A 51,803-nucleotide genomic window follows, 5' to 3' on the forward strand; every position below is an offset into this window, starting at 1 on the left:
AGAAACGCTACAGGTTGTAGAACGAATTTTCACATTGGAGTCCTCCATGACTTTAAGAAACAAGTCAATAATTATCATTGTTACCATCTCTCTCCTAATTATCAGCTTGGTAAAAGCATCAGCCCGCTTCATTTTATTAAAGAGCTTCTCCAATCTTGAAGAAGAGTATTGTATTAAAAATGTACAACGCGCATTCAATGCAGTCACCACTGAAAAAAACAATTTATTATCTCATGCAAGTGACTATGCCACCTGGGATGATACTTACGCCTTTACAGAGAATTTAAATCCAGCCTTTATTGCTTCGAATATAACCCTGATACCTTTATCAATCTAAACATAAATTTTTTATAATCATGGATAAATCCGGTCAAGTGATCACATCCCATGGATACGACTTAATTAAAATGAAACTTTGGCCATTTCTGCGAATCTTCTTGACCAGATCATCAATCTTCCCAATTCACAAAACTCCAATCTAAAATCTGGGTCTGCTGGATTTGTATTAATAAACGACCAACCAACCTTATGGCATATCATCCAATATTGACCAGTAGATCTGAGGACCGCAGCACGGCATATTGGTGATCGGACGATCCCTGGGGGACAGTTTCGCTGCTCAATTATCTAATACCACTCAATTATCCATTCAAATCGAATCTTATATAAATTCAGCATTACGTCTTGAATTTGAAGGAGCCAAGCAGGTGACTGACAGCGGGCCTGCGATATCCATCAACCCACTCAACTCTAAAAATATTGCTGGTTACATGATGGTTGAGGATGTGTTTAATAATCCAGTCATGATCTTAAAGGCTGCAATGGACAGGGATATCTATAATCATGGGTATGATACGATCCTATTTTTTATTTACATTGTATTCTTTGGCAGCCTTTTCTTTATTCTTACAGCCCTTTACTTACTAGACAGTCAAGTCACTTCGTATTGTCGTTGCACAGGTCAGTCATCGGGGGTGCGTTTAAGCGGTGACTTGGCCGATCGTGTACCTGTCAGGGGTAAAGATGAAATATCATTCCTTTGCAATGCGATTCATGAAATGCTGCAATCTTTGGAAGCTGCCGATTACAGGCTCCGGCACTCACGAGACGAACTGGAAAAGCTTATTGAAGATCGTACTGCAGAACTCGTCCAGGTCAACCTGGACCTAAAACATGAAATCACTGAACACGAGCTAGGGCGGAAAGCACTTTCTGAAGCATACAATGAAATTCACCTGATCATTAGTTCGATCTCCTCTATTATGATCGGAGTAGACAATAATGGAATGGTGACTCTATGGAATGATGTAGCCAGCAAACTATTATCGTTGTCTTCAGATGATGTTGTCGGTTTGGATTTTTTTGACCTGCCGATTAATTGGACACCCCTGTTTTAAAAGATAAGGAACATCCCGGTTTTCTATTGATTGGATCCGATATTACGGAACGGCGATTACTGGAAGATCAAGTGGGGCGGTCTAATAAACTGGAAGCCATTGGCCAATTAGCTGCTGGGGTAGCCCATGAAATAAACACACCTACCCAATTGGTAGGCAGCAATTTGCGTTTTTGGGCCAACAACTGGATACTATTCTTGGATGGCTCGATAAGTTAGATCAGCAAAAGACGCGGTCAAAACTGGAATCAAAATTCCTTTATTAGCGATTGATTCAGAGAAAGATGTCACCTTTGCACAATTGGAATACTTCAAGCAAGAAGCACCTAAAGCGATAGAACAATCGCTCGAAGGCATCGACCGTATTTCCCACATTGTAACTGCCATGCGTTTTTTCACACACCCTGGAAGTGAGAACAAGGAGATCGCCGACCTGAATCAAATCATTCAGAATGCCATTTCCCTTTCCCGCAACGAATGGAAAATTATAGCGGAAATCAAAACCGACCTCGACCCAAATCTTCCTGGTGTGGAGTGTCTACCCATCGAGTTGAGTCAGGTCGTTTAATATAATAATTAACGCCATCCACGCCATTCAAGACTCTGGCGAAGAGAAAGGTCAGATTGTTATTGCCAGCCGTCAAGCGGGAGAATTAATCGAAATGAGTATCACTGACAACGGAACAGGTATCCCAAAAGAAATCCAAAGCAAGATTTTTGATCCTTTTTTTACAACCAAGGATATAGGCCGTGGAACAGGCCAGGGGCTGGCGATTGCATATACTGTGATCGTTAAAAAACATGGCGGCACATTAGAATTCGAGAGCGAGACCGGCAAGGGGACAACGTTTACCATTCGTTTACCTAGAAGAGCAAATTATGACTGATAAAATTCTTCTTGTTGACGATGAAATTCTCCTGCTCAATTCACTCCAGCGCGAGTTGAGTACGCAATACAATATTGATGTCGCTGAAAGTGGCTTTGAAGGATTGGAAAAGATTTCCAGCAGCGGTCCTTATGCCGTGATTGTATCGGATTTCCGCATGCCAAAAATGGATGGAATTAAATTTCTAACTCAGGCAATGGACTTAGCTCCTAACACCGTTCGCATGATCCTGACTGGCAATGCTGACCTGCCAACAGCCATGGATGCCATTAATAAGGGTCAAATATTTCGCTTCCTCTCCAAGCCCTGTTCAGGCAAATTACTCACCCAATCATTAAACGCCGGCTTAAGACAGTACCAATTGATCATGTCTGAAAAAGAGCTTCTTGAAAACACACTAAAAGAATCCATTAGTATGCTTACAGAAGTACTGGCAATCGTCAATCCCAAAGCGTATGGGCGCTCATTACGCACCCAACAACTTGTCGCTCATATTGTTAAAGAGCTAAAAATTAACAACGGTTGGCAATATGAGATGGCAGCCGCTCTTTCGCAATTAGGCTGGATCACTTTTTCACAACAGATGCTGGATAAAATTGAAGATAACCAGATGTTCAATGCGCCAGAGGCTGTGATATTTTCAAACCACCCCTTTGCAGCCAGTAAACTATTGAAAACATACCCCGCCTTGAGCTGGTTACGAAAGTGATCATCGGTCAAGATCGTTCGATTGATGATCTGTGCCTTGATCCATCTTTCCCGGAAATCTATATGGTTGATCTGGGATCGCATATTCTCAATATCTGTATAGACTATGATCAACTTCTGTTAAAGGGTTTAATGCATGACGAGATCCTTGCCAAGTTAAAAGCCACTCAAAATCGTTATATGCCGGAAGTCATTCAAGCGCTTACCACCCTGCACAGCTTTCAGCCCATTCCGGAAGAAAACCGAGTCAGGGAGATTACGCTTAAGGAGCTTGAGGTTGGTATGCTTGCAGTCAAACCGATTAAAGATATTAATGGAAGGGTCTTAATTGAAGGAAACGCGTATATTACTCGTTCAAATATAATCAAACTTCTCGGCCTGTCTGCTGAAGCAAACATAATAGTAGAGCCTATCAAAATCGCGCGAAAGGATAATTACGGATAACCAAAGCGTGCGATTTACTCGAGTCTTACACCTACATTATTCCTGACAAGGGATAATTACACCAGGAATTTTTATCAGTTTTGTAAGGATATAGTATTTTCTTCGGAAAGTGATATGATGTAACTATAAAAGAAACGAAAAGGCAAAATCGGTGAAAACCGACGACGCAAAGCCACGGGTCTAAAACCGAGAAATCGGTCACGATCGCCAGGCCGCCGAAGTTGAGACAATTGTTACCTGTCTTGCAGGCCTGGCAAAAATAGCCAGGCCTGTTTGTTTTTGAGAGATTTTTTGGAGGCAGCCATGAAAAAACAAAGATTTACTTACATACTAAAGACAATGATGGCGTTAGCTATTCTGGGAGTGCTGGTCAGCCTCATTGGCGAAACACCCGTCTCGGCAACCCAAAAACAGCAGTCATACATCATTCAGGCGACCACCACTGACACAGCTGCCCAATTGGTCGAAAAACACGGCGGTACGATCACCTCACGTTTGGATATTATTCGCTCCGTTGGCGCACTGCTTACCGATCAGGCCGCTGCCCGATTACGCCTGGAAAAAGAAATCGTCGCAGTCGTGCCTAATGGAACTATTCAATCCAGCGATGATGATAAACCTGGCGAGGATGACAAGGAAAAGAAGAAAGATAGTAAAGATAGTAATGTTGAAGAAAAGAATAAGGAAAAGGCGTTACCACCACCGACTATCCGAACGTGATCGGTGCTGATATCGTTTGGGGAGAGGGAGTGATCGGCTCTGGCGTGACCGTGGCAGTACTCGATACAGGTATATTCGGCGAATTGCCGATGTTAGCAAAAGGCGCGAACAATAAATCCAATCGTATTGTTGCATGGAAGGATTTTATTTCCTCAAGCCGCAAACCCATTGATCCCAACGGCCACGGGTCCCACGTCGCCGGTATCATTGCCAACAGCCAGAAGGGCGCAGATGGCGACTGGAATGGAGTAGCTCCAGATGTCAAACTTGCTGGTGTGCGCGTTCTGGATGAAACCGGATACGGCACCTACGAAACAGTGATCATGGGGCTTCAGTGGGTTCTCGAAAATCAAGCACGCTATAATATCCGGATCGTCAATCTCTCCCTAGTCGCTCCGGTTCAATCTCCATATTGGGCTGATCCTCTTAATCAAGCAGTAACCCAGGTTTGGGCAAATGGTTTGACCGTGATTGTTGCCGCGGGCAATAACGGACCAGATCCTATGACCGTCACGGTTCCGGGGAATAACCCATACGTTATCACAGTAGGTGCATTCACTGACAATTTCACCCCCGCAGACTGGAACGACGACTATATTACTCCGTTTTCTGGTACAGGACCTACCCTGGATGGTTTTGTAAAACCCGATCTAATCGCTCCAGGTGGACACATCACCTCAGTGGTACCGGCAAAATCAGTGCTTGTCAAACAATATCCGGATAATTGGATTAAGAAATCCTATTTCAATCTGGCAGGAACCTCGCAAGCAACAGCGGTCGTCTCAGGTGTCGCGGCACTTGTTATTTCAAACAACCCTTCCCTTACTCCTAACGAAGTCAAAATGCGGTTAACAGGCACTGCCCTCCCATGGGTGGATGCGAACACCACAGACGCCTTATACAGCATGTGGCAGCAAGGCGCGGGCATGGTAAATGCTCCTGACGCAGTCTTCGCTGAAGTCAGCGGAACCGCCAATGACGGGATGGATATCCAAGCCGACCTGGCTGGAACGATCCATTACGAAGGCTACTCATACTACGACGAAGCTACCGCTACCTTCCGCTTATATGATCCATACGCAGACTGGGCTGGCGGTTACGGAGTATGGGATGGAGCTCGAGGAACGTGGGCCGGAGCTCGCGGAACTTGGGCGGGTGAATATGGCGCTTGGGCTGGAGCTCGCGGAACTTGGGCCGGTGCACGTGGAACGTGGGCTGGAGCTCGCGGAACTTGGGCCGGTGCACGTGGAACGTGGGCTGGGGCTCGCGGTACATGGGCCGGCGGTTACAGCACGTGGGCTGGCGCACGTGGAACGTGGGCTGGGGCTCGCGGTACATGGGCCGGTACTATTTCAGATCCCACATTCATGGATGGCTTTGCAGCCGGGGAAAGTCCGGATGCTGAAAATTCCAACACAGCTACATCGTTCTTCCTGCTCGACCAATAATACAATAGACATAAAGAACATAAAAGCCCCCGACCCAAAAGTCGGGGCTTTTTAAATTAAGCAAAAATTTAGAAAAAAACGAGCAATAAAATTATGAATTGTGAGGAAAACGCAACTCCCGTTCCAGGGTGTCCAGTTTTTGGATATCCAAACGAGCGCCTAATTGATTGAAAGTTCTTTCTGCATTCTTAAGATAGGATTTGGAGAGTTCGCGGTCAGATTTAAGCGCAGCAAGACGTGCCCGCCGCATTAGTAAACGTCCGTGCTCCAAGTGATTGTCAGTCGCTTCAAAGATCTGCTCCGCCTGACGATATTGTCTTTCGGCTTCATCCGCATTATTCACGGCCAAAGCAACATCGCCCAGCAATCTCAAGGCGGTCCCTTTGACTTCTGTGTCAGTATCGGCGGTAAATTCAGCCAGCAAGGAAACAGCGGATTCTCCACACTGGGCAGCCTTTATAAGGTCATTCATTCCAAGGTAAATACTACCCTTATTCACGAACACATCCACCAAGGTAGCTTTTTCTCCAAGACTCTTGAGCAATGCTTCACTTCGCAAGCTGTGTTCAAGAGCAAGTGACCATTCTCCAAGAGCATTGAAAAGTACGCTCAGATTATGATTAGACAATGCAATATGAAAATTATGACCGATTTGCTCAGCTTGATTCAACGCTTCTTCCAAGTATTGCCGAGCTTCATCTGTATTACCACGGTCAATCTGCAGCAGCCCCAGATTACCATTGAGCATAATAATCCCCTCCATATCGCCCAGCCTAGTCTGTAATTCTGCGCTACGCTTAAAATTATCCAAAGCCTCATCCCAGTCACCCAGTTTCCAGCCAAGATTGCCAAGATTATTATATGAACGCGCAACACCCAAAATATCGCCGATCTCTTCACGAATGGAGATGCTCTTAGCAACGAAAATACGAGCCTGTTTTAACTGATCCTTTTGATAATGCACCCCACCAAGGCGGTTGTAAACCGATGAAACAACATCCAAGCGGGCGGCTTTTTCAGCCAGGGTCTGTGCTTGCATCAGGTAATTCTCGGCCTCGTCCAAATTGCTGCGGCGAAAGTAAATCCAACCAGTATCATTCAGGATTTGAGAGAGTTCAGCAGGTGAATCCAACCCATTTTCCAAAAGTATCTTGCGTGCAATCCCAAGGCAGACCAATGCTTGATCATAATCACCCTGACCTTCATGGGTCATTCCGATCTTTCTTTGTATACTACAGGCAATTTCAGGACTGACATTCTTATCCTCGGCAATCAATCGGGCGGCGCGCCCATAAGCCGCCCGTGTATTCGGATAGTCGCCAGCCAATGACAGAGCATCTCCCAACCCGATATGAATCTGAATAGCCTGTTGGGGCAAGTGTTCGACTTTGGGTAATAACGACAACGCATCTTCAAAATATTTTTGCGCCTGTGCCGTATTGTAGTTGCGCGCAGACTTCTGTCCGGCCAAAATCAAGTAATAAAGGGCACGCTCTTCGTGGTCACTCCAAAAATAATGGCGGGCAAGAACATCAATCTGGTTTTCGAGATTATCCGCAAACAGCTTTTCAATGGTCTCAGCCACCCGGCCATGCAATTCCTTCTGCTCGCGCTTAAGTAAAGTACTATAAATCGTATCTGCAACCAGAACGTGCTTATACATATACTCGCCGCCAGGCGACAGGTCGGGGAGAATAAACTCACGTTCGAGCAAGACGCGCATGGATTGATTAACTTCCTCTACGGTGAGGGTTGGCAGACATTCAATAATGATGGCGCGTGTAAATGAGCGGCCAATCACACTTGCCACTTTCAAAATATGGCGCTGAATCAATTCAAGATGATCAAAACGCGTCAGGATCAATCCTTCGATGGTATCGGGAACACCCAATAGGATATGGTCGACCTTATCTGCAAGCCGCCAATGCCCATCGACCCGAATCAGCAGGTTTCGATCCATCAACATGCGCAGAATTTCCTCCAGATACAAGGGAATACCGGAGGCCAGTTGAACAATATGAGCACGCATCGCCTCCGGCATGTTCTGGATCGCCAATAGTTGCGAGAAAAGCCGGTCACTTTGATCTGGAGACAGGCTCTTCAGCGATAAATCTGTGAACCGCAACCGGAGAAGTTCGCTGGCCCTTTTTGTAATATCAGCGAGTTTCCCATCCCCAAAAGAACGGGATACAGCCACGATCACGACTGGATTTTTAACCAGACTATCCATTAGAAACTCGAGCAATTCCAAAGAACCCGAATCTGCCCAATGCAAATCCTCGAGGATCAACACAACCGGCTTCTGGCTTGTTTCTGCGAGGATTAAATCTCGAACAGCCAGAAATATTTGCTGACGAAGCTGTTCAGCCGCCAAATAGTTGATCCGTTTTGCCGTCTCAGGATTTGAGAGCGGCAGAGAGAGCATCTGCTCGAGATAGGGCAAAACATCATCGACCCGGTTGGGCAATACACGGATAACACGCTCACGTAATCTAGCCTGGCATTCGCTTCTCGGAGTTTCAGCATCCACATCCAGCAAGCGCAGGAGCATATCCTGGAATATCCAATAGGAGATACCCTTTCGATAGATCAGACTGTAGCCTTCCAGGACCTGCACCGGTAGTTGTGATAGGAAGAATTTAAATTCTGAAATCAATCGGCTCTTCCCAATACCCGCCTCTCCGCTGACCGCAGAGAAACGCCCCAATTTTTCACTATTCATGGCGTTAACAGTCTGGTTCAGACGTGCAAGTTCGCCGTCACGACCAACCATCGGAGCGTATAAACCTTCGATCCCACGCACCGAACCCGGCTTGGTTTTCGTCCCAAGTACACGATGAGTAACGACCGGCTGTCCGACACCTTTCAAGTGCAAGGGCGGAACCGCCTCAAAATCAAATAAGGTACGTACCTGTTTATATACAACATCGCTGACAAGAATTGTGCCGGAATCAGCCGCAGTTTCAATGCGGCTGGCCATGTTGACCACATCGCCAATGGCAGTGTAATTCATCATCATGTTCGAGCCAATCCCTCCGACCACGACACTGCCCGAATGCAGGCCAATGTGCGCCTTGATTTCCGAACCGAGGCGGTCTTTAAGTTCCGCGCTCAATTTTTCCAGATCAGATTGCATGTCGAGCGCAGCGCGGATGGCAAGTTCGGCACTATTCTCATGCGCAATAGGCGCGCCAAATAGAGCCATCAATCCATCCCCGGTGAATTTATCCACCATCCCATCATACTTATATACATCATTCGCGAACATTTTAGTACAGCGCTGCACCAATTCGTATACCTGTTCACTATCATTAAGCTGCTCGGAAAGATGGGTATATCCTGATAAATCTACAAACAGCACTGTTACCTTGCGATGCTGACCAGTGGCTTCAAGACCTGCCTGTCTGAATCTATCCAACAAATCTGCCCCGACTAATTCGCCCAGCTGGTTGGCACCTACGTGATCGGGAATAGGTTCAATAACAGGCAGAACGCCCGTCGCCAATAGACGCAGACCGCAATTCCCACAAAAACGCATGTTTGGAGGATTAACAAAACCACAGTTTCTACATTGAATGGATGACATTAACAGGTTTAATATTGGATATGTGACAAAGGTTATAAAAATTTGAAAGGAAATCTGGCTGACACAACCGTTTTATTTGACACCAACAAGGAGTGTATTCTCGATCGAAATTTCTCAGTGGATAAAATTATTATACTATTCCTTTTTCCCTAGAACCTGCCAAAATGCACACAGTTTAAGTGAACATAAAACAATAATTCTCGTCAAGATAATTGGTAAGTAAATTTCCAGCGTTATTATCCCGCCTATTATTTGTCAAACCCAAGGCTTAAAATAAAATCAGGAAAGACACGCAGTCTTTCCTGATTTTATTTTAGATACAAGCCAGGATATTATGGGTTGCCGATCAAGGCAAAGACACCGATATTGCTTGTTGGACCCACAGCGCTTGAAACGCAGAGGGTGCCATCCGCGACAACTGCGCCGGGAACTTCAATCCAAACAAACGGGGTTGCTTCCTCGTTCAGTTTGTAAATTTTAGCTTCTTTGGAAGCAAGTTCGGTCGGGTAGGCGTAACAAACCTGGACAATGGTATCCGTGGAAGGGGCCGTGACTTTGAATACATCGCCGACAAAGGTTTTCCCTTCCGGAGCTGCGACATAAGCAGTAACAGGGTCTGCCACATTCAAAACGCTGATACAAACAGTCTCATTTGGTGTGAATATCGCGGTCCGCATATCTACCGGCCCGCCGACACAAGCCGGGGCGCCGACAGCAGGAACAGGTACACTTGTGTCCACCTCTGATCCACCAGTCTCAGGAACAGGCGGGACAGTCCCTGCTAATTTGGGTGCAGCCCATGTACCGGCTGCAATTAAAACAAGCACCATAGCCAGAGCTACCGCGATCACAAAACGATTTTTTATATTCATTTTTATTCTCCTTTAATAAATTTATTAATCTAGAGGGTTGATATCCAATTAATCAATGGGCTACATTATAATGAATTGGTGCAGTAAAATCGTTACGGATTTTTTACGGATTTGAAATCCTTCTCAATAGACAATCTGACCCCCAAAATACTCCTATTATATAGATGAAAAAAACAAACACATTACATATTGAGTTGTTGAAAGAAATCCTTTCAAACCTACGCGCCCCGGATATGCTGAATGATCATCCCTGGAAAGCTCCAGGAACAAGCAAATCCTCCGGCGAACAGCTTGTACAAATGGTAACGGACGTTTTTCGAAAGATGATGCCACCCAACCCGCCGCGCAAGGGAAAAAGACTCGATACACGCTGGGGGGTGTTTGGAATCCTGGCGGCGCAGTATTTCGCTCCATTTTTACGCGGGGAGTCTTTTCCGTCCAGTCTGCGAGATGCGTGGGAAAGCCTTGATAATTCCATTTTATTCTTTGTATATGGCCGCATAGATGGACTCACTGATCTTGAGCGGGCAACATATCGCTTTACAGGCAATGAATCCCAGCCATCCGCAAACAGCACGCTCAGCGACTGGCAGCGCAAAGGGATTGAACAACTGGCCGAGATGGTGAATATGGAACAAAAACGCCTGAACACCGATCACGTGCCGCCCCCCGTCAAGTCGAGTATCGTTAAGCAGGCAGTCATAGCATTCTCTCTTCTAGCGCTGTTTGCCATAACTTTTCTCAGCTGGAAGGCTTGGAATATTTATCAACACGTACTGGCGATTGAAACAAAAGCAAACGCATTGGAAACCTACCTTATCCCGACGCCCGATCTCGAGAAGCTACCGGAAATGGCCAGTAAAGTACATGAGCTGCGAGTTAACCTGGATACGCTTGAGACTGAAGTACGGCCCTATCTATGGACGGCACCATACCTGGCTTGGATCCCTAAATACGGCGGAACGGTGAGTCAGGCGGAACCGGTTCTTGCCCTGGCGCAAAACCTTGCAAGCGCAGCAGACGAGGGATTAAGCGCAATTACACCTGCAATTGAAACCGCATTGTTAAACGACCAGCCATTGGAGGTAATGGATCTGCTCTTGAAATTACAATCTGCAAGCCCACAGTTGTTGAATGCGCAGATCTCGCTGGCACAGGCGCAGGAGGCGCGAAAAAAGATCGAAGCGGGGATGTTGATCCCAAGGATTAAAAATATTGTGGAAGGCAAGATCGATCCGCTTTTCAACTCGCTCTCAGGCGCGTTTCCCATGGAAGATGCCTTGAGCATGGTGCGCATCGCTCCACAATTACTGGGAGGCGGCGAAGCTGGTCCCCAAACCTATTTAATTCTCATGCAAAATGAAGATGAACTGCGTCCAACCGGCGGGTACCTAACAGCGGCAGGCTCAGCAGTAGTGATGGATGGGAAGTTGATCAGTATCAATATTGAATCTTCAGAATTAGTGGATGATCTCAGCAAACCCCATCCCATTCCACCCTGGCAATTTGAGGAGTTCATGAATATCGAAATGTTGCTATTCAGAGATTCGAATTGGTTCACGAACTTCCCAACTACCGCTTCCTGGGCAGAATATTTCTACTCTTATTCCAAATCAACTTCCGCAAACGGCGTCATCGCCATGGACACGCATATGATCGTACGCCTGCTGGAAACACTAGGACCAGTGCGTGTTGATAATGTAAGTTTCCCCATCACTCATGAGAACGTACTGGATTATATGCGCTCCGCCAAGGAAACACGACCCAAAGGTGTAACCGGCAAGTGGGACCGTAAACAATTCATCAGCAAACTTGCGAAGCCTTTACTGGAAAAAATACTGAACGCGCGCGGACAAATATGGACCAAACTCATGCCTGTGATGCTTGAACTCCTTGATGAAAAGCACCTTCTTTTGCAATTTGACAATGAAGAAGCGGGCAAATTTCTGGAACGCAGGAATTGGGACGGCTCCGTACGCATCCCGCAAAACTCTGATTACCTGATGACAGTGGATGCCAATATGGGGTATAACAAATCGAACGCAGTTATGGAGATGTTATTTAAATATAACCTAAACTTGACAGTTCCGACGGCGCCAAGCGGCCGCCTGCAGATAGAACAGATTAACCATTCGAAGTTGAGCGTCCTGTGCGAACCTTTTTTCACAAGCAGGTTTTTACTTCCCGTCAACCAGCCAGAACAAATACCAGACGCAGTATATAACATCGATGAATGCCATTGGGGTTATCTGCGCATTTATACTCCCAAAGGAACAGAGCTATTACATTCCAATCCCCGGGAGATCCCTGCGGAAGCCACTATGCTGGGGGAGACCATCCCTGCCCGCACAGACGACCTTGGCAGCGAGGACATCTCAGGCGCGCAGGTCTTTGGCATGATGGTAATCACGCCAACACGCCAGTCTACAAATACCATATTTGAATATAACCTACCAGCCAATGTTGTAACATGGGACGATGAAAATCAGTCGTGGACATACCGGCTGAAGGTACAAAAACAACCGGGTATGGTCTCACAGCCTTTTGTCCTGACAGTAAATCTGCCCAGCGGAGTCAGAATCAAAAGCGCCAACATTCCCTTGACAGAAAATGCTGACGCATGGACAGCGCGATTGGAACTACGCAATGATCTAACGATCGAGGTGATCTTCAGCGGGGAATGATATTACGGCGTCTGTAGTATCAGCAAAACATCCCCCCTTGCAAACTGACAATCATTACTGCAGCCATTATAGCGTTCCAGACTTTCCACATCAACAGTTAGCTTCTCTGCAAGCAATTTAGAAGAGATCAGTTCCTCGTCTTTTACCTCATACACAATAAATGATGGGAGACCGGTCTCGTCTTCTGCACCTACCGGAACAACGATTGGGTAATCCACCCAGACGGGAGGTGTAATCTTGTAATTGACTGCGATGATAGCCTGGACGGTCGTATTGTAATTGACTGCAATTAGGTCCAGGGTCTCCTGTTCCTTAACCACATGAATAAGATAGGACTGGTTTCCGCCTAAAGGGACACGAGTTACCTCAAAAGCGAGAATGGGGCGAGGTAATTCGGGAGTTGAACTGGGAATGGGCACTACAGCGACAGATTCTGATAAGGTGGGCGTCGGATCTTGAGCGGCAGGCGCAGATATCATAGTTGGTTGAACAACAAGGGGCAGGATTGGCTCTGGGACATCTATCTGTGAATCTTTGGGCCAAAGCATGGGACGGACCACAAAAAAGATAATACCCAACAAAACGATAACAAAAATCGGGACGAACTTCAGTATATTCCCGCTGATTGGTAAGGCTGTTCCACGCAAATCCGCCGGCATGGAAACCCGTCCCTGTGCCAGGTAAACCGGGCATTCGACATGTGCGCTGCCGAGGCAGTGGCTCTTTTGATGCGCAAGGCTGGGCAGGGTGGGATTCCTGCAATTCAAACAAAAATTAGCAACCGAGGGAAATCCCATGTGGGTTGCGTTATCCTGGCGCAACCCTAAATGCGGGCAGACTGTTCTTTGTTGACCTGACATGTTAACCTCTTAAGCCGATGCCCCTAGGCGCGCTTTTTACTCTTTTTAAACAGACCTTTTTTCTTGACTGCGCCATTTGCTTCTGTATCATCCTGGGCGTAATAGCTCGAGGAATAGTAGGTATTATAGTAACTGCCCGAATATCCGCCGTAATAACCAGACCGTTTGCCTTGTTTCAAACGATTAAACACAACACCCAAAAGGCGCACGCCGGTATGGCTGACCTGTTCTTTTACTGCCGACACAACATCGCGGGGCGTCTTGCCAGGCACCAACACAAGCAAAACACCATCCACCAAACCCAGAAGCACCTGCGGATCAGACACCAGCATTGGTGGGGCATCGATAATTATGTAATCATATGATCCGGAAAGATCGGCCAGCAGCTGTCTCATTTTTTCAGATCCGAGCAATTCGCTTGGATTGGCAGGAAGCCCGCCACTGGGCAAGAGATGCAAATCCGGCAGGTTTTCAAGGGTTTGCAGATAATCATTAATCTCAATTTTTTGTTCAGCTGCAAGGATATCGCTCAAGCCAACGGTATTAGAAACACCCGTATATTTGTGCACCCGCGGACGGCGTAAGTCTGCGTCCATCAAAATCACTTTTTTTCCTGAATGCGACAGAATGGCGGCGAGATTGGATGCAACCGTTGTCTTTCCCTCTCCAGGTCCTCCGCTGGTGACGATCAGACTCTTTATAGGCGTATCTTTGGCGGAGAATTCCAGGTTGGTACGCAAGGCACGGAAAGCTTCTGCTACCGGGGAACGCGGCGCACGCGCAACATAGATACCTTCCCCATCCACTTCATTTTTATTATCCACCACGTAGCCGACCACCTTGGTGTTGAGCAGACTCTCCACATCCTCGCGGCCTTTAATCGCATCATCCGTCATATCGCGCAAAAGAACAAAGCTCAAGGCAAGGATCAATCCGGCCACACCGCCAAGCAGGGTGTTCAAGCTGGTGCGCGGCTTCACAGGTCTTTCTGACGCGGCAGCCGGGCTGACTTGTTCAATGGTGGGAATGTTCTGAAGTTTCTGGTTCTTGATATTCTCACGGCTATTCAAGAGATCAAGATAGCGATTCTGGTATAGCTCCAAATTCTGCCTGAGGTTATCGATCTCATTGGTGGAGCGCTTGATATCCTCCGTGCTGAGCAGGTTTGTATAAACATTCTGATAGGACGTTAGCAGGGATTGCTGGGTCTTCAGGAAATTTTCCTTTTCCACGACCACGGAGTTAAAGTCACCCTCTGTGATCAACGGCTTGAGGAACTCGATCTCTTTTGAGTATCTTCAATGCTCAGATGGGTCTTTTCGATCTGTCCTTCCAGATAAGTGATCTGGGTTTGGATGGAAGAAAGCAGGTTGGCATCCGCCTGTACCTGGGGATCGGTTAATTTGGTTTGCTGGTTTGCGAGTTGACCGTTCAGGCGATCAAATTGGGCTTGTTGTTCCACAAGCAGGGACTCTTTTTCGAGCAGGCGAAAACGAGCGCCATACCAGGTCATGGTTCTGAGACGCTGCAGGTCCAGAGTGACCGCTTTAATGGCGCTGACCGTGGCATCGATATTGGTCTGGGCTTCGGCGATCTGCTTGACAAGCGCATCCGTTTTGGCTTCATCCAATTTGGCCTGAACATCTGCAATGCGCGTCTCCAGGTCTGCAATTTGGATATCCAAGCTTCTTTCCGCTTCGGAGTAGCGCCCGGCTTGCAGGGATTCGTTCTGCTCACCCAATACGATCACCATGGTATCGGCGATCAAGGCGGCGCGGGCCGGGTCTGTATCCTGCACATGCAACTGGATGACCTGGGTATTGGTCAACGCGGCAACTTTCACGTTTCCACTTATGACCGTATAGCCCAGCCGTTCAGAGACAATTCCCAAAAATTCGTTCAAAGTCAGCATGCGCACATAGGTTTCGACAAGCTGGGTAAGATTCAGGGATTGCGAGATATCTCCAATGGTTTGCTGTGAATTGCGCGTTACGAGAACATTAGTGGTAGCTTCATAAACTGGTATTTGCTGACGAGAATAAAAATAAGCAGAAGCAACACCAAGAACAGTCACCAAGATCAAGAGCCAGGCCCATCTTCGCAGGGCAGCAAAGAGTCTTTTAAAATCAATGGCATCATCGAAAGTATTTTCAAATTCGTTTGACATATTTCCTCAAGCTAAAATCATTTGGCGGTTAAATGACAACTATAAAAGCACATAAATCTGTATTTTGTTTCATAATTTACCTCTAAACATATTAGCCTACATATCCCTACCAAGAAGATGGCGGGCAGATAATTTTTTTTATGCATTTAATATTTCGTAGTTACTCATGGAATAATCGAAATAATCGTATTCAGCAGGAGCACCCAATTTTTATTCAACTTTTTTCTCTACTCTGATTTGTCATTCGTTTCATGAAACGAATAAGAAACGAATAGCCCTGACCGCAGACTTCGTTAAAGACATAAACTAGAAATAGATTATAGCTCATCCCCCTGAGAAGGGGAAAAAACAGTTTCTATCGCTTTATCCAGGCGTTCCCGATATTGCTTTTCATAGTATTCCAAATATTCACCTGATTTAATTTTTCGCCACCACCATTCATTATTTATATACCAATGAATGGTGTCGTCGATTGCAGTTTCAAAAGTATATTGAGGCACCCAACCAAGGTTCTTTATCTTGGCACAATTTAAACTATAACGGCGATCCTGACCAATACGATCTTCAACAAAACGAATAAGGGAATATGGTTTATTTAATTTTTTCAGGATCAATTTTGCTAAGTTTAAAGCTTCCACTTCATTTCCACCGCCAACATTATAAATCTCTCCTAACTGACCGCAATGCAACACCAGATCAATACCACTACAATGATCCATTACATGTTGATAATCACGCGCATATTTGCCATCGCCATATATAGGCAAAGGCTGATTTTCCAATGCGTTCGTTATAAAGAGAGGCACAACTTTTTCGGGATATTGATAAGGACCGATGTTATTACTTCCCCGGGTGATCGTCACCGGCAAACCAAAACTAAAGTAATAAGAGCTTGCGAGCAAATCGGCAGCTCCTTTGCTCGCTGAATAAGGACTGCGTGTTTCTAGCGGATCATCTTCGTGAAAAGACCCGCGAAGCACTTCCCCATAGACTTCATCAGTTGAGACTTGATGAAAACGGATATTCCCAAATAATTTTGCCGCCTCCAATAATTTATGCGTTCCAAACACATTATTTTGGACAAAGACATCCGGATTGAATAGTGAGCGATCCACATGAGTCTCAGCAGCAAAATTGACAATGGCGTCAATTTCATATTGCTGTATTGTGTCGTTAACTTGTTCACCGTTACAAATATCGCCTTTCACAAAAACATATTTATCGGCATATTTTTCATCCAAATCCTGCAAATTATCCAAATTACCGGCATAAGTTAACTTATCGTAAACTACAATGCGATAATCAGGATATTTTGCCAACATATAGCGGGCAAAATTAGCTCCAATAAAACCTGCACCGCCTGCAACCAAAATATTGTGAAATGTATCAGGCTTTTCAATCGGACGCGTATGAGTATGAACACTTTTATTCAGCGGACGCCATTGCCTCAATTGGGCGATAGATAATGTACCTCCCAACATATCAGCCAAACCTGGAATTATTCGGATTTGAAGGTCCAGATCTGCGCAAATACTAAAAGTATCATCCAACACCGAAGACGAAGCCTTTGACATAGCTATTATGACTTCATTCACATTGTATTCATTAACCAGTCTTGGCAAATCCTTTCGACCTCCCAACACCATTACACCATGGATGTAAGAAAAATGTTTTGCGGGGTTATCATCAACAAACCCTACAAGGGTAAAACCAAAATCAGGATTTTGCAGCATCCACCGCGCAATGTTTTCACCCAACGTACCTGCCCCTATAATCAAGACGCGACATTTTGGAACCAATTGGCTTAAAAATTTTTTATTGTGAGTTGTAAGCCAATTTAAGCTTATTCTCAATGCCAAGCGGGATCCACCTAAAAAGACTAAACTGAATACCCAATTTAGAAAAAAAATCGAAAAATTTTGGATATTTGAGAGATTGACCCAGGGAAAAATAATGTAATTTGCAAAAATTAAAATACCTGAAGAAAGAGATACCGCTTTAAAAACATGAATGGCATCCATAATACCGGCAAAACGCCATACCCGCGTGTAGAGTTTACCTATATAGTTAGAGAAAAGATGGATAAGGGCGCTTAAAAATATCAAAAACCAATGTTTTTCAACGAGTTCAAAAAATATCTGAAATGCCTCGTAACGTACCAGCAAACTGAACGTAAAAGCCGCGCAAGCAATCACCACATCCAACAATAAGAGATAACGAAGCCGCACTACCGGAATCGGGAGCGTTCCTTTTTTTGTAATCAATGTCTTATTCCTCAATAAAATATCACACCATTTAGCAATTGCTGATAGTGTCAAGTACCCATACTAAAGTTTTTAATCCAATCAAACGCACCAAAATCCTAATTCGCCCATCACATACCGAGTCAAGCTAAATTTGAATAATATTCACGCACAATATTTGCATGGAAATGAACCTGCTCGATCGCAACACAGATCTTGTCCAGCATTTTTTCGGTCATTTCCGAATAAAAAGGCAGGCATAATACCCGTTTGGATACAAATTCAGTAATAGGCAGATTAATGGAGCGATAGTCTGAGTAGGCATCATGCAAATGAAGCGGGGGAAAAAAGTATTTACGAGCAAGGATATTTTCGGCAAGCAGCGCATCAAAAAGCATGTCGCGCGATACACCAAAATAAACTTCATCCACCAAAATGACGAAGTTCTGGTAATTCGTGAAAACATTCGGTTTTATTGACTGAAAGGAAATACCCGGCAGCCTCCCCAGCCGCTCAATCAAATAAGCCGCATAACGGCGGCGATTGGCAATATGTTCATCAACAACTTTAAGCATTTCCACACCAATTATAGCGTTAAATTCCTGCATTTTAGCATTCATACCGGGAAAACGGGTGTTCTCATCACCAGGATCGCCGAATTTACGCGAAAGCTTTAAATGCTCTGCCAGATTTTTATCGTGAGTAGTGATACAACCGCCCTCTCCAACAGGAAATACTTTGGTGGCGTGGAAGCTAAAAATTTCGGCATCCCCAAATTGACCAATAGGCTCATTTTGATATTGACTGCCAAAAGCATGTGCAGAATCAAAAAGCAAAGGCAAACCATAGCGTTTTGAAATTTCCTCCAGGGTATCAATCTCACAAGGATGCCCGTAGATATGAACCGCCATGATAGCAGCAGTGTTCGGAGTAATGGCAGATTCGACAGCAGCAGGGTCAATGGTAAATGTGTCTGGCAAGATATCGACAAAGACCGGCTTGTGACGACTCCAGTACAAAGCGTGGGCAGTGGCACAATAAGTAAAACTAGGCAGGATCACCTCCCCATCGCGGTTAAGCGCTTCCAACGCGAGTATCAAGCCAAGTGTAGCGTTTCCGACAGAAACCACATGCGGCATTTTCAGTCGGTCTGATAATGCTTTTTCAAATTGCGGCACATGAAAGGCGTGATTTGTGAGTTGCCCTGTTCGCAATGCTTCGCTTAACGGATCCTGAATTTGCTCCAACTTCGGCAATCGCGGTGACACAATACCCAAACGATCATCAAAAACAGGCGTATTTCCTAAAATAGCTGGTTTATCCATAACATACTCCAAATTGATCAAATACTTTACCAAGACCGTTAATCAAATTCTCCGGATTATTGTCCGTGTCATCGCAAGCTATTCCAAATGCCATCCGGGTTGGCGGATCTTTATTACCTTTGCCGGAACACCAACAGCAGTAACATTGGCCGGCAAGGATTTTGCCACAACAGCACCCGCTCCAACAATAGTCCATTCACCAACTTTTATCTTATCCACCACAACTGCGCCAGTGCCAAAATATGTACCCTCACCAATATCCACCTGACCAGAGATATGAACTCCAGGCGCTGTAGTTGCAAATTTTTCCATTACAACATCGTGCCCAATTGTTGTGTCTAAATTTAAATGAACATGATCCTTGATTGTAATATTGCAGGTTAAAATACAGCCAGCTGTTATTACAATACCGACTCCCATATCCACAAAGTCGGTTATGACCGCTGCGGGGTGAATCACATTACAAAACTGAGCGCCTAATTTTTCGGCCTTCGCAATAATTTTACGCCTAACATGAGGTTCTCCCACTCCGCATATTGCCTTTATCTGATTTAAATCCTTTCCAATCAACCAGTCAATCCCACCCAAAACAGGCTTCCCATTTAATTTTTTGTCCTTCTTCTGTTCGTTGTCATCCAAAAACCCCAAAACATCAAAAGCAGGATTAATTTTATTAACAGCATTAAAAACATCGAGTGTCTCGCGTCCAAAATTACCCGCACCTAAAATTACAATCTTTTGTAACATTGATCCTCCAAGGAGTATAAATTTTGATTGTGCTTGCTACATAAACACATTTTATCAGCCAATCTGTGTGAATTTTAAGCACACCAAGCGCTGGTTAACTAAATATCATTAACATTTTTTATATAATTCCGTCTGCTGATTTTCCAGGAGGGCAAATACCCAAAATAGATTAACGTGAATAATAGATTCGCCTTGCGGCGCCGAAAAGTATCATTTTTTACCGCAGAGGGCAAAGAACGCGGAGAAAACCATTAAAAACTCTGTAAACTCCGCGTCTCTGCGGTTATGATTTCTTATCCATTATTGATGTTAGATTAATGATCGCCCATAAACTCATCAATGGTTGCTTTTCCAGGTTGGGAAATTCCTTTACGACCTAGTATTGCCCCAAACGTTCTTAGAATAATTTTTATATCCAATATAAAGGATAAATTATCCACATACCAGACATCCAAAATAAATCGCTCCTGCCAGGTAATGGCGTTGCGACCATTAATTTGCGCCCAACCGGTAAGTCCTGGTTTGACATTATGGCGTCGCAGTTGATTGGACGTATAACGATCCAGATATCTTTCAAGAAGGGGTCTTGGACCAACCAGACTCATATTGCCTAACAAGACATTGAAAAGCTCGGGCAATTCATCCAAACTTGTACTTCTCAAAAACCTACCAAAAGACGGCAGTCTATGATCATCAGCCAACAATTCTCCATTCTGATCTCTTAGGTCGACCATGGTACGAAATTTATATAATACAAATAATTCACAATTCAAGCCTGGCCTTTTTTGGCGAAACAATACCGGCGCGCCCAAGACTACACGAACCAAAAAAGCGATAAAAATCATGATAGGGCTAAAGACAATCAAGCCCAGCAAAGCAGCCAGAATGTCAAATACACGTTTCCCAAAGGTTCTATATATCACGCCTTTCTTCTCCAAAGTTTATCTTTCTCAAGATTTGTTTATATATTTGGGTGCAATTTCGTCTTGAGAAAAGGGTTTCAGCCGCGATCCTAGCATTTTGACGGCAGGTGTCCAAGAATTGGCGATCATCTCTAAATCGATGCAATGCGGCGATAAAGCCCTCGATATCATCTGATTGAACAGTCAAACCACAATGATATGATTTAACTATATCTGCTAATTCATTTTCCTGATCACACAATGCTAGAATAGCGGATCCAGCCGCAAGAGCATAGTAGGTCTTACTAGGCACATAAACCCCCTGCCCCGCATTCTCCAACGCAACTACAGCGACATCGCCGCTCGCCAGAGAAAAAACAAGCTGATTTTCCGGCAAAAATGGGAGCAAAGTTGTGTTTTCCAACTTATTCATTTCGATCACCTTCGAAATCGAATTAAAACCATCCCCGCGCCCAATAAAAATAAAATGCACATCATTGATATTCCGGTTCAGCTTAATCGCGGCTTGAAGCATTGCGCTTATATTGTGTTTGATGCCAATCGTGCCTGAATATAGAATAGTCAGACAATCCAACTGAGCATATTTTTTGGCAAAAGGATTTTTAGATTTTTGAATTGGACGAATGATATCTGGATCAGCCCAGTTGGGGATAACCACTGTTTCACGAGCGCATGTCTTATTAGAGTCATACATTCGATCGAGCGTTCGGGCCATATATTTACCGATGGTAATAACTGCCTCCGCATTTTCAAACGCCAAGCGATTGAGAAAATACCAGGCACGAGCCACGGGTCCGGAGCTTGAGAACCCGGAAAAACCAATCAACATTTCCGGGTAAATATCGTAAACCAAAACCACATATTTCCAGCCCCACAATTTATGAAATAAGTATCCAAGCCATGGAAGGATAGGTGGATTGGAAACAATAAATAGATTCCCCCCGCCTCTTTTATTCGATATTTTAAAAAAAACAAAGGTACAATATCTCAGCCAGGATAAAATACGGGCAAGATTGCCTGCCGTATTCTGGCCGGGAGATGAAATCAACTTTATATCAGGTGATATCTTGCGTTCTATTTCCTCCACATGACCAGTATATAACTCACCCGGGCCAAATTCTTGTACCAAATCGTCAACCAATTCCCTGAATAAGGGACCTGCGTATTGATTTAAATAAATCATAGAATAACTTAAACGAATCCGCGATAACCAATCATTTTACACACTCAAAGAAAGCAGTATTAAGCGAGTAGTCCGCAGAAACAAGTCTGAATCTAAGTGCACTTTCTTTTATAAACTCATTAAATGCCCTAGGCTCATGATCTGGCCGAGACAAATCATCGAAGTAAATGAAAGTACCTGGCGTTATAAATGGACGAAGATAACGCAAGACATATATAGTAGACGAGTAAAGATCCGCATCTAACGTTATGACGAGCGCTTCGTGCTTGGGTAAGTGGTACGTTGGCAAGACTTCATCAAACCAACCCTTGAAAAACTGGACGCGTGTATCGTCGATCTGGGGGATCTCCCCCTTAACGTCGTGTGTGGCCCTCGTATATACCACGTCAAAATCTTCGGGCAAGCCCTCGAAACTGTCGAAGCCATGCAGTTTGGTTTCAGGGTGCTTAAGCGCACTGGACCAATAGCGCATACTGTCACCTTTGAACACACCGAACTCAAGATACAAGACCTGTTTTTCTTGAATCTTTGTTGCAACGGAGGCAAAAACAGCTTTTCTATCAGGAACCCGCCGCTCAACCTGGAAATCGTTCTCAACCATCCAACGTCCGAGTTCCATATAGTTAAATACCATATGAAGTTGATGAAACATACCTGCTGACATCTTTGCCCCTATCATCGTAAGAAATTGTTTGAAAAACTGAAGAATTGTACGTCCCATTTTAGTATAAAACTCCTTTAGCGCCGTCGATTTAACGAATGGTACTCTTTTAGTTTACGCGAGTCAAATTCATACCGAGATTTTTTGTTACCGGAATATTTGTACTGTAAAAATGCCAAGAACTTTAGACAAGGTGTTTTTATCAGGAGAATTCACTTTCCATATGTAAACAAAAAATCACCCTGCACAGCCTTCCCATTTTTTTCATAATACAAATTGTAAATGCCATTTAATATAAAGCCTCTTTGTGCCAGCCATAAAATGATCTCATGTGCCAGCCCTTGACCTTGATACAATTCGATAAACGAACATTCAATATAAAGACATGAAAATTTATCAAGAACATCTTCGCAGCCTCGCAACACTTCCAACTCAAACCCCTGCACATCAATTTTCAAAAGTGAAGCGGGAGGGATAAATATATTCTCCAGCGCCAGAGACAAAGGCAATACATTGACCTGGCGTGTTCCTATTTCAACTGCGCCAGGAAACAATTCGGATTGTATATTCGTGACAGGTAACAGAGACGATGAATCGTCATCTTTTGTCATATGAATGGTAGTAATCATTTTTTCGCGCCCAATAGCATAAGTATGTAAAGTTACATTGGGATGACTGCTAAAAACCCTTTTGAATATTTGGGCAGGTTCGTCAAGGGGTTCAAAGGAATGGATCTTTGCTCGAGGGAACATTTTACTTGATATCAAAGCAAACTGTCCCCGATTAGCCCCTACATCAACAATGAACTCAAAATTAAACCGCTGCAACACCATTCTATGTTCAGTTCCTGCCGCCACACCTTTTATGAGAGCAGAAACAAAAAAAGGGCACTGGAGGATTTGGATTAATTTCTTTATTCTCTGCCATATCATAGTATATCCAATCCTTTATTTTTGAATTCCAAGCGACCTTATGACTAGATAAATTCGGCGGTATTTCAAGAGTTGTGTAAAATGTTGGATTGGATGGTAAGCGTTGCAGGCACGGAAATTCTTCTTAATTTTAGGCTGCGAACGACCGCATAGAAAAGTAAAGCGCAATTATTTTCATTGCAATCACACCCATCAAGGTTGCAAAGTCTCGCTCATAGAAACCGTTGCGATGATCCTGCTGCTCTTTTGTACGGTTCTGCTTTTACCAAGGCTTCCACTTCTTCTTCCAGCGCGTCTGGACCAACGTCAACTTGATTGCTAGTCTGAGTTTTTCCTGAAGTAGTTCTTGAATTGTTGTTTAACCTTCTGTATCAATCTATTTATGGCTTGTTTTGGGAGTCACGGCTTTTTCCTTGTTTTGGTGTCGTGACCTTCAACGAGAGCAAGACTCCCTCTTTAATTTACATAATTTCCGTTCCACCACCATTTAATATATCAAAAATAATTTTGTTAAAGTTTTTAGCGGTAGCAGAGGGTTCAAATTGATTTTTATAGCATTCCAAAGCATTTATTTTCATTTTTTCTTTTTCTTTTTTTGACATAAACAACCATTTTCTTAATAATTGACTTACACCATCAAGTGTATCGGGCTCAACAAATCCTGCCTTATCCTTTACCACCTCTCTCCAAATATTCACCTTATCTGTCATCAATATTGGCAAACCGCACGACAAAGCCTCAACCACCACGATACCAAAATTTTCAGAGTGTGATGGAAGTATAAACACGTCTGCCGCATAAAAGGCCCCCCATTTAGCACTCCCTTCCAACATACCAGTCCAAGTAATTTGCTTCGCAACATCCAACTGTTCGGTTCTTTTGATTAAATTTGTTTTCCATCCTTCATTATCTGGCCCAGCCATTACCAAATGAATATCGGAAGAAGTTTTAGCAGCTTTTGCAAATGCCTCTATAAGCAGATCACATCCTTTCTTTGGATGAATACGACTCATAAAAAGAATCAAACGTTTACCTTTTAATTCGGGAAACAACTCATAAAAAAAACGACTTTGCGCGACACGATCATTGGCTCTTGGAATTATACAATAATTAGCAACCGCATCTTTTACCTGGTTTAAACGAAAAGATTTATCTGCTACTTTCTTTTCTTCCATGTTTGAATAAATAATAGCCGTGGAATTTCGAACCACCCAATATTCTGAAATATTCCAGTACACCATTTTTTTAATGTGTTTCCACGGGTATTTTATCCTAAACCAGGGATCGAGCATCCCATGAATCAAAACAAAATAATGAAATTTACTTATTTTAGATGCTAAAAGAGTCGCAAGACCAGGGAATAACCAAACACCATTTACAATTACCAAATCAAATTTTTTAGCATTCATTATCAACCATCTGATCAGGCGTACATTAAAATAATAACCACGCTGACTTGGTCCCAATGCATGAACTAGTCCTGGAAAGTCATTCAAAAAAGGAAGGTCCGGAACGTCAAGAGTTACTATTTCACAATAATGTCCCAAGTCCTGCAAAGCAAGGGATAAATTTCTAACAGCAGACACCACCCCGCCAGCGGTTGGGTCGAGCGAGGCAATAATATGCAGATATTTCATAAATTCCTTAATGATCTCATAAATATTATTAATGCCAAAATAATAAATTCATGCATATAAAGATTTATTTCTGTTTTGGAATTGGAGATGAAAACCCATATTGAAGACCGTTTATTATTTGCATCCGTAATAATACCGGGTCGGTTATGCGGTTCATAAACCAATACATCCTGCCCAAAAACAGATTAGGTTTCTTAATCCCCATTTTCATTTGAATCCTTTTCATCTCACGATCAAAAATCTGTCTATTTATCTGCGAACCAGTTAGCGATGTGCGATAAATCCTGAATGCAGATAAGTACTTATGAATCCTGGCAAACTTAGCCTTGTTTTTTAACATATCGGCCCATAACTCGCCATCCCAACTTATCGGATTTTGAACATTAAACCCACCCACTTGTTCGAAGGTTTGTCTTCTAAAAAATGTTGACTGCTGCAATAAAACAACAGAACCGTAGGCAAATGATTTTTGGGCTATTCTATGAGAATAAACACCCCTTAAAATCCTTTCATGCTCATCAACATAGTAACCATGACCACTAACCACATCAATATTCGGATGCCTTTCAAAAAAATCAACTATATGTGAAATTGTCCCAGGTAATAAATAATCATCTGAATTGATAAAGCCATATATATCCCCGGTTCCTAATTTGAACCCCTTGTTTAATCCGTCCGCCGGGCCTGCATCAGTCTCAAAAAGGACTTGAGTGAGGCGCGAACGATACCTATCAATAATATCGCGACTACCGTCTGTACTGCCCGGATCCACCACAATATATTCCACATCGTGGTAATCCTGATCGAGCACAGACATTATTGCCTTTTCCAGAAAACGTGCTTGATTATAAGAGATCGTGACAATGGAAACTTTCATTATAATAATTTTCTCCTTAAAGAAAACCTGTCATTTTCCATAAGTATATATAGCGAGGCTGTCAGAAAATAGGCCCATTGCAACCTCATCAAAGAACCAAAAGGGGAAAAGAACAGATTCCAAACTGAAAGGAAGCTTGAAAATAGAATAAATGCAAAGACCACGTTTGGAAATTTGATGGTAGTGATCAATGCTCGAATAACGATCACCAACACAACAAGCCAAAAGAATGCCCCCATAACGCCTGACCAAATCCATGATTGAAGGATATGGGAATGCGCGGGAATGGTATTTGAGGAAGTTACCAAATAATCAATACGGCTGGTTTCATTCAAACCAATATAACCAAGTCGAATTAGATCGTAATAATAATTTCGGTATTTTGGGTCACGCGCCCACGAACCATGACCTATCCAGGGAGAATCCTTAATCGCATAAAAAGCTGGGATTACATCACTACGCCCGTTAATGATCACCTTTAATCCTTCTGCATATTGAAGCTGATAATTAACCCGGGAAACACTTCCAAGCCAGCCGTTCTTTGCCGCATAAGTATAACCAGCAAAAATCATCCAGGAGAGGCCGATAATCAACAACCCTAACATAACCATCCTTTGCAACCCAACCCGCTTTCCCCTGCCATTATTCAACAGTATTGGCGAAAAGAACATCAACGCGGCTGTCAGCAAAGCAATCCCCCCCATTGAACGAAAATCCAAGTAAATAGATAATAAACCAACAATACCTAAAGGCAAAGACCAAAACGCATTGCGAACCAGGCTATTCCCGGCCATTACGCAAATCACTAAAACCAAAAGCAGCGTAAGAGGCTGGCCAAAACCAAACTTCCAGGCGTCAGCCAAAAAAAGTTTATCCGGTTGCAATATTGGCTGGAAAAGCCCCCCCAAAGCAAACCCGAAGAGGCTGAGGATAATTCGGCGCGGATTTGGCATCAATAATAAATAGAGCGCCAGCCAGTCAACCAGGAAGACAGCTATCAAGGCCCACCCCCGTAGAGAATCGAAAAAAGGGGTGGAAAGAATTAGATCTGAAACGATCTGTGAAAGCAACCAGGCAATACCAGCATACGACAGCCATTTTGCCTCTTTTAACAATAAATATTTATTTTTATTCCTCCAAAGCAGGGGGATAACCAATGGCAACAATATTTCCGCAAGATATACCTGACCAATAAGGGATAAATAATAAGCGGAAGATAGGCCAATCACAAAAGCAATTACATCCACAAGTGAATAACCACGCGGATCTAACAAGGATATTCTTACGATGGGATTTTCCATAGCTGCTTTAGTTTGCATGTTTCTAAACCGATCTCAAGAATAGGGATAAACAATAAAGCCTTTATTAATTTTATTGATCTTTGCCCTGATTAAAGACATGTTCAATATAGTATGCAAATAGCCATAGATCAATTTAAATGCATCGATATGCGCATCCTTTAAAGAAATCGGCACTGAAGACAAGGACCGATCCAGATCAGCCAGATCGTATCCTATTTTTAACAAACGCTCAGACCCAATAAAATCAAGATACCTACATGCCCATGACCTTCGAATTGGGTTATGCATGACAGAAATCCACTGATCCAAAGAAGCCCTGCCTATGGTATCAGAATATTTCTCCAAGCCCTTTTTATCCCCTAACTGGGAAATGCCTGCAATACTTCCGGGAGCAGGCTTCATCGATGGGTATTCAAGGCAAAGATAATCAAATATTCCGCCCAATGTCTTATCAGTTTCAAGTATCAAGTCTTCATACCGGACTGATAATATTTGATCCTGATGCTCAATTGCAAAGGCATATAGATTGTTAAATCCCTGGTATAGGTCAATATACCAGTCATAAAGGTTCCATGGGGGACGGAATTCAAGCATGGACGCAGCGACCGCCAGTGGGTTTCTCCAAAGAAGGATGTATTTTGCATTTGGGAAGGTCTGGAAAACCTGCTCTGATATCAAGTGATATCTTGGGGTCTTATCCAAAAAATATATCGAATCAGGATGGGACAATTGACCGTAAATATGTAAAGCCGCTTTTTGAACTGCCTCAAAATAATCCGCCTGGCCATTTGGAAGTAATTTAAACATTTCCTGCTGGGCAAGACGTAATGTGGAATACGAATATTCCGCGCCCGCCCCATCAGAAGCCAACGGATGTAGAAATGGCAACAGCAGCCAGGGCTCTGGAGTTGTCGAGATCGCAGCATGAGAAGAGAGGAGTCTCTGCAACAAGGTTGATCCGGTTCGTGGCAGGGAAAGGATAAAAATCGGCTGAATTCTATTCATAAGCCTTCAATAATTAAGCAATCATCACAATAAATATATGTAAATATAAATTTTATTCGATTTACCTTAGTTTTCAATAAGTACATTATATTCTCATCAAGTTTAAGGTCTAGCATATGTCCAAATCCCATTCTTTTTCCACACAAATAACAATGACAAAAAGTTAATGAAAATTGTCGATAAGGTGATCATTAAAATGATACCAACACCTCCATAAAATCTATAAAACAACATCGAAACTGAAAAAAAAGTGAGCGTCCCCCAAAAAATGATTGCTAATAATATATTTTGATTCCCAGTTTGAATTAGTGTTTCTCCGCATAAGCCTGTCCAGACATTTACAAGCTGCCCCACGCAAAGAATCACAAGAAAAGGAAAGGCGGCACTATAATATTCGCCATAAATATGTGAAAGAATAAATTTTCCCGACATCATTAAAACAATAAAAACCAACGCCGAGGGGAGAAAAGCAATAAAAGCACTTTTTTGCAATAAATTCTGAAGTTCAAACAAGGATCGTTTGGCATACAACTCAGCCACAATGGGAGGTAAAACAGATTGCAGCACCATCATGAATACCCCCATCAGGGAAGCCAGTTGAAAAGCAGAGTAATATTGCGCCACTACCGCCGGCGTTGTATATGCAGCCAAAAGCCATACAACAGCATACCCCTGACCAACTAACAGAAGACTTGACAGCCAAACATTAAGCGAACTGAACATAATCGTCTGTGATCCAGGCTCATTATATACAGCGGTCTTTGTTCGAGGCAGGCCAACAATCAGTCGTCCCAGCATAAACAACCCGATCAGTGTAAGTAGAATCGTAAGTGAAATGAACAGCACGAGCACATGCTCAAAAGTCAGATGCCGCTTTGCCAGCCATAACCATACCAATACTGGGATTAATAACACACGTAATCCCAGGTCTGAGAAAATTTCAGAATACGAGATCAAATGAAAACCGCGAAATACCTCAACCAGAACGGTTTTTATCGTCAGCACGAACACCCAAAGCCCGGTTAAAAGAATACCTCCGGAAATCAAATTTGAACGGAGGAGCACAACCGCCAGCCACTGGCCTTTAAGTAAAATCAACGCGCCAGATAAAATTGCTCCTGCGACTGTTGCAAGCAATATTTTCCCAACAAGTCTGCGTGCACGATCCGGTTGACCAAGCCCAATAGACTCTGCGATCAATCTAACGCTTGTGCGTCCCAAGCCAAATTGTCCAAAAACCACCCCAATACTGACGATACTAAGTGTCAGCACAAAGGAACCCATTTCTTCAGGCGTCAAAATACGCACAAGAATGACATTTATAACCAAACCCAGAAAAAGTGATAAAAACCTTCCCACAAGAGCCCACGCGCCCCCGCTTACAAGCCTTGCATTGGAAGAAAAAAAATCCAGTATTTTTTTAAGTGCATGAAGGCTATCCATTAGGGATCCAGTCCTGTGAGTTTAGCATCTCAAAACAAAAAAGCCATCCGACCGGTTTTGGAGTCGGATGGCTTTTATTTTACAGCAAACCTACGGTTTGACTATCGTATAAACAGCTCCTCCTGTGTACGGACCCACCAAGGCATTGCCGGCCACATCATTGATGGTTGCAGTGCTGCGGACATCCAATCGGATCGTCCCGTTACCAGTGCCTGTTAACACTGTTACAGTACGAGTCGTCCCGGTACCACTCGAACCAAAGACCGAAGCTCCTGTGATGCCGCCAGTCGTGGTCACAACAAAATCTGCTCCACCCGCATTTAGAACCGCCTCAGAGAACGTTACGGTATATTGAACTGAACTCAAGTTGGTCGTGCTGGGATTCACACGGGTGATGGAAACGACTGTGGGGATGGTTTTATCCACATCAAAGACCTGACCGCCAGTAAACGGACCGACCAAGGCGTTACCCGCCGTGTCGTTGATGGTCGCGGCAACGGTGACATCGAGTTTAATTGTACCAGTGCCAGTACCTGTCAGAACGGTCACATTGCGAGTAGTGCCAGTACCAGTCACACCGAAGACAGACGCGCCAGTGATACCGGTTGTGGTGAGAGAGAAATCAGCCCCGCCTACATTCACAACAGCCTCGGAGAAAGTGACTGTGTAAACAACTGAGTTCTGTCTGGTTGGGTTGGCACTTACTCGATTGATTGAAACCACGGTCGGGATGGTCTTATCTACAGTATAGACCTGACCACCAGTATATGGACCGACCAAGGCATTGCCAGCATCATCATTGATGGTAGCAGTATTAAGAACATCCAAACGGATGGTGCCAGTGCCTGTGCCTGTCAGGACCGTCACGCTGCGTGTCGCGCCAGTACCAGATACGCCAAAGATCGAGGCGCCTGTCACACCACCAGTCGTGGTGAGGGTAAAGTCAAGTCCACCAGCATTCAAAACAGACTCTGAGAAGGTAACCGTGTAAACAACAGAGTTCAAATTGGTTGGATTCGCATTGACACGATTGATCGATGTTACTGTGGGAACTGTCTTGTCGATAGTAAAGACCTGGCCGCCAGTATAAGGACCGATCAGCGCGTTGCCGGAAGTATCATTGATGGTGGCAGTGTTGAGAATATCCAGGCGGATCGTGCCAGAGCCTGTGCCTGTCAGGACCGTCACACTGCGTGTCGCGCCGGTGCCTGTAACTCCAAAGATCGAGGCGCCGGTAACTCCGGTAGTATTGAGAGTGAAGTCTGCGTTTCCTACATTCACAACCGATGTTGAGAATGTTACCGTGTAGACAACCGAATTAAAGTTGTTGGGGTTCGTGCTGAGGCGGTTGATAGAGATCACCGTGGGGGCGGATTTACTTATGTTGTAGATCTCTCCGCCAGTGTACGGACCAACAAAAGCATTACCGGCCGTATCGTCGATGGTGGCTGTATTGAGAATATCCAGGCGGAGCGTGCCATCGCCTGTGCCGGTATTAATGGTCACGGTACGGATAGCCCCGGTCCCGGTCACATTGGAAACAGAGGCTCCCGTGAGGCCGCCTGTCATGGTGATTTCGAAATCAGCAGCGGAAACATTCGCAACCGATTCGTCGAAGGTTACGGTGTAGTCTACACTAACCGCGTTGGTCGGGTTGGCGGAGGCTCGGGCAATGGAGGTGACAGACGGAGCTGTCTTGTCTACATCATAGACTTCACCAGTAGTGAAATCACCGTTTAGTAACCCACTTCCGCCCAGCAACTGCCCAAGGGAACCCTGGATCGTATCGTTATCGGTCAGATCGAGGCGCAATGTTCCGTCGCCAGTTCCAGTGCTAACCGCTACGCTGCGGGTTGTACCAGCACCGGTAACGCTCGAGACTACGGCGCCAGTTAACCCTGTAGTGGTTAGGGTAAAGTCTGCCGTGTCCACGCCTGTGACAACGTCTGAGAAAGTGACCGTATAGTTCACAGTCGCAAGATTTGTGGGGTTGGCATCCTGCCTGACAATGGAAACCACCAGCAACGGGTCAACCTGGACTTCGTTCGACAAAGAATCGCCAGACGCGTTGAAAGCTGTGACACGATACTTGTAATGTGAATTTGCATCTGTCAAATTGTCAACATAACTGGTCGCATTCGCGACGGGAGAGGCGATCAGGTCATAAGCGCCAGTAATACCGCCGCTGACGATGGCTCGCTCAACACGATAGCCGATCTCACCCTTCATATCGCCCCAAGTTGAGGGGATGGCATAGTTCACAGGCGTGCCATCCGTCCAGCTCAAAGTGACGGGCGAGCCAGGCGCTCCTGCTGTACTAAGAACGGGAGCATCGGGTACTGTGGTCGGGACAATGACCTTGACCGGGCGCATCATGTCCATTTCTTCATGGCTCAAGATGTGGCAGTGGAATACATATTCCCAGCCGAAGTTGAACACTTCGTTGGAAACCAAACCGCCGTTGGTGGGCCAGTTTAGATAATTATTAGCAGGTATTGCATTTCCATCGATCCAGATGTTGCTGAAACCCGCTTCCAGACCCAAATTCGCATTTGGATCTCCCTGGGCGTGCGTAGGCATCATGGGATTCAGGACGCGCTTGCTCTCGGGCAGGCCGAAGGGCAGTTTGGGTATGATCGGGCGCACAGCCACGATGGTGTCCTGGAGCGGGTTAATGCGCAGGGTGTCTTTCCAGCCAAGCTCATTTCCAGCCGGCGGTTGGACAATATTATCCCAGGAGACGCGGTTGAGTACCTGCACATCATATAAATGGAAGTGGATCGGATGGGTATCCACGCCGTTGTGCGTGATCTTCCAGATCTGAGTGCCATCCGCGGCGGAGGAAATGGGGGTCACATCAAGGCTGTTTGCATTGGTAGCGCTCAGAACCTCAGTAGGCGGACTGACATAGGGGTACAGAATAATATTCTGCAAAAGCGGCGTGGCGCCGGGCGCTTCGAGACCGAGGTTGGCGGTCATGCGTCCAAACTCATCGAAGCTGGCAGAGTTCATTTCATCGTGAATGGACTTCGGTTCAAAACCGATCTCCAATTGAGGCCCATTGCCATCTTTCAATGGGCCAAGCGTATTAAACTTGAAGGGCGTGCCAAAAGTATCCGCGGGTCGGCCAATTGACAGATCCTCGGCGCGTCCGTTCTGTTCCATGATACGCGCGTACCCATCGCAGTTGGCAGTTGGGCTGGGGCTGGCATCACTGCACCAACCGCTGCTCACAAAGTTGGTGCCATAGGCGGAGTTATAAGTAGATTGACCGACGATGATCGGGTTCTGACCGGATTCGAAGACACCATCAGAGCCAGTGGCATCCTCGCCACCGTGCCGCCAAAGTTTATTCAATAAAGCCATGCGGTCCGTAGTGGTGTTGGTGGGCGAATCGAACTGTACTGCGGCGGTCGCGGTCGAGATCTTGACCTTCATGATGGTGCGGGTGTTGGGACCGTAACCAGGCAGGACGCTTGGAACACCAACAGGAGAGAGGTCGGGCGCGCCGGTGTAGTAATCATAGCTGGGCACACGGGCCGGGAAGGCGGCCGGGGCGTCATTATAAAGGATGAGGGTCTTGCCGCGGAATCTTGAGAAGTCCACGATCACGTCAGCGCGTTCGGCCGGCGCAAGGATAAGAGAACCGTAATCCACATTACCGACATCGAAACGGGTCGGGTCGGTGACCCAGACGGTCGGGCTGGCGGGAATGACCACAGGAGCGGGCAGGAAGCCGCCTTCAGAACCGATCTGGATCCAGTTCGGACCCTTCGGGCTCCAAGCAGTATCGGGGGTCGGGAAGACAACCGGGTCGTTCTGCGCGGCGGCGAGCTCGGCGGGGTTCAAAGCAACTTCGCTGAGGGTGCCAGTGCGCGGGTCGGCAACATACCAGGAGAGATTCCAGAAGCGGTCATTGGCAGCGTTCAAGATGCGGAAGCGGTAGGCTTTCGGCTCCAAATTAGCGTACGGGTAGACGGTGCCGTTAACGAGGGGGGTATCGTTGAAGGCTTCCATACCAACCGAGACGTTCGGGGTTCCAGGAATCAGGGCCGGTTCGCAGAACGGGTCGGTCGTGTACTGCCAGGTGGCTTCGTCGTCAATGTTACAAGGAACCGCCAGATTGCTTTGCCAGTCATCGGCATTACCCGCAATGTTATCTACACCATCCGGATCCTTGCCATAATATGGGTTGGGGATCGGGGCGTACTTGGCATCTCCGGCGGGAGGCCAGAACCACGGACCGTACATCCAGCGCCCATATCCGCTCATACCAGAGACGTCGCCCGGGTTTTGAGCGGGCATATAAACATGCGGAGCCCAAAGACTGCCGGTGCCGCCCCAGCGCTCAGATTGCCAGGTGGGGTCCTGCTGCAGGATCTTGTCTGAAACAAAGGTCTTGTCTTGAATGATCAACGGGGTGCCAATGCCCAGATCTTTAAATGGGGCTGTATTGGTACCTGGGTCAAGCGGAGTATCGTCAACGAACAACTTCTGCTCAGTATCATCGGTGATGACGTAACCGGCGGCTTCACCAGCATAGACGTTCAGGCGGGTGATGCCCCAGGCATGGTCATGATAGAACATCAAGCGCGCGCTCTGCTGGTTGGTGTAGAAGAAGGTCTGGCAGCCATCATCATCAGGTCTGCACAGATCCATATCCGGCACGTTCTTGACGCTCACACCTTCAGGATAGTCGGTGGCTTCGCCGGCAGGGGTGATCCACTGGTGCGGGGTACCATCGCTGATCCACGGGGTGATGCCGCCGTGCAAATGCAGGGTGGCGCGGTTCTCTGCGAAGCAGTCATTCGGCTTAATGCCGGGTTCTCCGCAGGCTGGGTTACGAACAAGGTCGGTCACGGATTCCTGGTTTTCAAGGGGGTCCATTTCGACCACATTATTGGCGTCGAGGGTCATCGCGTTCGGCCCTTCGCCGGCGCCCATCAGGGTGCTGTCAACCGGCAGGAAGAGGTTGCCAGCTTCGCCGGTCGGGAGCAGGTTGCGGAATACGATACGCACCGGCCTGTCCTTGGTGGCGATGATCGTGGGTCCGAGATAATGCGGATTGGTGACGCCCGTGTACCCAACGATGGGAGCACTGACACCGAGTGGGTCAACGTTCGCATTGGATAAAACGACCTGTCCGCCCAGAACGGTGCCAGACGAGAGCTGGACATAACCACGCAGAAGGGTGGCGGGCAATTGGGAGCTGAACTTCATGCGATACTGCACCAGCCCGATCTCATAATAGTCGGTACCGGGGTAGGTATCTTGATCAGGAACACCAACAGGAATCTGCTTGGAGGTAGAAAGGGGAGAACAAGTACCCAAACCGCCTGCTGTGGGAACGCACAGTCCGGGCAGGGGATCAATGAACTTCTTAAGGCCCGGGGTGAGGTAACCGGCACCCTTGGAAGTGACGTTGATCTTGGTGACACTGCCGAGATCAGAGAGATTCGCAGTGGCGCTCGCGTCTGCTCCGGTACCGGTCAAGTCGGTGATAGTCACTGTCGGGGCGGTGTCATAGCCCGCGCTGCCGCAGGTGACATCGATGCGGTCAACGCTGATGGTCGAAGTCACAACGGCGGGGAGGCCTCCAACAGGAGGATTGTTCCCATCATCAATTCTGACGGTCGGGGCGGTCTTATAACCGGAGCCTGGGTTGACCACATAAACGCCGGTGATAGCCCCGTCAACCATATCCGCGACACCTTGCGCCTGAATACCATTGGGGTCGTCTGGCAAACCGAACACAACGATCGGCTCGATCACATAAAGCTCGCCAGGGTCGGCAATGAAAACAGAGTCAACGCCGCCATATGCCTCGGCTGTGGCGTCTACACAAACGCCACCATTCGGGGTGCCGCCAGTGATGGTCACAGCCGGGGCGGTGTAACCAAAACCAACATTGTCAACTGTGATGCTGCTGAGCACGCCGAGCGAGATCTCAGCATTCGCAACCGCCGGAGTTGTGGGCATACCGGGTGTGGTGGAAGTGATGGCAACGTTCGGAGCCAGGGTATAGCCAGTGCCGGGGCTGGTGATGGTAACACCGGAAATCACGCCGGTCCTTGGGTCAACACTGGCGGTAGCTTCCGCGGCCACAATCGTGCCGGGATCCGGTTCACCCACGTTTGGCGTGATCGTAACGACCGCGTCCGCCAAAACCTGGGGGCTGTTGGCCCAGTTCGGGTAGGGTCCGAAGTAGTGCGGGACCAAGGTCTCGTCCACCGGGTCAATGGGGGCAGCAGCGGGCGCTTCGGGGATGGTAATTTCCTCGATCGCCTTTTCAACTGGAGCCGGGGCTTGTTCGAGCGCCTGGGCCGGGCTAAAGCCGCCAAGCACCAGGGAGGCGATCACAAGGATCGCAAGAACAAGGTTTGAAAATTTTTGTCTAGCCATTGTATTCTCCTTTTTTAATCTTTTGATATTACTTGGATGAAAAAAAAATAAAACCAGATGACGCCAAGCTAATGAACAGGATGATATTGGCCTTCCACGACCGAAATAAGATCGGAAACCCGTTTGACCAGGATCTGCTTTTTGTTATACACTTCCATGGTGTTCTCCTGCGGGTCAACGGTGATCATGGTCAATTCCGGGCGGGTATAGAACAATTGCATGAGCATACGCGCGCTATTGACACATTTTGTCTGATAAACCACCACCACGTCGGGTCTCAAGTCTTCGACCTGCCGTATTAAAAAGTCAATGCCCAGGTCACTGGAAAAGCTGAGTACCTCCCAGTCTTTTCTGGCAGTGAGAAAGAAATTCACCGCCCAAGACAACAGATCATCTTGCCCCCAAACGATGACCTTCCTCGACTTCATCATGGCTTCATCCTCAAACATGTTGTTCAATGCATCATCCATCTTTTATCAACCTCACCATTACAGGATAGCAGGGATCAGAGAATAGCGCTTCTATCTTGGGTGCATTTAAGGATTAAAAAAAGACCATCCTAAGGATGGTCTTTTTTTAATAAGGATTAATCCCTGGATTAATCCTTATTAATTCCCCCCTGAATCACACCATTTTATGCACACACATGGCAAAAAGCCGTCAAATCACACTCATCCGAATGATCTTTTCAGTAATACGGATTGTGGATAGATGTATGTGTCAACCTGCAAATCAAATTGAAAAAATGCCGTCCATTGAAAAAACCTGGCTTTCAGCTCGGTTTTCCCCTTAGAGACCCTCGTTTGACAGCACAAGATGTTAAACATAAAACAGCCATCCGACCAGCGGCCGAATGGCTGTTTCGTTACATGACCATTAAGGTTTGACTATTGTGTAGGTCTCTCCTCCAGTATACGGACCCACCAAGGCATTGCCGGCCACATCATTGATGGTCGCGGTATTGCGAACATCCAATCGGATCGTGCCGCTGCCTGTGCCCGTCAGGACCGTCACACTACGGGTCGTACCTGTGCCGCTCACACCAAAGATCGAGGCACCTGTCACTCCACCACCAGTCGTCAGAATGAAATCCAAACCACCCGCATTCAGAACCGCCTCGGAGAACGTGACTGTGTACACAACCGCATTCAGATTGGTTGTGCCTGGATTGACGCGAGTGATCGACGTCACCGTGGGTAGGGTCTTATCTACATCAAACACCTGACCAGCTGTATACGGACCCACCAGGGCATTGCCGGCCACATCATTGATGGTCGCGGTGTTACGCACATCCAATCGAATCGTGCCATTGCCTGTGCCCGTGAGAACCGTCACAGACCGGGTCGTGCCTGTGCCGCTCACTCCGAAGATCGAAGCACCTGTCACTCCGCCACCAGTCGTCAGAATGAAATCCAAACTACCCGCATTCAGAACCGCCTCGGAGAACGTGACTGTATATACAACCGAGTTCCTATTCGTCGGGTTCGTATTCACCCGCGAGATCGAGGTCACGGTGGGGACGGTCTTGTCCACATCGTATATTGGACCAGCAGTGTATGGACCCACAAAGGCATTGCCGACCACATCGTTGATGGTCGCTGTGTTGCGAACATCCAATCGGATCGTGCCGTTGCCAGTACCCGTGAGCACGGTCACATTACGGGTCGTACCCGTGCCGCTCACACCAAAGATCGAGGCCCCAGTAACACTACCAGTAGTCGTTACACTGAAATCCAAACCACCCACATTCAGAACAGACTCAGAGAATGTTACTGTATATACAACTGAGTTCCTATTCGTCGGATTCGCATTGATCCGCGTGATCGAGGTCACAGTGGGCGGCACATCCACATAAATGACGCTGACACTATGATTGACGGTAGGCATCACGAAAGAGTTGGTGCCGGCTGTGCTGGCATCATTGCTTGTACCTGTCCAACCACTGATGCCAAAACCTGCTGCGGGCACGGCACCACTTAGTGTGATATTCTCACCGGGCATGTATTGCCCGAGCGGACAGCCGAATGAATTGGACGGGGAGGCTGTAATATCATTGCCGGAACCGGTGTGGCCAAGACCAAGGGTCTTGCACAAAGAGACCGGTGAGGGGAAGGTGCCGTCAGTGAACGCAAGCAGTTCAATATTCCAAAGCGTATCAATGCCGTCATTTGCACCGCCACCACCGCCCCCGCCACCACCGCCAATTGCTGCGGTATGATCGACTGTCACGCTGCCATCGGGGTTGGCTGTAATGGTGTAGTCAGAGCTGGGCCCGGAGAAGAGCGCGGTATCAATATCGCCCGGGCCGGGATTGGAGAGGATCTCGCGCACGATAACAATATTGCCAGCGTCAACGAGACCAGCGAAGACGGCCTGCTGCAGGTTCATAGCAGCGGTGCCAGGCCCGAAATTGCCTGAGTCAGCCACATGTTCCATGAGGTCAGTGCTGCCGATCTCAACGCCCAAATTATCGCGGACACTGAGGCGAACATTAACATATTTGTCGCCGTCAATGATGTCATTCGCGCCGCGGCCTTCGAGCAGGTCGCTGCCGGAACCGCCGAGCAGGATGTTGCCCTCGCCCCAGACATTACCGGTCAACATACAGAAGTGTGTGGTGGAGGCGGCAATAACAGGCGCCGGGTCACGGGTAAGCAGGGAGGACGGAATGAGCGAGTCAAATCCGCTGATGCGCGCCACGCCGTCAGCATCCAGGGCATCGCAGCCAATAAAGCCTGCCACACCCGCGCCGGTAACATCGGCCGGGACAAAATCGTCGCCGCGTAAAATGTCATTCAAATTCCAACCAGAGAGGGCTTCCACTTCATTGAAGCGTTCTATGATCTCGTTCACTGGCTGCGGGCCTGGGAGAATGCGGATGCGAAGATCCATATTCTGCGGCTGGGGATCGCCAAGTCCAATGGCCCAGTCCCAACCGGAGGCGCCGGCGTTCTTTTCGAGGCCGGGGCCGGCCACCATGATATCGTCGCCGCCTTCGGCATCGTAGTCATCATCGCCGCCCTGACCGATCATCACGTCATGACCTGGCACATTATGGTCATCGAAGAAGAAGGTCGAGCTGTCACCAATCAACAGGTCGAGCATGGGGCCGCCTTGCAGCCAATCGTCGCCAGCGTCACCGACGAGAGCGTCACTTCCATCCCCGCCGAGGCCGAAGTCATTGCCCTGGCCGGCAAGCAACTCGTCGTCGTTTTCGCCGCCATTCATGAAGTCATTGCCATCGCCGCCCATGGCGATATCCAGGCCGGGTCCGGTGTCGATCGCATCATTACCAGGCCCGCCTTTGTGAATATCATCGCCATGCGAGTCGGTGATAATGTCGCTGCCTTCGCCGCCGAGGGCAATATCGCCGCCGTCATTGCCTTCGATGATGTCATTGCCTTCGCCGCCCCAGAAGGTATCGTTATCCACGCCGCCCCAAATGCGATCAACAACATTCCCATCCTTACCGTTGTAGACAGCCTGGCCATTAATACCGGCCGGGTCAACGGAGTTGGCGGTGCGGTAACGGATCGTGCCGTTGGCCATACGGATCAAGAGCGCGTTCTCATTGCACTCTGAAAGCGGGTCGTCATTAACGACGCCGGCAGCGCCAAAGGTCAGGCGTTGTAATTCAAACTTGCAGTCCGCTGTTGCGAACGGGTCCGCCTTTAAGGTGTGCGCGTTGGTATTGCGCATCACCAATTCGGAGAAGGAATTGCCTTCAAGCTGGGTGCGCAGGTTCATGCCCAAGGTGCGGGCAAGGTAGTAGAGCCGGTCGCCATTTTGCAGATCGGTCAACTGCTTTTCGAACACATAATTGAAGGTGCTGCCCAACAGACCGCCGAACAAGTTCGTGCGTTCCGCCAGACCGCCCATCCACAGGTCAATATCGTCAATGCCGGTGATGGATGTGGAGCCGGCATTCGCCCACGCGCCGGTGCTGAACATGAAGTCAGCGCTGTCTGCGGGCGGGAAGATATCATCAGCACATTCCGGGGTCGCGGTAACCAGGCCGCAGTCAACACCAAAAGTAAGATCCGGCCCGGGCAAAACTGTGCCGTTCACGATCTGGTCAGCCGCGGTGCGTTTACCTTCAATGCTGGTCTCAACTGTAATTGTGGGATGCTGGCCGTAGGCAGCCACAAAGTTAACCAAAGACTCGGGGTGCTTCAATGAAAGTCCAAAATCCACCCAGTCTGTATAAGGCGTCAACTGGCTGTCATTGGTTGCCGCAAACACCTGCTTGCGGAAGTTGTTCAGAGAAGGGACGCCTTCACTGCGGGCGCGGGTCATATTGATGGCTGCCAAATCGAGAGGCAGACCCACCAGATGGTTGCGAAGCACATCGGTGACGAACTCGTCGATCTCATTACCAACCTGGTCGGACATGCCCATGAAGATGGAGCCAGCCGCTTCCTGCGAAGTCAGCGGGCCGGCGGTTCCGCCATCGTAATATTCCGCGGGATTAAGGAACCCGTCAAACAAAGCGATGTCGTTTCTCGAACCATCCGCGTTAATACGGGCAATATCCTCGGTCAGCATGGAATGGCCAAAGCGGTAAACCGCGTGGGCAAATTCAGCAGTGATGGCCGGATCAACATCCGTTTGATTGAATGCAAATATTTGGAAGGGGTTGATGCCTGGCTGAACTTTGCGGGCAAATTCTTCGAACACCAAGTGCTGATATTGCATTTCGGTGATGAAGCGGGCGGCCTGGAAGAGGCGTTCGCCGTTCCAGCCATTTGCGCCAAGCGCGAGCTGCCAATCGGTAATGTTTGTGATACCGCTTGTGTCATTAATCAGGATGTTCTCAATGTCATCGACCAGCCGGTCATGCTCAGAGTGGAAGACCTGATGCACAGCGCTTAAGGCGATATTTTCGTTACAACGGCCATCGCCGCAAATGAAGTGCAAGTCGAGCAGTTCATCATCATAGGAACCCGCGGGAATCGTGGTGTCCAAACTTCCGCCGGCAACGCCATCAGCATCGGGTCCGCCCGCTGTGGGGGCGGCGCTATGAGCGATGTCATTCAAGAAGGCGGTATTGATAAAGAACGCATCTGCCGGGATAAGCACCGGGCTGGCGGTATCACCTTCAACCAGACCGCTGGCGGTCACATACTGCGGGAGACCGCGCGCAGGACCCGGGATGAAATTGCCATAAGGATCGGAGGCGATCATCGGGATGTTGCCAACGTTCGAGTCCACGAGCTGAAGCCCGAGCAATGCCGCAGCCTGATTCTTGATCATGGCCCAATTGGCCAGACCGCCATCCGCCGAACTGAGGAACTTGCCTGTTGAAACAGGATTGCCCGCAGTGTTATTAATATATTCGCGCAGAAGGATTTGATGTGAAGAGTGAGATGTATAGGTCTGACTCTGGTCGATAAAGGGCGTGTCGGTGTTGGGAGAATTGCGGAAACCATCCTCGCCAGTCACAATGCTGCCGCGCGTCAAAACCATGAAACGCAGGTTCGCCGGCAGGTCATCCGCATTGCCAAAAATATGGTCATCGCCGGCAACCAGGGGATCATCCGACTTAAGCGGGATGAATACAACGCCATTACCACCATTGGTGATCTTGTCCAAACCGTGATCAAAGAACTGACCAAAGATCGTGAACAGACCATTGAATGGGGGGGAGAGTCCAACGTCCGTGGTCACGTTCGGGATAAAGAGAGTTCCATATTGAGGCACACAGCCCAAGGGCAACCCGTCAGTGCCGCCAGGCGTGGTCGGTTCTGTGATACAAGGAACAACGCCTTCGTTTCCCTGGCTTCTAACGGGGAAACCAGCCGCTGCGACCGCAGCCGGGTTGGCAGAAGTCTGATCCACGATCAAGTTGCTGACCATGCGCGGCTCGGAATCGACAACCGAACCGGATGTTTGCTCGTATGAGGTCTGTCCGGGAGGACCGACTGGTCCAATTCCAGGGACATTAGAATCTTCAGCGGTTCTAAATTCAGGAGTAGCCAGGCGCGGGAAGGTCTGGTCAGCCGCGCCAAAGGCAGCCTGACCGGGCTGGAGGTTATTACACATACCATCCACTGTGCGGAGGCCAAAAGCGAGCAGAGGACTCGCGATCTGATCCTCGCCAAGACCGATCATGGATTGGCAGTAGACTGGATCCGTTGAAGGATTCGGATTCGCGGGCACACCCGGCTCGATGCCTGCCAGCACACGGGAGTGCCGTTCAGCGATCTTGATCTGTTTAAGAATGAAAGCCAGGTCCGAGGGTGTAATCGTGAAACCCTGCCCGACTACATTGGCGGCGGAAACCTGGGCAGTGCCCACACCGACGCTGGACATGAGGATTGACAACATTACCATGACGAACATGGATGTGCGTAATCCTATTTTGATCTTTCCGTACGAGACACGGAATATACGATTAAAGATTCTTGTTTTCATTTTTTTTATCCTTTTTATCTGAAAGACAGTTTGGGTTGATTGAAATCATTAAGGAATTCATTATTTTTTTTATGGGCAGACTCCTTGTTCTGAAATTGAATTGACCTTATATTTAAAAAATTAATAACAACATAAACCGACAGGCTTTATTTTTGGACAATTCATGTCTTGTTTGAGATATATTATCTGCAAACCCCCATACGCAATACGGGCAAAGGGAGTAACTCCCCGCCCAACTTTGGTCTTTTAGTTATCAGACCTTGGTCTGAAGGTACGTACTGATAATTCCTAAATAAAGTGAACTATAGAGATGGGCAAAAACCACCATCTTGCCGCCCAGAACGAGCGGTTTTCATCGACCGACACTTGCACCGCGCTGCGTTCCCTGGCACCGCCCGCCAGGGCAGGTGTGTTGCAGTGCAGGTGAAGGTCTGGGATATGGCTTGGTAAAGATGATTCATGGCACACCGCCCTGCGTTCTGTGCAGGGAAAACCACCCCTCAGCATGACATACTTTTGTTATCCATTATTGACCTTAAAAAAGTGAATAGAGAGTGAGGGCTTGGTGTGCATTGCGCTTAACATGCGAAAACTGGCGGGATGATCTCCGCCAGTTTTTTGCACATTTGGACTTATTTTTTAGTTATCTGTTGTTCTTTTGGACTACCCTTATTACAAGACTATTAAGGTTTGACTATTGTGTAGGTCTCTCCTCCAATATACGGACCGACCACAGCATTGCCAGCCGCATCATTGATGGTCGCGGTGTTACGCACATCCAATCGGATTGTGCCGCTGCCTGTGCCCGTCAGGACCGTCACACTACGCGTCGTACCTGTGCCGCTCACACCAAAGATCGAGGCACCTGTCACTCCACCCCAGTCGTCAGAATGAAATCCAAACCACCCGCATTCAAAACCGCCTCGGAGAACGTGACTGTGTACACAACCGCATTCAGATTGGTTGTGCCTGGATTGACGCGAGTGATCGACGTCACCGTGGGTATGGTCTTATCCACATCAAACACCTGACCAGCTGTATACGGACCCACCAGGGCATTGCCGGCCACATCATTGATGGTCGCGGTGTTACGCACATCCAATCGAATCGTGCCATTGCCTGTGCCCGTGAGAACCGTCACAGACCGGGTCGTGCCTGTGCCGCTCACTCCGAAGATCGAAGCACCTGTCACTCCGCCCCCAGTCGTCAGAATGAAATCCAAACTACCCGCATTCAGAACCGCCTCGGAGAACGTGACTGTATATACAACCGCATTCAGATTAGTTGTGCCTGGATTGACGCGAGTGATCGACATCACCGTGGGTATGGTCTTATCCACATCAAATACCTGTCCGGCAGTATACGGACCGACCAATGCATTACCGGCCACATCATTGATGGTCGCGGTGTTACGAACATCCAATCGAATTGTGCCATTGCCTGTACCCGTGAGGACCGTCACAGACCGGGTCGTGCCTGTGCCGCTCACTCCGAAGATCGAAGCACCTGTCACTCCGCCACCAGTCGTCAGAATGAAATCCAAACTACCCGCATTCAGAACCGCCTCAGAGAACGTTACTGTATATACAACCGAATTTCTATTCGTCGGGTTGGCATTCGCCCACGTGATCGAGGTCACAGTGGGAATGGTCTTATCCACATCGTATAACGGACCAGCGGTGTATGGACCCACAAAGGCATTGCCGACCACATCGTTGATGGTCGCTGTGCTGCGAACATCCAATCGGATCGTGCCGTTGCCAGTGCCCGTGAGCACGGTCACATTACGGGTAGTACCTGTGCCGCTCACGCCAAAGATCGAAGCGCCCGTAACTCCGCTGGTTGTCAGAACAAAATCTGCGCCCCCAACATTCACAACCGACTCTGAGAACGTCACTGTATATACAACTGAGTTTAAGTTGGTGGTGCTCAGATTAACACGCCCAATCGATGTCACTGAGGGAATGGTCTTATCAATTGTAAAGGCCTGGCCTGCAATATACGGACCGACCAATGCATTTCCGACCACATCATCGATGGCTGCAGTGTTAAGAATATCCAATCGGATTGTGCCATTACCTGTGCCGCTATTTACACCAATCGTATAGATTGACCCGGTTCCTGTCACGCTGGTGACTGAAGCTCCAGCAATGCTTCCCGAAGTAGTCAAGCTGAAATCTGCAGAATCTACACTTGTCACCGCTTCTGAGAAGGTAACCTGGAAACTAATTGTGGCTTGGTTCGTGTTCTCTGTCACCGGGTTGATCCGCACACTCGACACTACTGATGGAGCATCCTTATCGATCGTATAACTTTCACCAGAGGTAAAATTACCGTTACCGACATTTGTCCCACCCAACAGATTGCCACCCGAGTCAAGAATGCTATCATCATCCGTTACGTCCAAACGCAGCGTACCACTGCCAGTTCCGGTATTCACAGTAACAGTGCGGGTTGCGCCTGTCCCAGTCACGCTGGTGACCGAAGCGCCGGTGACTGTGGGATTCAAATTGAAGTCCAATTCATCAACACCAGTTACTGCCTCAGAGAAGGTGACAATAAAACTGACCGAGCCAAGCGCTGTTGGGTCAGCGTTAAGGCGGGTACTCGAGACTACAGTTGGCGGCGTTGTGTCCAGATAAGTGAACTCATCAGCCACACTTGCAGTGCTGGATTGACCAGCAACAGTTACGATCACATCCACAATACCGACAGAAGCGGATGGAGTTTCGGCGGAACAAAGTGTGAGACTGCTGCAAGATACGTTCGTGGCGGCATCGCCGCCGAATGTAATGGTGGTTGCCCCGGGTGTTATATCAAAATTTGTACCCGAGATCGCAACAACTGTGCCGCCATTTGCAGAGCCGGAGTTGGGGGTAATTCCGGTCACTGAAGGCACAGGCGACACATAAGTAAATCTATCATTGCTATTGACAGCGCTGACCTGCCCATAAACATTCACAGTCACATCAACTACACCAGTTCCAGCCGGGCTGGTAGCGACACATCTTGTAGTGCTGGTGCAGGAAACATTCGTCGCGGCATTCGCACCAAACTTAATGACCGTGCCGGTCGTGCTGAAATTGAATCCATTGATGGTGACCGATGTGCCGCCGGCAACCGGTCCAGTGGACGGGCTGATACTGGTCACGCTCGGGGGCGGAGTCTGAATAAGACACCTCGTTCCCGCCACCCCGCCAGTGGAACATGTATTGGGCAATACCCTGAAGATGCCCCACATGCCGGCCTGGGTAAATGGGCGGCGAATATCGCCGTAGAAGTAATCACCCGGCGCTTGTGATACGCCGCCAGCACCGCCGGATACTTTAATATCGATCTTTTCCCATGGACCGACCGCGCGGCTCTGCCACTGACTCGAGTTGTAGATGTACATATCACCGGGCCAGGACATACCGCCCAAGTTGAAGACATGCAACTGCTCACTGCCTGGCGCGCCAAGAACATGCACCTTGACCGGGTCGCCGGCATAAGCCTTCAAGATGGGGGTGGTTGGGTCTCCATTCACTAACGAGCTGAACATATCCGCGTTATCAACACGGCCCAGGACCTGACGATAATTGATCAGCGCGGGCCCGCTCACATCTTCCGGATAAGGCATCTCATTCTGGCCAATGACCGGGTCCTGATCTGCCAGGATGAGGGTAAAGTCGCGGTAGGGAGGCTGACCGGGCACGAAGACGTCAACTAGCGCGCCCTTATCCGTCAGGAAGCCGTTGGAATTCTTAAAGGTGGCGCCGGCCGGAGCGACAACCATGGCGCCATACAGGCCGTCAAAACCGGAATTATCGCCGCCAAAATCAGAGATCATGACACTTTCAAGTTTATGCGTATCGGCATAATAAGTGTAGGTGCGGGTCTGTCCCGGGGCCATGGTTTGATCGGAGTTAAAGCCAATGTTAATACCACTGGAATTCATATCCCGCAGTAAACCGCCAAGGTGGAATGATGCCCTGGCTGTGGCGCGTTGATTGGTAAGGGTTACGTTCACGCACTCCCCGGCTGCCACGTGCAGGACCAGAGGTTCAGGGAACTTGGTTTTATTCAAAACAGCAGCGACATCGGTTGTTGGGACAAAGGCAGCCAAGCGACCCTTGTCACCGCCGCCAGCCGCCGTAGTGGGCAACTCAACCGCGCTGATGTTAAAGTTATGGAGCGGCGCGCCAATGGGGCAGATCGCTTTTGGAGCGGGAATACTGCCAAGACCTGGTAATGGCTGGAGGTTCCCCACCGCGCTGGGTAGCACGCGGAGAATGCCCCATGCCCCGCTTTGGAAAGCGGCGGTTCTCCCCGTCATGATAGATGTAATCGCCGGGAATATGATTCGGTCCGCCTGCACCGCCTTCCAGAACCAATGTGTATTTTTCAGACACAGTCGAATGGATTGCATCGATCGGGCTGGAAGAGATACCCAGGGCATTGGTAAAGCGCGGCTCCCAGAAGGTGCGATGTCCTTCAATTCGCAAAACATTGGTACCCTGTCCAACATTGATATTTCGGATCACAACCGGGTCGCCGGCGTAGGCGCGGAATATCGGTGTGAACGGATCTCCCTGCGGACTATTGGAACTAAACCTTAAGGCTGGGTCGAGACTGCGGTCCGCCCAGGGCTCGGCGCGCAGGTTAAGCGTTGCCTCAACCGGTGTGTGATCGTTGATCGTCCACAGCACGAACTCACGGAAACTGCCGTCAATCACGCCCGGGATCAAAGGATTATTCGTATGAATATCCGCGATCGCGCCGGATTTGATCTGCGCACCAGTGACTGGATCATGGTACGTGGAGCCTTCAGGCTCGATCACCAACTGTCCAACCATGCCGTGACTCCAGCCATGAACACCGTTGACATGGTCGTGGAAGAATACATTATCGAGTTCGACATGCGGAAGCCAGGGATATTGAACGAACTCTGTGCCAGCCCATTCATTAATGGAATGGGAATTATTAACCGGCTGACTAATTGTCACGGTTGAGGCCAGCGTATTGATCGAAGTGATCTGACGGATCTCAATCCCATCCGTGCCCAGACCTATACCGATCCAAACACCGGGCTGGAACTTGGTCACATTGGTTAGCGCCAAAACTGTATCACCTGGATTTACCGCATCGGTCAACTGCGGGTCAACGATCTTATACGGGCGGACGGACTGCTCAAACGAAAAACCCGAGATCACACCATCAGATGCCTGCGTATCAAATTGCACATGGTGGATATGAATGTTGGATTTGGAGAACGGAACTTCATTGCCGCCATCCGTGAGTTCGCTCACATAGGTTACCGCAAGACAGTCGCCGATGTTCCCGCGAATGGCAAGCAATTCACGCAGGTCCATATCCGCATACATGTTATCTTTATCTTCAGCCAGAGCAAAGAGAGCCCCGCCCAAGTCAGTTTGGCCGGCCTTGGTGATCTGGATCGGCACTCCTATACCGACAATGTTAAAGGTTTGCAACGCCGCGCCAGACCGGACAGATCGCATCAGAGCGATTCGCCCACGGATCAATGGGTTCTGTACTGGTCGAGCCAAACGGGATGACAGGTACGGGAGCTGCGTTTCCCAACTCACCAAGATATGGAGCTCCTGAGTGACCATTCGGAGAGAAAGGCGGGCGTTTGCCAATGTGCGGACGCAGCAATGGGAAGGCTGGACGTCCCGTGTCCGGATTGAACAGGATCTTTGGTCTGTCGCCAATATAACCGCCGCTATTAAAGTCAACTCCATTCATGGATATCTGCTGATCAACGATCAACGCAGAGGGACGGCCGGGCACGACATTGGCATAATCGGCCGGGGTCACCCAGCAGTGGTCCGCTTGGAATGGTATATAAACCATCCGGTTCGCCAGATACAGCCGGTCCCCGGGATCAACCGTCCAATCCCAGACGGAGGCGTCATGATCGGCTGTATCTCCCGTAAGCACGTTAATATCCTTGGTCACGCCCTGTGTCGGGAGCTGCGGGCGGATCCAGGCATCGAGATTTCGAGCATTGATCGTTTGACCGTTAATGGGTCTGCCGATCAGTCCCGACAGATCAACAGCCAGGCATCGGGTTCGGTCAGGTAATGGCACAAGGTCAGGCCGCAGGGTATCGAACACGCGCCAGTAACCCCACATCCCGCCAAAATAGTGATGGGCAATGGCGGTGGAAGAGAATTCGCCTGCGCCTAATTTGTCCGCCGCCCGCGCCATTTTCGATCTCCAGATTGAACGCTTCGCCGGGTCCCATGGATTGCAGAATCAAGGCGCGCCGATTGAGATTCGATATCAACCGGCCACTTTTGATACCTGTATGACCATAATCATAATGGGGTCCGCCGGAGGATTGAAACGCCAGCGGACACCGCCGCCATGCAGATGGAACACATGGAATACTTCGGCTGCCGCCATGTACCAGGCGGATCTTGGTCGGGTCGCCCAAATATCCACACGGGATGACGTTGGTCTTATCGCCAAAAGTATAGAACCATACACGACAGATTTTGTTCGGGAGCATACTCAAGACGATCCATGAAAGGTTCGGAGCGATAGTTGATGGCGCGGGAACCAGGACGGTAGGCATGTGTAAGAGGATCAATGATTGGCAGCGTCCCGCCGGTAATATCGACCGGGACGTTGGTGTCATTTTCATTGCCGATCTCGTGATAGACCTGAACATTCTCACGAGTTGCCCTGCCGTTCCCGGAATAATGTCCGCTTCCCAGCCGGATAGCTGAGGCTGCGGTGGTCGGGTTGAGATAGATGGAGGCGGGCGGTTCTACATTGAATGTGCCGAATAATCCGTGCGCTACGGCCTGGCGATTGCCCGGTCCTGGATGAATATAGTGCGCTCCCTCGAGGGTGGGGGCTGGGTAGGAATCCAATAGGTATAGGGTGATGGTTCCGCCATTTGCAACAGCCGACGAGGTTGTTGCCGATGGCATCGCCTGAAGAGTCGGTCTGAAAAAGCCAGACCATCAATGTGCATGCCATATATATTGGTCGTGGTTGCAGAACCGACCATGGCGCTGGCATTATTGGTGAAATTAATACCAACACAATCGCCCATAGTTGGCGCGGATCGCCAGCGGCTGAATCGGTCATCAGCGCAAGCCGATCGAAAGTCCATTTGGTCCCAAAGCGCCTGGGCACGCACCGCAGGGATGCAACGCTGTCGAGCACATACATGTGCGCGTTCGGATCGTGAACTCAAAACGATCCAAGCCGCATGGTGACACTCAATTGCCGAGACATTAAGTTCTTACTGGGGCGCTCCCGGCGGAGTACACGAACGGGCAGCGAAAACTCGAAGCGCCATTTGCCAAACCGAGAAGTGACGGGATCATTACAACAGCAAGGCTGAGAGAGGGTGAATTGACGTCCCAACTTTGCGTATGGAACCTGCCATGGCAGATGCTGTGGGGCTGAACTGGCCAAAGGCCGCCTTTTAAAAGAAAATAAACGAATCCGAGAAGCGCAAGATTTATAGCATGAAAGCAACGATTGGCATCCCCAATGACCGAGCTGGGATAATTCCCCTGTCGCCGATCTGATGATGCGTACCGACCAGATATTTAAGATCGTCGCTCAAGCCTAAAGCAACAATGCCGATCAAAGCCCCAATGGATAACGAGCGCGCTTCCCAATAATTTGGAAGTAGTTTCGTCATAACGATCCAAGCAACAGCCGGGAAGTACGCAGCGCGATAAAAAACAGCCAAAATGACCAGAGGCAGTTCATACCCGCAGACTGCAGCCGGTACAGCCGCTTGCGGCATTGAATATGGTTAATCATAAATTTCCGCCAAAAACAATGATGATGGAAAATATAACAACAGCGGAAGGAAGAATTCTGACATTTTTTATGGAAGCGGAAGCCGACACCTTGACCGTTTTTACTTCCGCATTGCTCTCAAATATTTTTTCGATCTCGCTCGAAGTGAGAGCATCAAACCGTGATCCCCATAGCGGCGGCAAACAGGCTGACGCCGTCTTTCAGCATTACATAAAACGGGCAACTTGAAAATCTGAAAAAAATTGCGGAACAATGAATCCACTATTTGAAAGCTGGTGGGGTTAATGGTTCGGCAAATGCTGACCCCAAGCGCGAAATCATTTCCAAGGCTGATCCGCAGGCTGGGATTGCTTTCGATCATAACCACAGCCAGTGCGGACAAAACGCCCACAAACACAACCGAGAGCGAGTTTGTGCCAGCGGCGGCATCCCGCCGTTGGACAACCTGCCCAACCATTGCGCGGCAGCGGTGCCGATCAAGACCGCCAACAAGACTGGAAGCAGGATAATAACTGTCCCATGAGCCATGACAGCATGGGTTCAGAGCCCATCATTCCATAGCTATGCCCGATCCGATGCCATACGTTAAGCCATAAGAAAACGCCACCGTAGGCGATCAAAAAAGCGAGTAGAAATTTTTTGGAAGTAGGAATTAATTTCATATTTTCCCAACAAGTCATCAAAAAAATAATTTAACCGATCGATCGAAACGTCTTTCTTGCTTCTTCAGATACAACATCCACACCGCCTGGATCTATCTGTACGATCTGCTCGCTTTTGGGTCCAGATATTGAAGGTGTAGCTTGCGCCATCGCGCGGCACAAAAACAAAACTCAAAGTGACATGAATATTCGAGCGGCCTCAATTCACCGCTACGAATGGTTGCGGCGGAGCAGGATCGCATCCTTGCTTTGGGGAGAAACCAAACGAAACTGGTGCATCTGGTGCGATGGTCACAGGAGCGGTACTCCGATTGATCAACGCCACGGTGAGCCGGATCTGACACTATCAGCCATTACCAGGTTTTGGATACATGGGGTCACGCCAGCCAGATCTTCGAGGTTAGACCGATCAGGTCGTCTGCCGGCGAAACTGATCGTTCCAAAGCTGGTAGACGCGGGCTGATTGATGGAATAAATCTCACTAA

General features: G+C 47.9%; 39 protein-coding genes, 1 pseudogene and 1 riboswitch. Of the genes and pseudogenes, 11 read left to right on the plus strand and 29 right to left on the minus strand.

Annotated features, from left to right (window positions below; translation table 11 throughout):
• The 8 genes from IPL17_RS03940 to IPL17_RS03975 form a co-directional block, all read left to right on the plus strand.
• Positions 1–337, plus strand: a 337-nt coding sequence (locus IPL17_RS03940) for a CHASE4 domain-containing protein (RefSeq protein ID WP_345305781.1), incomplete at its 5' end; no start/stop codon positions are given.
• Positions 338–584: 247 nt separating this feature from the next.
• Entirely contained in the window at positions 585–1,397 is an 813-nt protein-coding gene (locus tag IPL17_RS03945; protein ID WP_345305782.1) for a PAS domain-containing protein, read from the plus strand.
• A gap of 300 nt (positions 1,398–1,697) precedes the next feature.
• Entirely contained in the window at positions 1,698–1,964 is a 267-nt protein-coding gene (locus IPL17_RS03950; protein WP_345305783.1) for a hypothetical protein, read from the plus strand.
• Positions 1,965–1,971: 7 nt separating this feature from the next.
• Positions 1,972–2,283 carry an ATP-binding protein gene (locus IPL17_RS03955; protein ID WP_345305817.1) on the plus strand — a complete coding sequence of 104 codons (312 nt, stop codon included), beginning with the start codon at positions 1,972–1,974 and terminating at the stop codon, positions 2,281–2,283.
• Positions 2,276–2,992 carry a response regulator gene (locus tag IPL17_RS03960; protein ID WP_345305784.1) on the plus strand — a complete coding sequence of 239 codons (717 nt, stop codon included), beginning with the start codon at positions 2,276–2,278 and terminating at the stop codon, positions 2,990–2,992. Before IPL17_RS03955 ends, IPL17_RS03960 begins: the two co-directional genes overlap by 8 nt.
• A complete protein-coding gene (locus IPL17_RS03965) occupies positions 2,989–3,435 on the plus strand; it encodes a hypothetical protein (protein ID WP_345305785.1) in 447 nt (148 codons plus the stop codon). Before IPL17_RS03960 ends, IPL17_RS03965 begins: the two co-directional genes overlap by 4 nt.
• Positions 3,436–3,566: 131 nt before the next feature.
• A riboswitch (cyclic di-GMP riboswitch) is annotated at positions 3,567–3,655 on the plus strand.
• Positions 3,656–3,738: 83 nt separating this feature from the next.
• Positions 3,739–4,155 (plus strand): hypothetical protein, encoded by a 417-nt coding sequence (locus tag IPL17_RS03970; protein ID WP_345305786.1) that lies wholly within the window; start codon positions 3,739–3,741, stop codon positions 4,153–4,155.
• Positions 4,152–5,603: a S8 family peptidase gene (locus IPL17_RS03975; protein ID WP_345305787.1), complete on the plus strand. Its 1,452-nt coding sequence runs from the start codon at positions 4,152–4,154 to the stop codon at positions 5,601–5,603. The genes IPL17_RS03970 and IPL17_RS03975 overlap by 4 nt, the downstream gene beginning before the upstream one ends.
• Before the next feature lie 91 nt (positions 5,604–5,694).
• On the opposite strand, the gene IPL17_RS03980 is transcribed toward IPL17_RS03975, so the two are convergent.
• Positions 5,695–9,141, minus strand: coding sequence for a tetratricopeptide repeat protein (locus tag IPL17_RS03980; RefSeq protein WP_345305788.1), 3,447 nt, complete (start codon positions 9,139–9,141; stop codon positions 5,695–5,697).
• A gap of 380 nt (positions 9,142–9,521) precedes the next feature.
• Complete coding sequence (locus IPL17_RS03985; RefSeq protein WP_345305789.1) at positions 9,522–10,061, minus strand: hypothetical protein; 540 nt, start codon at positions 10,059–10,061, stop codon at positions 9,522–9,524.
• Positions 10,062–10,225: 164 nt separating this feature from the next.
• On the opposite strand from IPL17_RS03985, the gene IPL17_RS03990 reads away from it, so the two are divergent.
• Positions 10,226–12,745, plus strand: coding sequence for a DUF4012 domain-containing protein (locus IPL17_RS03990; protein WP_345305790.1), 2,520 nt, complete (start codon positions 10,226–10,228; stop codon positions 12,743–12,745).
• 2 nt (positions 12,746–12,747) lie between these two features.
• Here IPL17_RS03990 and IPL17_RS03995 read toward each other — a convergent pair whose 3' ends face one another.
• From IPL17_RS03995 to IPL17_RS04115, 25 genes and pseudogenes are all read right to left on the minus strand, one after another.
• Positions 12,748–13,605 carry a LysM domain-containing protein gene (locus IPL17_RS03995; protein ID WP_345305791.1) on the minus strand — a complete coding sequence of 286 codons (858 nt, stop codon included), beginning with the start codon at positions 13,603–13,605 and terminating at the stop codon, positions 12,748–12,750.
• 23 nt (positions 13,606–13,628) lie between these two features.
• Positions 13,629–14,870: a polysaccharide biosynthesis tyrosine autokinase gene (locus tag IPL17_RS04000; protein WP_345305792.1), complete on the minus strand. Its 1,242-nt coding sequence runs from the start codon at positions 14,868–14,870 to the stop codon at positions 13,629–13,631.
• On the minus strand, positions 14,867–15,772 hold the full coding sequence (locus tag IPL17_RS04005; protein WP_345305793.1) for a Wzz/FepE/Etk N-terminal domain-containing protein: 906 nt from the start codon (positions 15,770–15,772) through the stop codon (positions 14,867–14,869). Before IPL17_RS04005 ends, IPL17_RS04000 begins: the two co-directional genes overlap by 4 nt.
• A 317-nt stretch (positions 15,773–16,089) precedes the next feature.
• Positions 16,090–17,145 (minus strand): dTDP-glucose 4,6-dehydratase, encoded by a 1,056-nt coding sequence (gene rfbB, locus IPL17_RS04010; protein WP_345305818.1) that lies wholly within the window; start codon positions 17,143–17,145, stop codon positions 16,090–16,092.
• 132 nt (positions 17,146–17,277) lie between these two features.
• Positions 17,278–18,000 (minus strand): annotated as a pseudogene (locus tag IPL17_RS04015) (hypothetical protein); the annotation flags it as partial.
• Positions 18,001–18,158: 158 nt separating this feature from the next.
• Positions 18,159–19,340 carry a DegT/DnrJ/EryC1/StrS family aminotransferase gene (locus IPL17_RS04020; protein ID WP_345305794.1) on the minus strand — a complete coding sequence of 394 codons (1,182 nt, stop codon included), beginning with the start codon at positions 19,338–19,340 and terminating at the stop codon, positions 18,159–18,161.
• A 78-nt stretch (positions 19,341–19,418) separates the two neighbouring features.
• The gene (locus IPL17_RS04025) at positions 19,419–20,087 is read right to left on the minus strand and encodes an acetyltransferase (RefSeq protein ID WP_345305795.1); all 669 of its coding nucleotides are present in this window, start codon (positions 20,085–20,087) and stop codon (positions 19,419–19,421) included.
• Between the two features lie 314 nt (positions 20,088–20,401).
• Positions 20,402–21,010, minus strand: a complete 609-nt coding sequence (locus IPL17_RS04030) for a sugar transferase (protein WP_345305796.1) — start codon at positions 21,008–21,010, stop codon at positions 20,402–20,404.
• Entirely contained in the window at positions 21,000–22,193 is a 1,194-nt protein-coding gene (locus tag IPL17_RS04035) for a glycosyltransferase family 4 protein (RefSeq protein WP_345305797.1), read from the minus strand. The genes IPL17_RS04030 and IPL17_RS04035 overlap by 11 nt, the downstream gene beginning before the upstream one ends.
• A 31-nt stretch (positions 22,194–22,224) precedes the next feature.
• Positions 22,225–22,914 (minus strand): TylF/MycF/NovP-related O-methyltransferase, encoded by a 690-nt coding sequence (locus IPL17_RS04040; protein ID WP_345305798.1) that lies wholly within the window; start codon positions 22,912–22,914, stop codon positions 22,225–22,227.
• Positions 22,915–23,066: 152 nt separating this feature from the next.
• A complete protein-coding gene (locus tag IPL17_RS04045) occupies positions 23,067–23,786 on the minus strand; it encodes an FkbM family methyltransferase (RefSeq protein ID WP_345305799.1) in 720 nt (239 codons plus the stop codon).
• Between the two features lie 461 nt (positions 23,787–24,247).
• Positions 24,248–25,423 carry a glycosyltransferase gene (locus IPL17_RS04050; protein ID WP_345305800.1) on the minus strand — a complete coding sequence of 392 codons (1,176 nt, stop codon included), beginning with the start codon at positions 25,421–25,423 and terminating at the stop codon, positions 24,248–24,250.
• A gap of 64 nt (positions 25,424–25,487) precedes the next feature.
• Entirely contained in the window at positions 25,488–26,300 is an 813-nt protein-coding gene (locus IPL17_RS04055; RefSeq protein WP_345305801.1) for a glycosyltransferase family 2 protein, read from the minus strand.
• Positions 26,300–27,619 (minus strand): hypothetical protein, encoded by a 1,320-nt coding sequence (locus IPL17_RS04060; protein WP_345305802.1) that lies wholly within the window; start codon positions 27,617–27,619, stop codon positions 26,300–26,302. The genes IPL17_RS04055 and IPL17_RS04060 overlap by 1 nt, the downstream gene beginning before the upstream one ends.
• 15 nt (positions 27,620–27,634) lie before the next feature.
• Positions 27,635–28,606: a sulfotransferase gene (locus IPL17_RS04065; RefSeq protein ID WP_345305803.1), complete on the minus strand. Its 972-nt coding sequence runs from the start codon at positions 28,604–28,606 to the stop codon at positions 27,635–27,637.
• Between the two features lie 102 nt (positions 28,607–28,708).
• Positions 28,709–30,049, minus strand: coding sequence for an oligosaccharide flippase family protein (locus IPL17_RS04070; protein WP_345305804.1), 1,341 nt, complete (start codon positions 30,047–30,049; stop codon positions 28,709–28,711).
• Between the two features lie 90 nt (positions 30,050–30,139).
• Positions 30,140–36,451: a multicopper oxidase domain-containing protein gene (locus tag IPL17_RS04075; protein WP_345305805.1), complete on the minus strand. Its 6,312-nt coding sequence runs from the start codon at positions 36,449–36,451 to the stop codon at positions 30,140–30,142.
• A gap of 68 nt (positions 36,452–36,519) precedes the next feature.
• On the minus strand, positions 36,520–36,921 hold the full coding sequence (locus IPL17_RS04080; RefSeq protein WP_345305806.1) for a hypothetical protein: 402 nt from the start codon (positions 36,919–36,921) through the stop codon (positions 36,520–36,522).
• Positions 36,922–37,327: 406 nt separating this feature from the next.
• Complete coding sequence (locus tag IPL17_RS04085; RefSeq protein ID WP_345305807.1) at positions 37,328–42,865, minus strand: peroxidase family protein; 5,538 nt, start codon at positions 42,863–42,865, stop codon at positions 37,328–37,330.
• Positions 42,866–43,548: 683 nt separating this feature from the next.
• Entirely contained in the window at positions 43,549–43,737 is a 189-nt protein-coding gene (locus tag IPL17_RS04090; RefSeq protein WP_345305808.1) for a hypothetical protein, read from the minus strand.
• Positions 43,734–46,802 carry an IPT/TIG domain-containing protein gene (locus IPL17_RS04095; protein ID WP_345305819.1) on the minus strand — a complete coding sequence of 1,023 codons (3,069 nt, stop codon included), beginning with the start codon at positions 46,800–46,802 and terminating at the stop codon, positions 43,734–43,736. Before IPL17_RS04095 ends, IPL17_RS04090 begins: the two co-directional genes overlap by 4 nt.
• Before the next feature lie 229 nt (positions 46,803–47,031).
• Positions 47,032–48,363 carry a hypothetical protein gene (locus IPL17_RS04100; protein WP_345305809.1) on the minus strand — a complete coding sequence of 444 codons (1,332 nt, stop codon included), beginning with the start codon at positions 48,361–48,363 and terminating at the stop codon, positions 47,032–47,034.
• Entirely contained in the window at positions 48,323–49,075 is a 753-nt protein-coding gene (locus tag IPL17_RS04105; RefSeq protein WP_345305810.1) for a hypothetical protein, read from the minus strand. The genes IPL17_RS04100 and IPL17_RS04105 overlap by 41 nt, the downstream gene beginning before the upstream one ends.
• The gene (locus tag IPL17_RS04110; protein ID WP_345305811.1) at positions 48,960–49,379 is read right to left on the minus strand and encodes a hypothetical protein; all 420 of its coding nucleotides are present in this window, start codon (positions 49,377–49,379) and stop codon (positions 48,960–48,962) included. Before IPL17_RS04110 ends, IPL17_RS04105 begins: the two co-directional genes overlap by 116 nt.
• Positions 49,330–49,806 carry a hypothetical protein gene (locus IPL17_RS04115; protein WP_345305812.1) on the minus strand — a complete coding sequence of 159 codons (477 nt, stop codon included), beginning with the start codon at positions 49,804–49,806 and terminating at the stop codon, positions 49,330–49,332. Before IPL17_RS04115 ends, IPL17_RS04110 begins: the two co-directional genes overlap by 50 nt.
• Before the next feature lie 36 nt (positions 49,807–49,842).
• Here IPL17_RS04115 and IPL17_RS04120 point away from each other — a divergent pair, with 36 nt between their 5' ends.
• Positions 49,843–50,097 carry a hypothetical protein gene (locus tag IPL17_RS04120; RefSeq protein ID WP_345305813.1) on the plus strand — a complete coding sequence of 85 codons (255 nt, stop codon included), beginning with the start codon at positions 49,843–49,845 and terminating at the stop codon, positions 50,095–50,097.
• A gap of 248 nt (positions 50,098–50,345) precedes the next feature.
• Here IPL17_RS04120 and IPL17_RS04125 read toward each other — a convergent pair whose 3' ends face one another.
• Entirely contained in the window at positions 50,346–50,639 is a 294-nt protein-coding gene (locus IPL17_RS04125; RefSeq protein WP_345305814.1) for a hypothetical protein, read from the minus strand.
• A 5-nt stretch (positions 50,640–50,644) separates the two neighbouring features.
• Here IPL17_RS04125 and IPL17_RS04130 point away from each other — a divergent pair, with 5 nt between their 5' ends.
• Positions 50,645–50,884, plus strand: a complete 240-nt coding sequence (locus IPL17_RS04130) for a hypothetical protein (RefSeq protein WP_345305815.1) — start codon at positions 50,645–50,647, stop codon at positions 50,882–50,884.
• 129 nt (positions 50,885–51,013) lie between these two features.
• Here the strand turns inward: IPL17_RS04130 and IPL17_RS04135 are convergent, their stop codons facing one another.
• On the minus strand, positions 51,014–51,184 hold the full coding sequence (locus IPL17_RS04135) for a hypothetical protein (RefSeq protein WP_345305816.1): 171 nt from the start codon (positions 51,182–51,184) through the stop codon (positions 51,014–51,016).
• Positions 51,185–51,803: the final 619 nt, after the last annotated feature.

The organism is Candidatus Villigracilis saccharophilus (assembly GCF_016711665.1).

Excerpts from the sequence above, each read along its gene's own strand:
- IPL17_RS03960 (WP_345305784.1), top strand. The coding sequence starts at position 2,276 with ATGACTGATAAAATTCTTCTTGTTGACGATGAAATTCTCCTGCTCAAT.
- IPL17_RS03970 (WP_345305786.1), top strand. The coding sequence starts at position 3,739 with ATGAAAAAACAAAGATTTACTTACATACTAAAGACAATGATGGCGTTA.
- IPL17_RS03980 (WP_345305788.1), bottom strand. The coding sequence starts at position 9,141 with ATGCGTTTTTGTGGGAATTGCGGTCTGCGTCTATTGGCGACGGGCGTT.
- IPL17_RS03985 (WP_345305789.1), bottom strand. The coding sequence starts at position 10,061 with ATGAATATAAAAAATCGTTTTGTGATCGCGGTAGCTCTGGCTATGGTG.
- IPL17_RS03990 (WP_345305790.1), top strand. The coding sequence starts at position 10,226 with ATGAAAAAAACAAACACATTACATATTGAGTTGTTGAAAGAAATCCTT.
- IPL17_RS03995 (WP_345305791.1), bottom strand. The coding sequence starts at position 13,605 with ATGTCAGGTCAACAAAGAACAGTCTGCCCGCATTTAGGGTTGCGCCAG.
- IPL17_RS04005 (WP_345305793.1), bottom strand. The coding sequence starts at position 15,772 with ATGTCAAACGAATTTGAAAATACTTTCGATGATGCCATTGATTTTAAA.
- IPL17_RS04020 (WP_345305794.1), bottom strand. The coding sequence starts at position 19,340 with ATGGATAAACCAGCTATTTTAGGAAATACGCCTGTTTTTGATGATCGT.
- IPL17_RS04025 (WP_345305795.1), bottom strand. The coding sequence starts at position 20,087 with ATGTTACAAAAGATTGTAATTTTAGGTGCGGGTAATTTTGGACGCGAG.
- IPL17_RS04035 (WP_345305797.1), bottom strand. The coding sequence starts at position 22,193 with ATGATTTATTTAAATCAATACGCAGGTCCCTTATTCAGGGAATTGGTT.
- IPL17_RS04040 (WP_345305798.1), bottom strand. The coding sequence starts at position 22,914 with ATGGGACGTACAATTCTTCAGTTTTTCAAACAATTTCTTACGATGATA.
- IPL17_RS04045 (WP_345305799.1), bottom strand. The coding sequence starts at position 23,786 with ATGATATGGCAGAGAATAAAGAAATTAATCCAAATCCTCCAGTGCCCT.
- IPL17_RS04050 (WP_345305800.1), bottom strand. The coding sequence starts at position 25,423 with ATGAAATATCTGCATATTATTGCCTCGCTCGACCCAACCGCTGGCGGG.
- IPL17_RS04055 (WP_345305801.1), bottom strand. The coding sequence starts at position 26,300 with ATGAAAGTTTCCATTGTCACGATCTCTTATAATCAAGCACGTTTTCTG.
- IPL17_RS04060 (WP_345305802.1), bottom strand. The coding sequence starts at position 27,619 with ATGCAAACTAAAGCAGCTATGGAAAATCCCATCGTAAGAATATCCTTG.
- IPL17_RS04065 (WP_345305803.1), bottom strand. The coding sequence starts at position 28,606 with ATGAATAGAATTCAGCCGATTTTTATCCTTTCCCTGCCACGAACCGGA.
- IPL17_RS04070 (WP_345305804.1), bottom strand. The coding sequence starts at position 30,049 with ATGGATAGCCTTCATGCACTTAAAAAAATACTGGATTTTTTTTCTTCC.
- IPL17_RS04075 (WP_345305805.1), bottom strand. The coding sequence starts at position 36,451 with ATGGCTAGACAAAAATTTTCAAACCTTGTTCTTGCGATCCTTGTGATC.
- IPL17_RS04080 (WP_345305806.1), bottom strand. The coding sequence starts at position 36,921 with ATGGATGATGCATTGAACAACATGTTTGAGGATGAAGCCATGATGAAG.
- IPL17_RS04085 (WP_345305807.1), bottom strand. The coding sequence starts at position 42,865 with ATGAAAACAAGAATCTTTAATCGTATATTCCGTGTCTCGTACGGAAAG.
- IPL17_RS04095 (WP_345305819.1), bottom strand. The coding sequence starts at position 46,802 with ATGAATTCCAGTGGTATTAACATTGGCTTTAACTCCGATCAAACCATG.
- IPL17_RS04100 (WP_345305809.1), bottom strand. The coding sequence starts at position 48,363 with ATGCGATCTGTCCGGTCTGGCGCGGCGTTGCAAACCTTTAACATTGTC.
- IPL17_RS04105 (WP_345305810.1), bottom strand. The coding sequence starts at position 49,075 with ATGGCGCGGGCGGCGGACAAATTAGGCGCAGGCGAATTCTCTTCCACC.
- IPL17_RS04110 (WP_345305811.1), bottom strand. The coding sequence starts at position 49,379 with ATGCTCCCGAACAAAATCTGTCGTGTATGGTTCTATACTTTTGGCGAT.
- IPL17_RS04115 (WP_345305812.1), bottom strand. The coding sequence starts at position 49,806 with ATGCCATCGGCAACAACCTCGTCGGCTGTTGCAAATGGCGGAACCATC.
- IPL17_RS04120 (WP_345305813.1), top strand. The coding sequence starts at position 49,843 with ATGTGCATGCCATATATATTGGTCGTGGTTGCAGAACCGACCATGGCG.
- IPL17_RS04125 (WP_345305814.1), bottom strand. The coding sequence starts at position 50,639 with ATGCCGCAAGCGGCTGTACCGGCTGCAGTCTGCGGGTATGAACTGCCT.
- IPL17_RS04130 (WP_345305815.1), top strand. The coding sequence starts at position 50,645 with ATGGTTAATCATAAATTTCCGCCAAAAACAATGATGATGGAAAATATA.
- IPL17_RS04135 (WP_345305816.1), bottom strand. The coding sequence starts at position 51,184 with ATGGCTCATGGGACAGTTATTATCCTGCTTCCAGTCTTGTTGGCGGTC.